Source organism: Bacillus sp. JFL15 (assembly GCF_001184225.1).
Taxonomy (GTDB): Bacteria; Bacillota; Bacilli; order Bacillales; family Bacillaceae; genus Bacillus; species Bacillus siamensis.
In genome coordinates, this window is record NZ_KQ236689.1 from 2,261,990 (window position 1) to 2,319,660 (window position 57,671).

The window sequence follows — 57,671 nt, forward strand, 5'->3', positions numbered from 1 at the left end:
ATATTAACGATCAGCACATTATCTACACAAAAGCGAACCGTGTAAAAGTCAATGTATCAGAAAAGATGCAGCTGAATCTGGACGGCGAATACGGCGGCATGCTGCCGGGCGAATTCGTGAATCTATACCGGCATATTCACGTCATCATGCCGAAGGAGAAAGCGGAACAGCTGGATGATTAATACGCGGACAAAATCCTAAAACAGTATTCGTTTTAGGATTTTGTCATCTTTTCAGCATGATCGGAAACCTTTGAAGGCCTGAATTTGAAGGTTTGCCAGCACGCTGAAACAAGGCTTTTGGCCGAGTTTTCTTTCGCTTAAAACTAGAGGTGATTATAGATGAAAATGAAACCCCCGATAGAAAAAAATGAATACTATGACGTGACATTTGAGGATTTGACGCACGAAGGAGCGGGCGTCGCAAAGGTTGAGGGCTTCCCGATCTTCGTGCCGAACGCCCTGCCTGAGGAAAAAGCGCAAATCAAAGTGACACGCGTCAAAAAAGGCTTCGCTTTCGGCCGCTTAATCGAGCTGAAGGAAGAAAGCCCGCACAGAACGGATGCCCCGTGCCCGATCTACAAACAATGCGGCGGCTGCCAGCTCCAGCACATGACCTATGAAGGCCAGCTCTTGTTTAAACAGAAACAAGTCAAAGACGTCTTAGAACGGATCGGCAAGCTGGATCTCTCTAAAGTCACCGTGCACCCGACGCTCGGCATGGAAGACCCGTGGAACTACAGAAACAAAGCACAGGTGCCAGTCGGTGAAAGAGAAGGCGGACTCGTCGCCGGATTTTATCAGCAAAGAAGCCATGACATCATCGACATGAGCGCCTGCCTGATTCAGCAATCCAAAAACGACGAAGCCGTCCAAGCCGTCAAAGACATCTGCGCAGCATACGGCGTCAAAGCCTACAACGAAGAACGCCACAAAGGCTGGCTCCGCCATATCATGGTCAGATACGGCGTCGTCACGGGCGAAATGATGATCGTCTTCATCACAAGAACAAACGACTTCCCGCACAAAGCGAAGATCATCGAAGACATTACGGCGCAATTCCCGCACGTTAAATCAATCGTGCAAAACATCAACCCAAATAAAACAAACGTGATTTTTGGGGACGAAACCAACGTCATCTGGGGCGAAGAATACATCTACGACCTCATCGGAGACGTCAAATTCGCCATCTCCGCCAGATCGTTCTATCAGGTCAACCCGGAACAGACAAAAGTGCTCTACGACAAAGCGCTTGAGTACGCGGAGCTTCAAGGGGAAGAAACCGTCATCGACGCCTACTGCGGCATCGGAACGATTTCTCTCTTCTTGGCGAAGCAGGCGAAAAAAGTGTACGGCGTCGAAATCGTGCCGGAAGCCATCGAGGATGCAAAACGCAACGCTGAACTGAACGGCATCACAAACGCGGAATTCGCAGTCGGAGAAGCAGAAACCGTCATTCCACAGTGGTACGAAGAAGGCATCACGGCAGATACGCTAGTTGTAGACCCGCCAAGAAAAGGCTGTGACGAAACGCTGTTGCGCACAATCATCGACATGAAACCGAAGCGGGTGGTGTACGTGTCCTGCAACCCAGGAACGCTTGCAAGAGACCTGCGGGTGCTTGAGGATGGCGGGTATCAGACGCTCGAAGTGCAGCCCGTGGATATGTTTCCGCATACGAATCATGTGGAGTGTGTGGCAGTGCTGGAATTAATTAAATAAGGAAGCAGGTGGGTTCGAGAATCGAATAAAAAAATTCTCGGACTTCATCTGCTTTTATTTCAAATGTTTCAAGAAAGCGATGAAGTATTTCTTGAGTTAATTCTTGAAATTCCATAAAAGCATTTAACTGTTGTTTAATTTCATTGATATTGGTTTCAAGAGAAGACTTCAATTGCTGGGTTTTAGAATTGATAATGTCCGTCTGGTTATTGATATCGATGACACTCCATCATAATCTGCTTTGGATATTTTTTCGTCAATAAACAAATTGAGAGGCTTCTTTTTCTGTTGAGAAGATTGTTTTCAAGGATATGCAAAATTTCCTGATTGTCCAAATTGATGCTAGATGTTTTAAGTCATTGAAAATGACTTGTAGTGATCACAGCTGATTTCTAATATTAATAATTAAGAGTAGAAATAGGCTCAGGATTGATGAAACAATGTGTGTAGTAATACAATTTGAATACATAAATTTTTCTCTATTATTCTTTAATAATCTAAATAGTTAGTATAATAAGCGGATTTTTTCAAGAAGTCAGAATGTTTGTATCGTTTGACCTCTCATCAGATAAAGGGGTTTTGTGCCCCACCCCTTTACTTTATAGGGAGACTCCATAAAATTTGGATGCTTACTAAGAAAAAGAAACATATAGTAGCAAATGAGAGGGAGATTTCTATATGGTATTACTTTTTGTTGTGCAAACTCCTATAATAGTAGGTAATGATATCTATTTTGATAAATCAGTGAATAGGTCGTCAATAGGTGATATGAGCGAAAAAATGCTCAGTTATTACAATGAGATAAGCATCCTAAAAACTTCTCAAATTATCTCAATCTAGCTACATGAAAAGTAGATTCGAAAAAAATTATTAAATGAGGTATATAACATGATTAACTTCCAAGATAAAGTAAGCTTCATTTGGTCAATTGCTGAGATTTTACGTGGACCATATAAGCCGGAAGACTACGGTGAAATTATATTGCCATTAGCTGTATTACGTCGTTTTGACTGCGTATTAGAAAGTACAAAAGAAGAAGTGTTAGCGAAAGCAGAGCAGTATCCAAATATGACATATGAAGCACGTGAGCAGATTTTAAATCGTGTTTCTAAGCAAAACTTCCACAACTTAAGTAAATATGACTTTAACAAGCTATTAACAGACGCTGATAATATCGCTGATAACTTACGTGACTATATAAATGGTTTCTCAAAAGTGGCTCGTGATATCATGGAGCACTTCGACTTCGATCGCCAAATCGATAAACTTGATCAAAATGACTTATTATACTTAACGATTAAACGCTTTAGTGAAATTGATTTACATCCAGAAACAGTTTCAAACATTGAGATGGGTTATGTATTTGAGGAACTAATTCGTCGGTTCAATGAGTATGCAGAAGCAGGGGACCATTACACGCCGCGTGAAGTTATTCGTTTAATGACACATTTATTATTCTTACATGATGATGCAAGCATATTAACGAAGCCAGGTTTAACACAAACATTGTATGACTGTGCAGCTGGTACAGGTGGTATGGGTTCAGTTGCGCAAGAATATTTACTTAATCAAAATCCAACAGCCCATTTAGAATTTTTTGGTCAGGAAATTAACCCTGAATCCTATGCCATTTGTAAGGCAGACTTACTTATTAAAGGTGAAGATGCACGTAATATCCGTTTAGGGAATACGTTATCAAACGATCAATTCCCACACGATACATTCGATTACTTAATTTCAAATCCACCGTACGGAGTGGACTGGAAATCATATGAAAAGGCGATTAAAAACGAACATGAGAAACAAGGTTTTGATGGCCGTTTCGGACCTGGTACGCCTCGTACAAGTGACGGGCAGCTATTATTCCTCATGCACTTAATATCAAAAATGAAGCCAGTCACAGCAGAAAATCCACAAGGCTCTCGTTTAGCCATTATTATGAATGGTTCGCCGTTATTTACAGGTGATGCAGGTTCTGGTGAAAGCGAAATTCGTAAGTATGTGCTTGAAAACGATTTAGTAGAAGGTATTGTGGCATTGCCGAACGATCTTTTCTACAACACAGGCATTGCAACGTACATTTGGATTTTAACGAACAATAAAGCACCTCTTTATAAAGGGAAAGTACGGTTAGTCAATGCTGTAGACTTTTCGAAAAAAATGAAAAAGTCGATGGGGAGCAAGCGTAACGAAATTACGGAAGAGCAAATTAATGAGATTGTTCGTTTATACGGTGATGCACAGTCAAATGAGTACGTGAAGGTTTTTGAGAATGAAGCCTTTGGCTATGCGAAAATTACAGTAGAACGTCCATTACGTTTAAACTTCCAAGTAAATGAAGAGCGCTTGGCACGTGTAGTAGAGCAAAAAGGCTTTATGAACTTAGTAACATCGAAGAAAAAAGGTGATGCAGGTCACTTTGAAATTGAAGAGGGTAAGAGGCTGCAAACGCAAATTTTATATGTTCTACGCACGTTAGAAAGCGATACAGAATATAAAAATCGTGACGAGTTCACGAAAATAGTAAAAGACGCATTGAAGCAAGCGGGCATTACTATCGGAGCACCCGTATTAAAAGCAATTTTAGCTGGTCTATCTGAAAAAGATGAAACAGCCGATGTATGTATGAAAAATAAAACAGACATCGAACCAGATACGGATTTACGTGATACTGAAAATGTACCTTTAAAAGAGAACATACATGACTACTTTGCACGTGAAGTGTTACCACATGTACCAGATGCATGGATTGATGAATCAAAAACAAAAATCGGCTATGAAATTCCATTTACCCGTCAGTTCTACAAATACACGGCATTACGCAGCTCAGCAGAAATTATGGACGAGATTCGTACATTAGAAGCGGAGATTGCTGAGCAGTTGAAGAGGGTGATGGAATGAAACCTTTATTTGAATTAGAGAAAACGCCAATTAATATTGATTGGAAGGTATTAAAAATAAAGCGAGTATTAGATACGCCTATTACTGATGGACCCCATGAAACACCAGAACTCTTGGATGAAGGTATCCCTTTCTTATCAGCAGAGTCTGTAAAAAATGGAAAGTTAGATTTTAATTTTAAGCGAGGATATATTTCTCAAGAAGACCATGAAAAATATATAAAGAAGTGTAAGCCACAACGAGATGATATTTTTATGATTAAGTCGGGTGCTACTACTGGTAACGTAGCTATGGTTGAAACTGAGGAAGAGTTTAGTATTTGGTCTCCACTTGCATTAATTAGAGCGGATAAAAAGAAAATACTCCCGAAATATTTATATTATTTCATTGGTTCAGTTGCATTTAGAGAACAAGTAGAAATTAGTTGGAGCTTTGGTACACAGCAAAATATAGGAATGAAGGTAATTGAGAATTTATTTATTTCAGTACCACCTATACATTTTCAAGAAAAGCTAGTTCAGTATATGGAAAGCAAAGTAGTGCAGATTGATAAACTAATTGAGATGAAGGAAAAAAAAATTAGTTTACTTGAACAACAACGCCAATCAATCATCACAGAAGCTGTTACAAAAGGTTTGAATCCGAATGTGAAAATGAAAGATTCAGGGGTTGAATGGGTTGGTGAGATTCCTGAGCATTGGGAAGTTACAAAAATTAAGTACACTACTTATGTAAAAGGACGAATAGGGTGGCAAGGTTTAAAGTCAGATGAATTTATTGATGAAGGTCCTTTTTTAGTAACAGGGACAGACTTTACACAGGGATTTGTAAATTGGGATACATGTTATCATATTAGTGAAGAACGATATAATGAAGCGCCTCCTATTCAATTACAGGAAAATGATTTATTGATAACCAAAGACGGTACTATTGGTAAATTGGCTATTGTGAAAGAAATGCCATATAAAGCAATCTTGAACAGCGGTGTGTTCGTTACAAGACCTTTCCATAATAAATATTTATCTAAATATATGTATTGGCTATTAAGTTCAACTATTTTTGATAAATATATTAAATTTATGGAAACTGGTTCAACAATTAAACATTTATACCAAGAAACATTTGTTAATTTTTCTTACCCAATACCATCAATAGTTGAACAAACCGAAATATTAAATTACTTAGATATTAAAATTGGTGAAATAGATAGTATTAAATCAAATCTAGTGAAGCAAATTGAAAAATTAAAAGAATACCGCCAATCCCTTATCTACGAAGCAGTAACAGGCAAAATCGACGTACGTGATATGGAACTTGATGAAGTGAGGTGAATGGTAATGGCGATCGATACTACAGAAACAGGTTTTGAGACAAATATTGAATTAGCGTTAATCACTAGTGGCTATAAAAAGCGTGTGCTAGAAGGAGAGGGAAGTGCATCTTTTAAGCAGCATGCAATCGACGTAGAAGAGCTATTTGCTTTTTTAGAGAATACGCAGGAAAAACGTATGCGTACCTTAGAGAAATCGTATGGTCCTTTTTATAAAGAAGAAGTGTTAAAACGTATTATAGCCCAGCTGCATAAACAAGGTTTAGTCGAATGTTTACGTAAAGGTATCAAAGACCGAGGTGTGACATTACAGCTAGCGTATAATAAGCCACCTACAGATATGAACAAGACGTTAAATGAACAGTATGCGAAAAACCGCTTTAATGTTGCTCGCCAAGTGTATTACAGTGATAAGCACACCAATAGCTTAGATATGGTGCTGTTTTTAAACGGCTTACCGCTTGTAGTGATGGAGCTGAAAAATCCATTAACAAATCAAACAGTTGAAGATGCGATGAAGCAATTAAAGACGGACCGTGATCCACGTGAGCAGCTGTTCAAATTTAATGAGCGTGTTGCTGTCTACTTTGCAGTTGACCCAGATGAAGTATTTATGACAACAAAGCTTGATAAAGACAAAACATATTTTTTACCATTTAACAAAGGTAATAATGGTGGGAAAGGTAATCCGTTAACTTATGGTGACAATTATCGTACGCATTATTTATGGGAAGAAATTTTAGCCCCAGATAGCTTGCTCGATATTTTATATCGCTTTATTTTTATTAAGAAAGACTACATTAAAGATTCAAACGGTGAAACGATTGGTGAGCGTCAAATGCTCATTTTCCCCCGTTTCCATCAGCTTGATGTTGTACGTAAGTTAGAAGCAGATGTTGCACAAAAGCTTGTCGGTCATAATTATTTAATTCAGCACTCTGCTGGTTCGGGCAAGACGAACTCGATTTCATGGCTTGCACATCGCTTAGCAAAACTACATAACGAGGAAAATGAATCAATTTTTAGTAGTGTGATTGTCATTACCGATCGCCGAGTGTTAGATAAGCAATTGCAAGATGCAGTATATCAGCTGGAGCATAAAGCAGGGATGGTAGAGCCGATTGATAAAGATTCAGAGCAATTAGCACGTGCCATAAATAATGAGACACGTATTATTATTACGACGCTTCAAAAGTTCCCATTCATTTTAGAGAAAGTAGCGGGCTTAGAGCGTAAAAAGTATGCGGTCATTATTGATGAGGCGCACTCATCCCAGGGTGGTAAAGCTTCAACTGCATTAACCAATGTGTTATCAGATAAAACGTTAGAAGCAGCTTATGAGGAAGATCGTATTGCGGAAGAAAACTTAGGTGATGTGGACGAAAAGATCGTTGAAGCCATCATGAAAAGTGGTAAACAAGATAACGTATCTTTCTTTGCGTTTACGGCGACACCAAAGCCAAAGACATTAGAGAAGTTCGGTACAATTGGCATAGATGGCAAGCCAGCTGCATTCCATCAATACACAATGCGCCAAGCGATTGAAGAAGGCTTTATTTTAGACGTACTTGAAAATTATACGACCTATAAAACGTTCTGGAAAATTGCAAAGACAGTTGAAGATGATCCAGAGGTATCAAAAAAACAAGCTACTAAAAAGCTAGCACAATACGTGTCACTACATCCACATAGCATCGCACAAAAAACAGAAATTATTATCGATCATTATCGCAATTTCGTACTGCGCAAAATTGGCGGCCGTGCAAAGGCAATGGTTGTTACAGCAAGCCGTTTACACGCAGTACGTTACAAAATGGCTTTCGATAAGTATATTAATGAAATGGGCTACGATGATTTAAAAACAGTAGTTGCTTTCTCCGGTACTGTGAAAGATGGTGAGATTCATTATACTGAGTCAGAAATGAATAAGTTCTCTGAAAAAGAGCTACCTGAAAAATTTAATTCTGATGAATACAAAGTGCTACTTGTTGCAGAGAAATATCAAACTGGATTTGATGAACCACTGTTGCACACAATGTATGTAGATAAGCCATTAAGCGGTATTAAGGCAGTGCAAACACTATCTCGTTTAAATCGCACATGCCCTGGTAAGGACGATACATTTGTTTTGGATTTTGTAAATGATCCAGAAGACATAAGAGCGTCTTTCCAGCCTTATTATGAATCGACAAGTCTATCAAAAATTTCTGATCCGAATATCCTTTATGATATGCAGGCCGAGCTAGAGCCATATCAAGTATTTACTGAGGAAGAGGTGCAAAAGGTAAATGAGCTTGAAGTAACGGGTGGTGTGAAGAAGTCCACGAAGGCTCAAGCCGAGTTAAATGCGCTTCTCGATAAAGGTGTGGAGCGTTTTAAAAAACTTTCGGGAGAAGAACAATTCGCATTTAAACAAGTGGCTACGAAATTTATACGTACTTATGGCTTTGTGCTACAAGTTGTAACATTTATTGATTTAGATCTACACAAGCAATATATTTACCTGACGTACTTGTTACGTAAATTGCCACGTGGTCGAGGAGATAAGGATGTTTACTTGGCGGATGATGTAGCACTTGAATACTACCGCAATCAAAAAGTATTTGAAGGCAGCATTGAGCTTGAGAAAACGGGCGGCTACGACTTAGATCCTCAGGAACATGGTGCTGGTGGTGCGGCTGAAGATGAGAAGGTTCGTTTATCGAGCGTGCTAGAAAAGTTAAATGAGCGCTTTGGCACGCAATTCACTGAAACAGATTTCCTTTCTCGTGAGCAAGTTAAAGAGGATATGTTAAATGACGAAGACATTCGCCAAAAAGCAAAAAACAACACAAAAGAAAATTTTAAATTCGCCTTTGAAAAATCCTTTATGGATTTCGTTATTGACCGCATGAGCAGCAATCAAGAGTTCTTTATAAAGATTTTAGAGAACGACGAGTTTAAGGCTTATATTATGGAAGATATGATGAATGAAGTTTATGGAGAAGTGAATGGTTAGCTTTTTAGTTTGGACGGAGTTATGATTTTAATCTTTTAAGGTTAGTCTTGGCTCCGTTACTTATATTATTTACAGAAAGGAAGTTTTTATTTACGCATTATTACGATCCTAATAAGGTAGATATTTCGTCTATTACTATTGATGATAGGCAAAATATTATACCAGGTGTAAATTTAAGATATAGCTTATCAATTCCTTTTAAAAATCGAATGGAAGGTATTACTGTAACAGTAATAGTAATGAATCCATCGGAAGCTGATTCAAATATTCCAGATAGAACTGTAAATAAATTAATTGATTTTTTCTATTGTTATACCCATGAGAAAATTCAAGTGAAAAACTTTGCGTAGGAAATGTTATACCTATCTATGCTCCAAATCCAGCAGACATCTCAGCAAAATTGAAAAGTATTCACGGTGCACATCTATTAAATCATGTTCAAAAGAATAATATTAATACAGTTAGTTCAATGATAAATGATTCAGATATAGTTGTCCTTGCATGGGGGAAACCAAATGTGAAAACTGTACACAACCTTTATTACTATTCTCAAGTATATAAAATCATAGAGGTAATTTCGAATACTGATAAAGATACTTTTGTATTTAATATGGGAAATACAAACACAATCTTAACAGAGCATGGCGACCCGAGACATGCTGGACGGTCAGCAACTTTAATTGATTTAATCAAAATAGATATTAATGAATTATTGGGGTTAGTGTGAAGGAGGGGAATTCGTGGATACAATCGAAAAGATTTTAGTATCAAAAATAGCCCAGCAGAGAAGGGCTGAGCTATTAAATAGATTATACTTCTTCCGAATTGAGATAGCATTCCAAGAACTCCCTGTTTTTCTTACCGGTAGGAACCAAACCTAAGTGTTTATATTCCCAAACAACTTGACGTTGAGTACTGTTTAATTCTGATGCAATAACATCTTCATAATCATAATCAATTCGAAATTTTCCAGTATGCTCTGCTTGAGTATAAGGTTAGTCCACACATCTGAGTTATTCGCTTTCCATTCATCCCTTAGTTCATAAAATAAATCTTGTAGCTCGATTAACAAGTCATCATAAATATTTTTTGCATTAAAGAAAAAGTATAATTTTCTAGAGTCAGCTAAAATCTCTGCGTATAGAGAAACTTTATTCCATTATGCAGGAATCAGTTCATAAATTTGTTCCGCTAGCTCTCGATATAATTTACTACTCTTTTATTTTTCAATCTCTTTTAATCTCGCGACTTTATCATCTCTATCCCATTTGAGAGTTGCTATATCAGTTTAATGGTTTGATAGACGACTCATCTTTATAGTTAAGAACAATTCTTACGACTTGCTCCGCTGTGTAATTTTCATTGCTCCAGAATATTAAATCGCTTGGTGCCGAATGAGGTACATTTTTCTCTAATAAAGCAAGATATTCACTGACTTTCTCATCCTCTAATGTTGAGTTCATTATTTCCTTTACAAGAGAGATTAATTCTTTTTTTTGTCAGATTATCCATTTTTATACTCCCTTTAGAGAATAATTCGTTTATGACATTTGGATATTTTCTTATTTAATACAGCATTATCATGTTCTTATAAAAATTAAATTGGATTTTCAGGATATTCATCTAAATATTTTTTTATTAATTTTTGTAATGATGGATCCTTAGGTTCTTCCCTTAAATATTTGAATTTCCAGATGATAAGCTGATCACTGAAACTATAATCTGTCTTAAACCAATCTGTATAATCAAAGTTGACAGTTAATTTTCCTGATCTTTCTAGGCTAAGAGTGAAAGAATAAAATAATTCTTGGTCATGATCTTTGAAAACATCTCTCATTTTTTCGCTTAGTTTAAATAATTCCATCTCATACTGATCGAATTCATTTACGTCAATATCAAATTCAAACGGAATTTCAAGACTGTACTTAAAATGATTAGGTTCATTTTGAGAATTGTAAAAAAAGTAAGTGCCTCCGCCTGTCTCTGAAATCTGAGCATAGAACAAAAATTTCTCCCATGGTTCTGGTATCATTTGGTTAACGGTTTCAGCTATGCTTCTATATAATGCATTTAATTCATTTTCCAACAAGAATCAGCCTCCAGCATTATAATTGGTAATTTATAAGGATCATTTATATCAAAAAACCCCCAAATAAAGGAGGGGGTTTTTAATTTTGAGAATTTAGGTACTGCTCTAAAAAGGATTTTAAAGGTTTACTCTTAGGATAAATTCCTACATTTTTATAAGTCCAGATTGTTTGTCTTTGAGAGAGGGTATATGGAGATTGAATAACGTCTTCATAATTATAATCTATCGAAAATTCTCCGCTTATCCCCAGATTAAGTGTTAGATTAGTCCATATATCTTGATTGTTTTCTTTAAATTCATCTCGTAATTCCTCGAATAAGTCATGCAAGTCAAATAGTAGCTCCTCATAAATCAACTCACTGACATGATAGTGTTCAGGGATATTATGAGAATATATAAAATCTTCACTATGTGGAGTATTGAAATAAAAGAAAACCTCAGATGAATCGTCGAGAATTTCAGCATAAAGAATAACTTTTTTCCATTCTGCTGGAATCATTTCATTAATTTGTTCTGCTATTTTTTGATATAATAAATCCATTTTTTGAGTCTCCATAAAATCATCTCCAGAAACAAAAATAGCCCAGTAGAGAAGAGCTATTTTTGTTTTGTAGATTCCAATACCAATAGACGGTGGGGGTACTATTTAAGTCCATCGGTGTAAATTATATGAGAACTTTAAAATTTCACCCTTAGAGTCCTAATTGGACAAAACATCTTAATTGTTATTGAAGGTTACGGGCTATAGTGTGATTACTCTTCTTTATAGTTTAGAGCAATCTCCACAATTTGCTCCGCTGTGTATTTTTCATCGCTCCAAAAAATTAAATCACTTGGTGCAGGATGAGGGACATTTTCTTCTAATAAATCGATGTATTTACCAATTACCTCATCTTCTAATTCAGGATTCATAATTTTTTTCACCAATGAGACTAATTCTTCTTTTGACATTTTATTCAAGTCTAATTCTTCCTTTCTACATTTAATTTTTACTTCCTTTTTTTCCGAAATGATAAGCCGGATCTAGTATCTCTTGATGCATTTTGGGAGAAGTAATAATTAGATTATCTAAATTATACACATCCCCACCTTTATCAATAGGTTGTTTATGGTGTAAAATATATGACTTATGTTTACCGTAATGCTCTTTTTTAGGCGCGATAGGGGAATTCCCGTTTTTCATTCTTGCTATGTTATTTTTATTAAATTCATTTGCATATTCAGTGTTTGCTATTGATTTCCAGAATTCTTTTCTGAACTCATCAAATGATTTGAACTCCTTCCCAAGGAGCTGTTTACGTACTTCTTGAGGTATAACCCCTAATTTACCATTATTGTACATTAGTCTTTCTTGAAGCTGAAGCCCTCTGCTTGGAATTGCTTTACCAGTTGCAACACCTGGAATGTTTCTTTTGGTAAACAGAATGCTAGATTCTTTAGTTTCTTCTATAATTTTCTTTAACAAAGGCGTATTCTTCACATTGTGAGTATTTTCAATATCCTGTGCTATTCCGGCAAGCGCGGGTTCGTACTTGTTTTTCGAAAAGGAATTGATGTAGTTTTGTCCTTTTTCAATCCCGGTTTTTACATGTTTTGCAGCCGCTTTTTCTCCGGCTTCCAAGACGTTATCCACTTTGGCGGCGCCTGTTTTCGCGAGCTTGCTTGTTACTTTTACAGCTGAGCCGGAACCTTTTAGTCCGACGATGCTCCCGATGGCGTAGGTGATGTAATGTGATCTTGAATACGCATCCCCGTTAACCATTTTATCATTCCATGAATCCGCCAGGTTTGTCCATATGATTTTTGCGTAGGAGGGCGTGTTCAATACAGCCGATATGGTTTTAGCGACTTTTTGTTCATCGGAGAGATGGTAAAAATCCCATGCGCCGACAGCCAGATCTTTGACGCCGGTTACGGTGTCTTTTCCGACATCATAAAGGCCGACGCCTATTCCTTTGACGATGTCCCAAGCCGTTTCTCCGACTTCTTCGAGTTGTTTTGCTTGTTCAAGCTGCATCACATATTGCACCTGAGCGGGTTCAAGGTTTTCATAGCCGATCTTCTTCGCGATTTCCAAATACTCATCCGGGTCGGTGACGCCATCAGCCAGCTTTTTCTTTAGATCCTTGATTTCACGCTCTTTCGCTTCTTCCTTTTTGATCGTCAAATAAGCATCCGAATGTCTTGCGATATCGCCTTTTTTCTTATGGATGTCGCTTTCACGGTACGCCTTGGCATTGTAGTGAAGCGGCGTGGCGCTTTTTCCTTTGCCCGTGGCGTTTTGAAGCTGCTGGAAGTCAGCTTGGATGAACTGTTCGTTCGCTTCGGTTTCTGCGTATTCTTTCATTAGATCGTGATCAAGCTTGCCGAGCTTATGTATTGTTTCGCTTCTTTTTTTGTCAGCTGAAGAGAGCTTCTGATCCGTGTTTTCGGTTGAAAACAGATCAAGCGAGATGATGTCTTCGATCTCTCCGAGGATGGAGCGCATGTCCTTTTTCTGCTCTTCCATAATTGCCTTTGATTTACTGAGGGCGTGGGTGAGCTCGTGTTCCAGAAATGATTCTTCTACATGTGAATTGGAAAGTCCGGCATCTTCGACCTTGCCGGGAAGGCTTGTGAGAAATGCGATTTTCATATCGATCAGATCAAGCCAACTGTTTGTGACGCCGGCGTGGTCCTCGAAAAAAGCTTTAATGTTGTCTGCGCCCCGGCCGGAGAAATCATTGTCACCAAGATCAGCCATGCCTTGAAACGCTTTTTTCAGGTTGACCATCTGACCGCGCAGTTTTTTGTATTCACCCGCGCGCTGTTTGGCAGCGGCCAGCAGGCTGTTTGCTTCGAAAACTTTCATGACCATATCCTTTCTTTTGTTCGATATCAAAATTTTACCACGTGAATCGGGGTATACAGTGTAGGAAATAGGTAATAAGAATAAAATGAATCTTTTGACTTGCGACTTCCTTCCTGTATGAAGGGAGGCTTTTTATGTTTTGTACAATAACCCTCAAATTCGGCTTAGTGCGCCGCGGTGATTTTAGGCGTGCCTGTTTTTTCTAATGTCTTACACTCGAAACAACCTAATCGCTGAGGTATAATAGAAACAGAGTATTTAATCATACAGATTCAATTCGTGAAAGAGAGTGGAACAAAATGGGCCGTAAGTGGAACAATATTAAAGAAAAGAAAGCATCAAAGGACGCAAATACGAGCCGGATTTACGCGAAGTTCGGCCGTGAGATTTATGTGGCGGCAAAACAAGGCGAGCCAGATCCGGAATCGAACCAGGCGTTAAAAGTGGTGCTTGAGCGCGCAAAGACGTACAGTGTGCCGAAAAATATTATTGAGCGTGCGATTGAAAAGGCGAAAGGCGGCGCGGAGGAGAACTTTGACGAGCTGCGTTACGAAGGTTTCGGGCCGAACGGTTCAATGATCATCGTTGATGCGTTAACGAATAATGTAAACCGCACGGCGCCTGAAGTTCGTGCCGCATTCGGGAAAAACGGAGGAAATATGGGTGTGAGCGGGTCTGTCGCTTACATGTTCGATGCGACTGCCGTTATCGGCGTTGAAGGCAAGACGGCGGATGAAGCGCTGGAATTGCTGATGGAAGCTGACGTGGACGTGCGCGATATCTTAGAAGAGGATGACAGTGTTATCGTGTATGCTGAGCCTGATCAATTCCATGCCGTACAAGAGGCATTCAAAAATGCCGGTGTTGAAGAGTTCACAGTTGCGGAGCTGACGATGCTTGCGCAAAATGAAATCGAGCTTCCCGAAGATGCGAAAGCTCAATTTGAAAAGCTGATCGATGTGTTGGAAGATTTGGAAGACGTACAGCAGGTTTATCACAATGTAGATTTAGGCGAATAAAGACAAAAAGGCCGGGGCGGCATAAGTTCCGGCCTTTTTATTTTGCTTATGCGGCCGGCCTGTATCGTATTTCTCCGTAAGCAATTATTGATTATTTCGCCAAAACTGGGCGGATGCCCATACGTTTCCTTCCGCATGTCATAAACTGGACTGTAACCTATGTGAAGGAGCGATAAATCATGGATGAAAGAAGACCGATTTACGGCGGCGGCTTTGGCGGCGGCTATGGAGGGTTTGGAGGCTACGGCGGCTACCCGGGATACGGTTTTGGCGGCTACGGCGGCTTCGGAGGATATCCGGGATACGGTTTCGGCGGAGGCTACGGCTACCCGGGATACGGTTTTGGCGGTTACGGCGGCTACGGCGGCTATGGCGGCTATGGAGGGTTTGGAGGCTACCCGGGATACGGTTTTGGCGGCTATGGCGGAGGCTACGGCGGCTACCCGTTCCATCATCGGGACAGTCAATATATCTGACCATTCGGGAAAAAGCACTCTTGGACAGCAAGAGTGTTTTTTTGTGACCGTTTCTAAGCGCGGGCTTTTTTCATTTCTTGCGGGGCATAAATGCCGTTACGGGTTCATACCTATTAAGGTCATGTGTTTAGGAAAGGAGGATCGTCGTAATGAAAGAAAATCAGCCGTTTACACCGGTTAAATCTTATAAGCCCTTCCACAGCCGGTTTGATCCCTGCCCGCCGATCGGGAGAAAATACTACAGAACGCCGCCGCATCTTTATATGCGGTTTCAGCCGTATCACTTGGAGCAGTTTTCTCCGATGGAGGCATTGAGAAAAGGGACCCTTTGGAAGGATCTTTACGATTTCTATGATAATCCTTATCGGGGGGGAATCGAATATGGCGAAAAAGATTGATGATGAATACTATCGGCTGCTGGAGCAAATCCAGGCGGCGGACTTTGTCTTGGTGGAGCTGACGCTTTATCTGGATACGCATCCCCATGACCGTCTCGCGCTTCAGCAGTTTCATGAATATTCCCGGTACTCAAGGCAGCTGAGAAAACGGTTTGAACCTGAGTACGGACCGCTTCTGCAATTTGGCGTGAGTCAGGTTGGCGCGCAGTGGGATTGGGGCCGCGGTCCTTGGCCGTGGCAAGTATAAGGAGGGATCTGTAAATGTGGGTATATGAAAAAAAGCTGCAGTATCCGGTTAAAGTGAGCACATGTAACCCGATGCTGGCTAAGTTTTTGATTGAACAATACGGCGGGGCTGACGGCGAATTAGCCGCCGCGCTCCGGTATTTAAACCAGCGCTACACGATTCCTGATAAGGTGATCGGCCTGCTGACGGATATCGGCACGGAGGAGTTTGCCCATTTGGAAATGATTGCGACGATGATTTATAAGCTGACAAAAGATGCGACCCCGCAGCAGCTGCGTGATGCAGGGCTCAGCGACCATTACGTCAACCATGACAGCGCGCTGTTTTATCATAATGCGGCCGGAGTTCCGTTCACGGCGTCTTACATACAGGCAAAGGGAGACCCGATCGCTGATTTATATGAAGATATCGCGGCTGAGGAGAAGGCGAGAGCGACGTATCAATGGATTATTGATATTTCCGATGACCCTGACCTGAATGATTCACTCCGTTTTCTGCGTGAGCGTGAAATCGTTCACTCCATGCGTTTCAGGGAAGCGGTTGAGATTTTAAAAGAAGAACGTGATAAGAAGAAAATTTTTTAAACGGCCCTCAAACATGACGGCTGTTTTTTTCCTTTCTGCGTTTGGTCTATAATGAAGGTGTCGAATATTCTGATTACGGGAGGATTTTATGACACCATTTACGATTACGGAAGAGACGGCGGGAGCCTTCCGGGTCACCCCTGCCCGGAAGGATGATACAAAAGAGGTTATGGAGCTGCTCGTGTCAGCGGCGGAATGGCTTCGGGATAAAGGATCAAACCAGTGGAGCGGGCTTTTGCAAGGAGAAGATACCCACAATATGCGGGAGGCAATCGCCAAAGGACATGTTTTTCTATTCAGGCAGAAAGCTGAGCTGGCCGGTGTCGTCATGCTGCTCCCCGAAGCAAGCGAGTGGGACAGACGTCTATGGGGCAATGAGGGACATGGAGAATCCGTATATCTGCATCGGCTGGCGATTAACAGGCGGTATGCAGGCGCGGGACTCGGCCGGACGATCATGACTTGGGCGGAGACGGGGGTGTCTTGTCCGGGAAAAACAAAAATCCGGCTCGATTGCGTGTCTGATAACAAGGCGCTTCAGTCGTTTTACAGCGGGATGGGATACGAATCAAAAGGATTTGCATCAGGTTATCATTTGTTTGAAAAAGAGATGAGCAAATAAAAAGCTCCTCATGACGGAGGTGCAAGAGACATGGGATATTTTTATCTGATCTGTCTGGCCGCGTTTTGTCTTAATTTTGCCGTATCGGCTGTTCTCCGTAAAAAATGGCCGAAAAAGATGTGGCCTGAATGCCTTTTGGCGGTACTGGGCCTTGCTGCATTCGGTACGGTTGTTTACAGCATTTTCGGTGTCGGCGGCTGGGAAGGGATGGGCCTGGGCCTTGCTGCGATGTTTGCCGGTTTCGGAGCGGCCGTCGGTTATGTTGCTGAGACGTGCGTTCGGGCCGTGAAATCGAATCAAAAACATTAAACTGAGAAACGCGGCTGCGGCTGTGTTTTTTGTGTTTTCGGCCGCTGTATAGAAAACAGGCGGATGTCCATAATGGTAATGACTTTTAAGAAGAAGGTGCAGATATGGGACATTTATTTACAGTGGCTTGGGAATTAGTATGCGGTTTGGGTATTTTATTTGTGATTTTAAAATTGCTCGGAAAAACTCAATTCTCACAGATTACGCCATTTGATTTTATTTCGGCGCTTATCCTCGGCGAATTGGTCGGAAATGCGGTGTATGATAAAGGCGTCAGGATCGTTGAAATCATTTTTGCTTCTCTGTTATGGGGGATTTTAATCTATTTCATCGAACTGATTACGCAGAAAGTGAAAAGCTCCAGAAAGCTGTTGGAAGGCGAGCCGAACATTGTCATTCATAAAGGAAAACTGAAATATGATGTGCTGAAAAAAAATAAACTGGACATTAATCAGCTGCAGAGCCTTCTCAGACAGGCGAACTGCTTTTCCATACAGGAAGCGGAATATGCGATTTTAGAAACAAACGGGATGGTCAGCGTCCTGCCGAAATTTCCGTACGACACGACGAAAAACGGCGACATGCAAATAAAACCGAAGCAGGTCTCTTTACCGGTCACACTGATTATTGACGGTGAAGTGCTGCACGAAAACCTGAAAGAAGCCGGGGTGGAAGAAGAACAGCTGATGCAAGACCTGAAAAAGCAAAACATCAAAAAAACGGAGGACGTGTTGTATGCGGAATGGAAGCCCGATAAACCGCTGTTCGTCCTGCCGTATGAGGAGAAAAAATAAAAAGAGCTTTGCCCCGGGGCAAACGCTCTTTATTATTTTCCGTGTACGCCTGTTTTAACGGCTTTGACATGATACATACCGACGTCCGTCCCAAGCATGTAATCAGGTTTCGGCTTGCCTTGGTTTGCTTTGTGGGCCGCGATGTGATCTTCGCTTTTTTCCCATTGCTTCCAATGGTCTTCTGACTCCCAGCGGATTAAGACGACGACTTCTTCATCGCCGCGGCGGACTTTTTTCTCCAGGACTGTTACGTCAATCAAGCCTTCCTGCTTTTCAATTACGCCTTCTGAGCTGAAGCGTTCGATCACTTTATCGGCATGTCCTTCTTTTACGGTCATTTTTCTGATTTGCACGAACATCTGGCATCTCTCCAATCATTTTCAAGCTTTATTTTAAATGAAAATGATTCTCAAAGTCAATTGCGATGACTGATTACGATTTGAGGAGAAAGACATGGCCTTCCTCGTCTTTAAATTGCACGAAGCTGCCCCACTCCATTTGTTTCGGTTCATCTATAAATGTGACGCCGTTTTTTTTCATCTGTTCGTACGCGGCAAAGACATCTTCGCATTCAAATACGATTGAAGCCTCCATATGCTCGGCCCCTTTCATCATCGCTTTCGGATAGATAACCAAATGAGTCTCGGCTCCTTTTGGCGCTACTTCAAGCCAGAAGGCATTCGGGCCCATCGGATGTTCGGCGACGGTTTCAAACCCCGCTTTTTCCGTCCAGAATGTTTTCGCTTTTTGCTGATCATCAGTGTATACGGCGACTGTCGCGATTTTTTTGATCATCTTACTGACCTCCTGTTTCATTTCTTTTATAGTGTGTCCTGCAGGCGAAAAAAGCAACCGAAAGCTTTAATGTGCCGGCTTTTTTTTATTTCTCTAGTACGATCGGCAATTCCGATTTATAATTTAGACAAAAGTACATATTCTTGAAAGAGGAGACGGCAGTGAACAAAGACCAATTACTTCATGATTATATTATTACACATTCGGCCGAGCTGACGGAAAAATGGCTCAAGCTGAGACGGAAGCTGAGAGGGCATTTTTATTCTGCGAATCAATTAAGTGAGGAAATGAAACAGCTGCTGATCGAGCAGCATACCTTTACGAACACGGCCGTCGCAAGCGCTTTTTTGGAAGACCCGGCTGTTTTTCAGCATAACAAAGAAAAATGGGCCGCACAGGTAGCGAAAAGCAGAGTGGAGCAGGACGCGCAGGTTCATGAGGTCGTTGAAGCGATCGGCAATTCAAGAACCGTCTTTTGGGAGGCGGTCACCCGTTTTATAGATGAGCATCAGGATATCGTAACAAAAGAGGATGTCCGCCGCTGGAATCACCTTGTTAACGGCTCATTTGATCAGCTGATGACGGATTTTACTGAACAGTATCAGACATTAATGATCGCGAGGCTGTCATCTCAGCAGGAGCTTATTTCCGAATTGAGCTGTCCGGTTATTTTGATCGCGGATACGATCGGCACTCTGCCGCTCATCGGCGCGATTGATACGAGACGGGCGCGCGTGATATTGGAGACGGTGCCGGAAAACTGTGTCGCCAAACGGATCACAAACCTTGTGATTGATCTGTCCGGTGTGCCCATTGTCGATACGATGGTGGCGCAGCAATTGTACATGCTGTCGAAAACGTTATTTCTCCTCGGCATCAGAACCGTATTTTCCGGCATTCGGCCTGATGTGGCACAGACTTCTATCCAATTGGGGCTTGATTTTTCAGCGTATCAAACCTACGGCTCTCTGGAACAGGCGCTCGCCAGCATGGGTGTCACATGTACGATCGAGGAAACAAAAGCATAGAAAAAAAGTGCTCCGGCCAGAGGCGGGGCGCTTTTTTTGTCAGCGGGAAACAATTTAAATATTCGAAAACTTAGTTGACAGCTAGGGATAGTTTGAATTATTCTTATACACATCGAACCGGCACAAATAGCTGATCGGAAACAAACGAAAGCTGGCCGTATTGCCCATATCTGATACTGGTATAATGGCCCATCAGTCAACTGAAGGCATATTATTTTCCTTTTTTTAAAGGAGATAATATGCCTTTTTTTATGCAGAGAAAGAGAGGAGAAATCAGGCAAATGAAAAAAATAACGGCATTTTTAGTATTACTTTTACTGGCAGGGACGCTGTCAGCCTGTCAGTCTGAGTCCGGGAGCGCTTCATCAGACGGAAAAACCGTTCAGCTGCTGAATGTATCGTATGATCCGACGCGGGAGCTGTATAAAGAGTATAATCAGGCCTTTTCTTCTTATTGGAAAAAGAAAACGGGTCAAGATGTAACCGTACAGCAATCGCACGGTGGTTCGGGGAAACAGGCCAGATCCGTTATAGACGGACTTGACGCTGATGTCGTAACACTTGCTTTGGGCTATGACATTGATTCGATAGCCGAAAAAGCCCATCTCATTGATCAAAACTGGCAGTCCCGTCTGCCGGATCAATCAACTCCTTACACGTCAACCATTGTGTTCTTAGTCAGAAAAGGAAATCCGAAACATATCACTGATTGGGCTGACTTAGCGAAAAAGGGTGTTTCTGTCATTACGCCCAATCCGAAAACATCCGGCGGAGCCAGATGGAACTATTTAGCGGCCTGGGCATATGCGGATGAAACGTATCATCATGACGAAACGAAAATCAAACAGTTTATGAAAGACCTCTACGGCAATGTGGAAGTACTTGATTCAGGGGCGCGGGGGGCAACGACCAGTTTTACAGAAAGAGGGATGGGGGATGTATTGATCGCTTGGGAAAATGAGGCCTATCTCACACTGAAGGAATTCGGCAAGGAAAAGTTTGAGATTGTCAATCCTTCAATCAGCATTCTTGCTGAGCCTCCTGTCTCTGTCGTCGACAAAACGGCGGATAAAAAAGGAACAAAAAAAGCGGCTGAAGCATATTTATCCTATCTCTACAGCAAAAAAGGACAGGAGATCGCCGCGAAGAATTTTTACCGGCCACGCGATAAAGAGGTTCTGAAAAAGTATGAAAAACAATTCCCGCATATCAAAACAGTGACGGTCGAAAAGGAATTCGACGGCTGGAAAAAAGCGCAGGAAACCCATTTCAATGACGGCGGAACCTTTGACAGCATCTATGGGAAATAGAAAGAGGAAACGATGATGAGAACACTGCTTTTCAAAAAAACAAAACCGTCCGTGATTCCGGGTTTCGGACTAACGATGGGATTTACATTTTTATATATGGCCGTTTTGGTTATCGTGCCGCTCTCAATGGTGTTTTTTCAAACCATGTCAATGGGCCCCGGGGACGTCTGGCGTATCATTTCTGAGCCGAGAGCCGCAGCTTCCTATCGTCTGAGCTTCATGACGGCGGGCTGCGCTGCTTTGATCAATGCGGTTTTCGGCGTTGTCATCGCCTGGGTGCTGACGAGATATGACTTTCCGGGGAAGAGGCTGGCTGACGGCCTGGTTGATCTGCCTTTTGCACTGCCGACCGCCGTCGCAGGCATAACATTGACGGCGATGTATGCGCCGGACGGATGGATCGGACAGCTGGTTCCTTTCCGTATCTCGTTTACGCCGATCGGCATTGTCATCGCATTAACATTTATCGGGCTGCCTTTTGTCGTCAGGATGGTTCAGCCCGTCTTAGAAAGTCTCCAAAAAGAAACGGAAGAAGCATCTGCCTCACTCGGAGCCTCAAAATGGAAAACCTTTCGAAGGGTCATTCTGCCGGAGCTGTTTCCTTCTATTCTATCGGGTTTTGCATTATCCTTTGCCCGCGCTCTCGGGGAGTATGGTTCTGTTGTATTTATCGCGGGCAATATGCCGTTTAAAACCGAGATTTCCCCGCTGATCATTATGACGAAACTAGAGCAGTACGATTATGCCGGGGCAACGGCTGTTGCGGCAGTCATGCTTGTCATCACATTTTTCATTTTATTCATCATCAATGGATTGCAATGGCTCACCGCGAGAAAATACGCAGGAAGGTAGGGGATTTTCCATGCAGCTGGAAACAGCCAAAACAGCCGCACCAAAGCGGGAGATGCGGGAATCACCCGTTGTGAAATGGGTGCTGATCTCAGCGGTTCTGCTCTTTTTGTCCATATTTTTAATCATGCCGCTTGCATTTATATTTATTGAAGCTTTTAAAAAGGGGGCGGAGGCCTATATCCTCTTTGTCACGCATCCGGATTCCCTTGCCGCGATGAAATTGACGCTCCTCGTCGTTTTCATCACGGTTCCGCTGAATACGCTGTTCGGCGTTGCCGCGGCGTGGGCTGTGACCAAATATGAATTCAGGGGGAAAAGTCTGTTTATGACACTGATTGATCTGCCGTTTGCCGTGTCTCCGGTGATCGCGGGCTTAATCTTTGTTCTTTTGTTCGGGCTTCACGGCTGGCTTGGTCCATTTTTACTTGATCACCAGATAAAAATCGTATTCGCCGTCCCGGGCATCGTGCTTGCATCCTTGTTTGTGACGCTCCCTTTCATCGCCCGGGAATTAATACCGCTTATGCAAAGCTTGGGAAATGCTGAAGAAGAAGCGTCCGTCACCCTTGGTGCTGGAGGCTGGAGAACGTTTTGGCATGTCACGCTTCCTAATATCAAATGGGGGCTGATCTACGGGGTGATTTTAAGCACGGCCCGGACAATCGGCGAATTCGGCGCCGTATCAGTCGTTTCCGGCCATATCAGGGGTGTTACCAACACGCTCCCGCTTCATATCGAAATTTTGTACAACGAATATCAGTTTACGGCCGCTTTTGCGGTGGCTTCTGTCATGTCGGTTTTTGCGATTGTGACACTGTTTTTGAAAAACATCATTGAATGGAAAGCCGGTTATCGCTCTGCCAAAGCCGGGTGAGGAAGGAGTCATTATGGAGATTACGATCGACAGTATTTCTAAGCATTACGGAAACTATCAAGCATTGCGGGATATCAATCTTCACGTCAATAATGGCGAGCTGGTCGCACTTCTCGGCCCGTCAGGCTCAGGCAAAACGTCATTGCTGAGAGTTATTGCCGGCCTTGAGCAGGCGGATGGGGGGCGTGTCCTGTTCGGAAGACAAGATGTGACAAATACGCATGTGAAAAGCAGACATGTCGGTTTTGTGTTTCAGCACTATGCGTTATTCAGCAAGATGACAATCTTTGAAAATGTCGCCTACGGATTAAAAGTCCGTCCGCGAAAGCAGCGCCCTGCAAAAAAAGAAATTGCCGAAAAGGTCAGAGAGCTTCTCGCTCTTGTAAAACTGGAACCTTATGAAAAGCGCTACCCTTCGCAGCTGTCAGGCGGACAAAGGCAGAGAGCTGCCCTCGCACGCGCCTTGGCCGTAGAACCGAAAATTTTGCTTTTGGATGAACCGTTCGGCGCGCTCGACGCAAAAGTAAGAAAAGAATTGAGACAATGGCTCAGGCGGCTTCATGATGAATTCAGCATGACAAGTATTTTCGTCACTCACGACCAGGAAGAAGCGCTTGATGTGGCCGACCGCATCGTCATTATGAATGAAGGTGCGATTGAACAGATCGGAACGCCGCAGGAGGTCTATGATTACCCCGCAAATCCGTTTGTGTACGACTTTCTTGGCAGTGTCAATGTATTTGAAGGAAAAGTGGAAGGAGGAAAGCTGATCACCGGAAATGCGGTATTACCTGTCGGGCATGCTGATCAGGACAGGGGGATCGCTTATGTGAGGCCCCATCATTTTACCGTAGAAAAAAATCCGTCCAGTCTGAATTCGTTTGAAGCAAAGGCGGCGCATATCCGCGCCATCGGGCCGTCCGTCAGATTGGAAGCCGTCCGTACCGACACAGGCCAGCATTTGGAGATTGAGCTTTCAAAGGAGCAATATGACGACTTGGGGGCCGGTGTCGGTGACACAGTTTATGTCAAAGCGAAGGAAGTGAAAGTATTCGCGACGAAATCATATCCAAAAATCGTGTAAATGTTATTGATTTTTGGAGGGAAACATAATAGTATAATTATATATTTCTTATCAGAATAGTATGAATTAAAAATCATTGTCTTAAGATGAACGGCCAGACGTAAAGGGGGAGCATGATGACGTCCAAAGGAAACGTAGATCCGCATGTGGTTGAAAAGATTATCAGTGCGCTGGAAACGATCGATTTCGGGACTGTTCAGATTACGGTTCATAATTCCCAAGTGACACAAATTGATAAGGTGGAGAAATATCGATTTTCCCTGAAGAGCAAAGAAGCAAAACAGCAATCTTAAAAAACGGCCAATGACAGGAGGCGGTACATATGAAGCATTCAACTGTTCCTTTCCGGGAGAGCCGGTATCTGCACCTGCCCGAAGTGCGCTTTCTGCATTGGTGCACGAAGCAATACGGCATAAATAAAGGCGTGCTGAATACAATTGACGGCTGGTTTTATGATGCGGGCATCATTCCCGTTCCCGTCAGGCGTCTTTATGTGCTGGCGTTTCTCGATTATGCGAAAACGCCGGGACAGAAGGGGAATATCCGATTCGGGCACGGCGGATTGACGAAAAAACTGTATGATTTCATGAATATGCAGGAGTGTGCAGCAAAACGCCAGGCCTGATATCCTTAAAATCTTCTTAAAATCATGCAAATTTCTCCCATTTTATTTATAATAGACCTATCACGATCATTTTTTGGGAGGACTTTTGACATGCAAACTGCTGCTTATGAGAGCAAACAATCTATTATGCAGCGCATTATAACGGTATTTGTGTTTACGCTGTTAGTTGCGACAATCGGTCTGTATACCGGCCAGTTCATTCCGCCGGCATTGATGCTGCCGCTTTCGATCTTAGAGGTCGTCATGATCTTCGCGGCGTTTTGGCTGCGCCGAAAAAAAGCCGTCGGATATGCGTTTGTGTTTTCATTCGCTTTTATTTCCGGAATGACGCTGTTTCCGATTATCAGCCATTATGCGTCCGCAGCGGGCGCCTATGTCGTATTGGAGGCATTCGGCTCTTCGTTTGTGATTTTTGCGGTGCTCGGCACGATCGGCGCTAAGACGAAAAAGGACTTGTCGTTTTTATGGTCCTTCTTGCTTGTCGCTGTTATCGCGCTTCTCACGGTGGGGATCTTTAATATTTTCAGCCCGCTGAATTCCGCCGCCATGATGGCGTATTCCGTCATCGGAACGATTGTGTTTTCAATGTACATCTTATACGACCTGAACCAGATCAAACACCGTGACATCACGGCGGATCTGATTCCTTTGATGGCATTGACGCTTTATATCGACTTTATCAACCTGTTTATCAACCTGCTTCGGTTTTTCGGGATTTTAAACAGTGATGATTAACCGCGCGAAAAAGGCGCCCTGCTAAAGGGGCGCCTTTTATGTTCTGCCGCCGGAAAACAGCAGAATCTTATCAAATAAAACTTCAAGCATTTTTGTGAAGGCCGCTTTTTCTTCAGCGGTGAAGTTTTCCATGACACCTGAAATTTTAGAAAAGTGGCTGGGGAGGAACAGCATCAGCTTTTCTTTTCCTTCCTTTGTGAGCTCGATACTGATTTTTCGTCTGTCGCCGGTATGCCGGCTGCGGTTTACAAAGCCGTCCCGTGCGAGTCCGTCGATCAATCCGGTGATGGTCGCTTTGGTGACGTTGGATTTTTTCGCCAGCTCCGTCGGACTCAGGCTGTGGCCAGGTGCGTCAAACAGAAACATTAAAATTTTGAATTTGCCTTCTGACAATCCGTGACTTGAGAAATAATGCTCCATGACATGATTCATTTTTTTCGCCATATCAAATAAAGTCAAAAATGTTTTCAATGAGTCAGCATCCATATCGGCGTAAATCTCAGCGTGTCCGGCAATCTGCGAGTAATCCGGCAAATCTCTCAATTCCATTTTTGTAAGCCTCCGTACATTTTTGTGATTCAAAGTATAAGCTTGCCGGGTTCAAAAGGCAACTTATAAAGATTGACAGTTTTTCAGCCCATATAGTAAGGTGGCTAATAGTTAATGAGTGGTAAATAAATAGAGAAGGCGGTAACGTGATGAACCATGAAGTGAAGAAGATCATCATAGCGGGCGGAGGGATCGGCGGCATGTCTGCAGCGATTTCTCTCGGAAGAGCGGGTTTTGAAGTGACCCTTTGCGAGGCGGCGTCCGACATGCGAAAAAGCGGAGCGGGCATTCTCCAGCCTCAAAATGCGCTGCGGGTGCTGAGGGAAATCGGGGTGTATGAAGAATGCTGCCAACACGGCTTTCAAACGGAATGGCTGAAGCAGCATGATGAAAACGGAACGCTGCGGTTTAAAGTGAGTGAGGCGTTTTTAGATGATTCATTGCCTGGGAGGAATAATATACTTCGGCAAACCTTAAATGATGTCCTCAGAAAGCATGCTGAAGCGGCGGGGGTTACGATGCTGCTGGGGAAAAGAGTCGTATCTTACGAAGAAACAGCAGATGAAATAACGGTGCATTTCGCAGACGGAACCGCGATGACGGCTGACATTCTCGCCGGTTTTGACGGAATCCGCTCTGCTGTCCGCGATCAAATGCTGCAAAGAGAAGTGGAAACGGAGTATCTCGGCATGGGGGCGCACAGATTTTACATCTCTTTTCCCGAGCCGATATTTCATGATTCGACACTGATGTATAAAAAAGGGCAGACACAGGTCGGGGTCGTGCCGCTGTCCGAAAAAACAGGATACGTATTTATCATCCGGCCGTATGACGCTGACTTCAGGGATGACGAGGACACGCGTTTTGAACGGGTGAAAGACTTGCTGCGCGGATTTCCGGGAGTGAAGTTTGTGACAGAAAATATGTCAAAGGAATATCCCGTTTTGTTTCATAAGGTTGAGCAGATGGCGGTCAAAGAGCCGTGGCACAGAGGCCGCGTCGTTCTCGGCGGGGATGCCGTCCATGCAGGAGCACCGACATTGGCGCAGGGCGCGGCGATGGCGATTGAAGACGCAATCGTGCTTAGTGAAGAACTGCAAAAGCACAAAAACCATGAAACTGCATGTCAAGCATACTTCGAACGACGGGCGGAGCGGGCTTTACGGGTGCAGAATCTCTCATCTGAAATCGTCCGCCGCGAGATAAAGGGAACGCCCGGCATCCAAGACATCATCGGTGAATGCCATCGATTGCTCAAAGAGCCTTATTAAATAAAGAAAGTCCAGAACATGGCGTCTGGACTTTTGTCAGTCTTGTTCAGATTTATTCCGTATCCGCTCAATCACCTCATGCAGCCCCTCAGGCTTGTGAAACTCCACCGGCGAACTGCCTTTTTCAAACGAGATCGTCTCCGCCTCAATGAGCGCGACATAGCGCCCGTTTACTTTTGCGAGATGGATGGTTTCGCCGAAATCGGCCAGCAATCCTTTAATCTCTGTTTCTCCGACTTTCATTTTCAGCTCGGCTTCCGGCGTATGTTCAATGATCTGGGCAGATGCCTCGATGACTTGATGGGTGTCGAGGCGTTCCTGAATTTCCCGCTTTTCACTCGCTTCCCAAATTTCAATGTCATGCTCAAACTGCTGAAGCTCTTCGCTGTTTTCTTCAAAGGTTTCATACACGTGCTCCTGCACCATATTCATGACTTGGTTTTTCATGATTTCCGGCATCGATTCGCCGTATTCGACAAATTTGAGAAAGTCCTCAAAATAACGGGCATGCGAGGCTTGGTGGATTTTCAGCTCGTGCTCTTCCGTCATGCCTTCTTCCGGCATATACGGATATTGAATGCTTTTCATGTTTTTTGTCGTGATGGCCATTTCGACCTTTTTAATGAGAGATGAGGCGTCTGAAATCCGGGCGACCTTCGGCTCGAAATCGCATTTCATCATAAAGACGAACTTGTCCTCAAAATATTTACGCGGCACAGCCGATGCCACGATAAAAACACCGCCGCGAACGGCACTCGTGTCCAGATAAGTGCGGACGAACTGCTCGCTTGCTTCGATAAATGCATCCTTCGTATCCGCAAGTCTGGCACGGTTGAAAAGGTTGTAATTCGGATTTGAATCAAGCTCATGACCCGGCTCCGTGATAAAATGGCCGATTTTTGTGGGGACCTGCTCGGATTGCGGATGCCGTTCGGCTTTCCGTTTGACGATTTTCTTCAATTCCCCGTCCAGGAAATCCTTCAGCTCGCTTTCTTCAAATTCTTCCGTATCAAGCGTCTGGAAATGTTTGAACTGTTTGTTTGCCTGTTCGTCTTTTCCTTCCACTTGAATGACATAAAACGATAAAAACTTGATTTCAAAATCCATATATGAACTCACCTTATTTCTGTATTTGACAAGCCTCTCCAGTATAGAAAAAACCGTTAATGATCGTCAATGAGGATTGCACGCCCTGGCGGATAATCAGCGGGTGAAAAGGGCACTGTAGTTGGAAGAAACGCATTCCGTTTAAGAAAGGGTGTTATTCATGAAGGAAACAAGTCCGATTCCGCAGCCGAAGACGTTCGGCCCGCTCGGAAATCTTCCTTTGCTTGATAAAGACAAGCCCACCATGTCGCTTCTCAAACTGGCAAATGAGCAGGGGCCTATTTTTCGGCTGCATACGCCGGCGGGTACGATTATCGTCGTGTCCGGCCATGAACTGGTGAAAGAGGTTTGTGATGAAGAGCGGTTCGATAAAAGCATTGAAGGGGCTTTGGAGAAAGTCCGCGCGTTTGCCGGTGACGGGCTGTTTACAAGCTGGACGCATGAGCCCAACTGGCGAAAGGCGCATAATATTCTGATGCCGACCTTCAGCCAGCGCGCGATGAAAGATTATCATGCGATGATGACGGATATTGCGGTGCAGCTGATTCAAAAATGGGCAAGGCTGAACCCGGATGAGCCCGTTGATGTGCCTGCCGATATGACCCGGCTGACACTCGATACGATCGGGCTGTGCGGCTTTAACTATCGGTTTAACAGCTATTACAGGGAAACGCCTCATCCGTTTATCAACAGCATGGTGCGCGCCCTTGATGAAGCGATGCACCAAATGCAGCGCCTTGATGTTCAGGATAAGCTCATGATCAGGACGAAGCGCCAATTTCATCATGACATTCAGGCAATGTTTTCGTTAGTAGACAGTATTATCGCAGAGCGTAAGTCAGACGGCGGCCGGGATGAAAAGGATCTGCTGGCCAGAATGCTGAATGTGGAAGACCCGGAAACAGGCGAAAAACTAGACGATGAAAATATCCGGTTTCAAATCATCACGTTTTTAATTGCCGGCCATGAAACGACAAGCGGCCTGCTTTCCTTTGCCATCTACTTTCTGCTGAAGCATCCCCGTGTTTTGGAAAAAGCCTATGAGGAAGCCGATCGGGTATTGACCGATCCCGTTCCTTCATATAAACAAGTGCTGGATCTTACTTATATTCGGATGATTTTGCAGGAGTCATTGCGCTTATGGCCGACCGCGCCTGCGTTCAGTCTTTATGCGAAAGAGGATACGGTGATCGGCGGGAAATATCCGATCACGGCAAAAGACAGAATTTCCGTCTTAATTCCTCAGCTTCACCGTGATAAAGAGGCGTGGGGAGACAATGCGGAGGAATTTTATCCGGAGCGGTTTGAACATCCGGATCAAGTGCCCCACCATGCGTACAAGCCGTTCGGAAACGGTCAGAGGGCGTGTATCGGTATGCAGTTCGCCCTGCACGAAGCAACTCTTGTTCTGGGTATGATTCTTCAGCATTTTACCTTTACAGACCACACCGATTATGAGCTCGATATTAAACAAACATTAACGCTCAAGCCCGGCGATTTTCATATTCGGCTGCTCTCCCGGCGGCTGAAAAAGCGGCAGAAGGCGTCAAAAAAGAAAAACAGGAGACAAAAGGCGCTTCCATTATCGGACTTGATAACCGTCCGCTTCTGATTCTGTACGGCTCAGATACGGGAACTGCAGAAGGCGTGGCGCGGGAGCTTGCCGATACTGCCGGGATGCACGGCGTCCGTACTGAAACAGAGCCCTTAAATGACCGGATCGGAAAACTGCCGAAAGAAGGAGCGCTTTTGATCATTACGTCCTCTTATAACGGAAAGCCTCCGAGCAACGCGGGGCAATTCGTGCAATGGCTTGAAGAAGTCAAACCCGGGGAACTGAAAGGCGTCCGATATGCCGTCTTCGGCTGCGGTGACCATAACTGGGCGGCGACATATCAGGCCGTTCCGAGACTGATTGATGAAAAACTCGCCGAAAAAGGGGCGGAACGCTTTTCTGCCCGCGGCGAAGGAGATGTCAGCGGCGATTTTGAAGGACAGCTTGATGAATGGAAAAAAAGGATGTGGGCGGACGCCATGAAAGCGTTCGATCTCAAGCTGAATGAAAATGCCGAAAAAGAGCGAAGTACGCTGGGCCTTCAATTTGTGAGCGGGCTTGGCGGCTCCCCTTTGGCACAGACGTATGAAGCGGTTTACGCCTCCGTTGCGGAAAACAGGGAGCTTCAGGCGCCGGAAAGCGGCCGGAGCACAAGGCATATTGAAATCATTCTGCCGAAAGAGGCTGCTTACAATGAGGGGGATCATCTCGGCGTTCTGCCTGTAAACAGCAAAGAGCAGGTCGGCCGTGTTCTCCGCCGGTATAATCTGAACGGGAACGACCAAGTGCTGCTGACGGCCAGCGGACAGAGCGCGGCTCATCTCCCGCTCGATCGGCCGGTCAGGCTGCACGATCTTCTGAGCAGCTGTGTCGAATTGCAGGAAGCGGCATCAAGGGCGCAAATCCGGGAAATGGCCGCTTATACGGTCTGCCCGCCGCACAAACGGGAATTGGAAGATTTACTCGGAGAGGGCGTCTATCAGGAGCAAATCTTAACATTGCGCGTCTCAATGCTCGATCTCCTTGAAAAATATGAAGCGTGTGAACTGCCGTTTGAGCGATTTCTGGAGCTTTTGCGTCCGCTGAAGCCGCGTTATTATTCGATTTCCAGTTCACCGAGGAAACATCCCGGGCGGGCTTCAATTACCGTCGGCGTCGTTCGCGGCCCCGCCCGGAGCGGTTTGGGGGAGTATCGCGGAGTCGCTTCGAATTATTTGGCGGAACGCAGCCCTGAGGATGGTATCGTGATGTTTGTCCGCACTCCGGAAACAAGGTTCCGGCTGCCCGAAGACCCGGGAAAACCGATTATTATGGTCGGTCCCGGCACAGGAGTCGCCCCCTTCCGCGGATTTCTGCAGGCACGCGCGGCGTTAAAAGGAGAAGGGAAAGAGCTGGGGGAAGCTCATCTGTATTTCGGATGCAGAAACGATTATGATTTTATTTACCGTGATGAGCTTGAAGGTTATGAAAAAGACGGAGTCGTGACGCTTCATACGGCTTTTTCACGCAAAGAAGGCGTGCCGAAAACGTATGTGCAGCACGTCATGACGGAGGATGCCAAAGCTTTAATTTCGATTCTTGACCGGGGAGGGCATCTATACGTATGCGGCGACGGAAGCAAAATGGCGCCTGATGTAGAGGCAGCACTGCAAAAAGCGTATCAGTCGGTTCACGAAACAGATGCACGGCAAGCGCAAGAATGGCTTTTGGATCTCCAAACAAAGGGCATTTACGCAAAAGATGTCTGGGCCGGCATTTAACCGCTTTGATGAAAAGGACTGGATGACTCCAGTCCTTTTTCCTTCAAGAAAATGAATTGCTTTCCAATCCTTTGGTGTGAGATCTTATAACAAGATAAGGATGTCTCACAGTGATGGAAGGATATCAGCGCCAAGAGTCCCATCTACTGTTTAAAATTAAATAGTTGCGTCTATTTCGGGTGAAACACCTTTACAAATTTATGGAATTAGAATATACTCTGTTTCACAAAGTACTTTGTGAAAAGAGGAGCCTGTCTTATGTCAAATCAGAATTTTCGTGAATCAGAGATAGCTGAAAACTTATCTCATATCAAAGTCTTGACGAACTACAAGACTGAGTACTCAAGGCAAACCAGTCCATATTTCATTATTTGGGGCTGCATATGGATTATTGCGTATTCCGTTTCTTTATTTAAGGTACTTTCTGTAGTACTTGCTTGTGTCTGGTTAATACTGGCAGTATTAGGGTGGATACTGACTTTGAAGACATATCTTAAGCAGAAACAATTTGATCCCATGCCCACTTTCTTAAAGAATCAATTAAAATATGCATGGATTGGATTCATATTAGTGGTATGCATTTTTGTTTTTCTGATTTTAATGGGGTTATTGCCGCGAACAGGAGAATTTCTATCGTTTTTGATTGTTTTAATGGTGTCTATTATGTACATATTTTTAGGCATCGTGTTAACAAAAGAGATTTTTGTTATGGGATTTTGGCTGAGCATACTCGGTATGCTTACATTCTGCTTATTTCCTGATGCAATGAATATTGTTTTTGCATTTATTGGCGGAGGCAGCCTATTACTTACAGGAATGATTTTGAAAAGAAAAGGGCAAGGAAATGAGTAATGTTAACAATATCAATGATTTAATACATGCAAAAGTACGATTGGGAATTATGAGTTTACTGATGACTTATGATAAATGTGATTTTACTTTCCTGAAAAAGTCATTAGACATCACAGATGGTAATTTAGGTTCGCATCTGAAAAAGTTAGAGGATGCAGCTTATATAGAACTAACCAAGAAGTTCGTTTCCAAAAAGCCGAAGACTATTGTTCAGATTACGCAAGAAGGGAAAGCAGCCTACAAGGAGTACATTAATACAATTGAATCCATATTTAAAATAAATAACAGTGGGGGAATGGTGTAAATGCTGCAAGTTGAACATATAAGTAAGCGCTATGGCACGACTCTGGCTTTGGACAATGTGGCTTTAACAATTCCGAAAGGAGTCTGCTATGGACTTGTTGGACCGAACGGATCCGGTAAATCTACCTTAATTAAGATCATCTCGCGCATCATCCGGGAATATGACGGTAAGGTTGAATTTGTCGGCAATGAAAATGGCAGACTGGGTTATGTTCCACAGGATATCAGCCTTGAAGAAAAATTAACTGCAAAGACCAATATGGAGTTTTTCGGAAAAGTGCATGGGCTGAATGGCTTAAAACTAAAGCAAACAACAAAAAAACTGTTAGAAGATATCGGGTTGTTAGAAAGGGCAAATGACGTTGTGGAGAACTTTTCTGGAGGAATGAAGCGCCGTTTAAATATCGGGTGTGCATTAATGCACGATCCAGACTTAATTATTCTAGATGAGCCGACGGTAGGCGTGGATCCGCAATCTCGCCGCTACATTTTTAAAATCGTAAATCGACTCAAAAAAGCCGGTAAAACCATTATTTATGTGAGTCATTACATGGAAGAGATTGAAACTCTTTGTGACTATGTAGCTTTTATCGACAGGGGGCAAATTATCGATGAAGGAGAAATAAATGAACTGCTTAAACGACATGAAGAATCATCTATTATGTTTAACTCCTCGTTGTCTCATGAATTAATAAAGAGCCATGGTTTTGAGTTTTCAGTCGTTAATTCAGGGCTGATAATAAAAACCAAAGAACCTTTAGAAACCATGGAGCGCTTAATTAGGATCAGTAAGGAAAACAATATTGTGCCTCATCAGTTGTTTTTATATAAGCCAAAATTAGAAGATGTATTCTTTAAACTTACCGGCACTGATTTGCGTGATGAAGAATAAAGGGGGAATTTATAATGTTACCGCTCGCTCAAATTGAAACGATAAAACAGTTAAAGGATAAGTCTCTGTTTTTTTGGACGATCATATTACCTATTGTGTCCATCATATTGCTGATTGAGCTATTTACGACAGACAGTACAAACAAAACTTTAGTAGCTTCACAATCTGTAACCGGTATGAGCGTATTCTTTTCTACATTCATTATTATCTCCATCGTTATAAGTTTTGTAAAGGATCGGGAAAAAGGAATTGTATCAAGACTAGCAAGCACTCCTTTAAAGCCTTATAACTTCTTCTTAGGAAAAAGTATCCCTTTTTTAGTCATAACTTTTATGCAAATTCTTCTCCTTTCTGTTCTAGGAATATTTCTGTATGGTATTGAAATTAATAATTTTCTGGCGTATCTGTGGGTTGTTGTGTTGATATCTTTACTGGTTACATCCTGGGGAGTTGCTATTTCGGTCTTTGCCAAGACTGAAAATACAGGTTTGGTCATGACTAATGTTATTGCATTAGGTACTGCTGTTGTTTGTGGTTTATGGACCCCTTACGAACAATTACCAAGCTACCTTCAAACCATTGGAATGCTCTTTCCGCAGTACTGGGCGCATCAGGGGTTAATTCAATCGGTCTCGACGATATCGGGAGGAGAAAGTCTAATATGGGTGACATTTGTTGTACTGGGCTATACAATACTAGGATTTATAGTTTCTCTAATTGGATACAGATATTACATTAAAATGGCGAGAAATTAGACCGCTGAAGAATTGGGACATTAAAACGCAGTTGGGACCAAAAGGAGAGTGGGAAATGATTAGTGAAACTCTAAAACTGTATGTCGAGACTCAATTTAAAAAGTACGAAAGAAATTCGTTACTGAGCAGAAAAAAAACGGAGCTTTTAACTAAGATTCATGATAGAAGTATTAGCCTAGAAGCAGAGGGTATGACAAGGCTGGATATTGAGAAGTTGCTTATACGCGAAATAGAATCCAAAAGCTTGGCGGTCGATACCAGTGACCTAAATATAGATAAATCCAATGTATTAAAACTCAAGAAAAAGGTGTTTATAAATAAGAATTTACAAAAAACGGAAGATTTTGAGCCAGTAAATGCCGAGTACTATCTTAGTGACTTTAAAAGTGCACTCCTTCAGAATATCAATGTTGAACACTCTGTCTTCAAAAACTGCTACTTCAAGAAATTCTCATGTAAAGACTCCGCCATCATAGAATCGACATTCAACAAAAGTGATCTTAGCCAGTCGAAATATGACACATGTAAACTTGAACATATTCTTTATACGGGTTGTCACCTGCCAAAAGTCAGTTTTACAGACACCTCCATCCTGCATACCTTCTTTAAGAGCTGTTACCTAAAGAAAGTAACCTTTACGAACTGTAATCTAATTAATATTCGATTTGAATCTTGTGATATTGCAAATGTTGAAATTACAGGAGGTAAAATGGATAAAACAACATACCGTGTACTGCAAGAAGAGGGGACTTCATTACATTCAGTAGAATTAATTTGAATTTCAATGATAAAGAAGCATAGACCAATAAGAATTATCTTATTGGTCTATTTGTCTTAGAGGTTAGAACGTAGATGAACTAGAGATGATTGTGGTACAAGTACAGCGTGCAGCCATTGGCTCGAATAGATGTTGACCTTCTCCGTGTACACTTGCGATAAGAGCGGTTGGCACTTTGATTTGAGTCATAATTTTTACCTCCTCCATATTTATCGACAAAGAATTCATCGATATGCACCATATTGTGATTTATATGGACAATATTGTCAACCTTAATATGGAATTTTTTTGTGACATAGATAATGAATTTATAATGAGCAGAATGGTTTAAGAAGCTTAATTAGTATAAATTTAGTTAAAATTGTAATATAATAATTCTAAATTTTATATTTGATCAGAAAGATAGTATGTGTTTTAATAGGGTTATGGGAATAAATACTATTTTGTTTAAGTGGAACAACCCAACTTGTTAGGAAAAAGGAAATGTTGTTTGAAGTTAAAGCCCAGTCAGATCAGGCGAATTGCATAGGCTGATCGGGATTTTAGGGAGGAGTCTTTAATAGGGAATGTCAAAATTCGGAAGGGGATTGGAGCTTTGTCTGTTGGACAAAAGGGATTCTGCCCAACTGCTCAGAAAAAAGCTTAGATTTACTCAGGGCTTTTTGAACCCTGTAATGATTCTGGTATTACCTCAGCAATCTTCAGAAACTTCTTCAGATAGTATTACAAAATCAATAATTGATTTAATAATATTTTGTGTATTCGCAACTCGCTGTATTATTTTGTCATAGAGAGATGACCAGGCAGCCCCTGGGATCTAGTAGGAAGAAGCAATACGTATTATCTTATTTGTTTTTCTCAGGATACCATCCTTTGTTTATTTTTCAAGAGATTGTAAACTGTATTATTATGGTATTTAACTTCTGATCCTAACTAACTTAATCTTTTATGCTGATTTTTATTTGTTGCCACACTGTCTCAACTGCTATTGTTCAACCCACTTTTTGTTAAGGCATTTGTTTCATGGGGATTATCAAAACTCCAAATTCCATATTAAGGTTTAATTTGATTATGTTTACTTTTATGCTTATCTTTCTGATGACAAATTATGAAGTAAATCGAGTGGGATTATTGATTAGGAGGTATTGGACGTGAAAATTCACTACATGGGAGTCAGGGAACCCCTGAAAAAAATATTGGAGGATAAGGCGGCTGAGCTTCATGATTATCCATTGCAAATTATAGATTTAGGCGGATCAATAAAGTACGAAAGGGATTCTTTCATTAACTCTTTTGATTTGGATGCCGAAACAATCATACTTTCAAACCGGAGATATAATTTGAATGATGAATTAGGTTACGTGGAGACAGAGTTACTACAAAAATATAAAAAAAGTATTTTATACAGAACATCTCCTTTGGATATCGGAATCGAGTTGTATAGAGGATGGGCAGCAGCCACAGGAATACTGCTCACTGCTTTTTCACCGATAGGCGTAAATTGGATTTCCACTCAAGATGTTGCGTCTGCATGCTTAATCCTAAAAAAAGAGGTAAATGTTCGCGCAGGGAAAGCCTTTGACCTAACCGGAGCGGAAGTTATTAGTATGGAAAGACTCAAAGATATATTTGAACAAGATTTAGCGATGCAGATAGATTTACAATGTAAAAATAAAGAAGAAGCGATCAGTATGCTTATGCAAAACAACATGCCATTAGATTTAATAGAATGGTTGGTAGACTATCAGATACAATCTTCCGATGACCGACTAGAACCATCTACTAATATTCTGGAACAGATAATTGGGCATCCGCCAAATGCAGCTCAATTATTTGAACATAAACAAATTAATTAAGGAGGAATATACATGTCTCAACAAACTCAATCCATTCAAACGGCTGTAAGGTTCAAATTAGCTCCCCATATTACTTTGGGAGAATTGGAAGGAAGCCTGTTAAGCTTTAAAGCACAATCCATTACAAAAGTTGATGGAGAAGGAATTGTTGAATTCTTTGAGGCAATTTCAGAATATCTTGTATGTGAAAATGGAGTCTCAATTGAAGAGCTGCACCAAAGGTTCAATCTCGAGAAAGATCAGTTAAGAAACGTCTTCGATTTCCTGGTGACGAATGGATTGTGTATACAATCAACTTCTAATTTTGACATGACTGCTTTTCTGGCATTTGAGAGGGCAGGAGGACAAGTGGAAGTCAACCAGATCTTACATAGATTAAAAACAAGCATAGTGGAAGTAGTAGCAAGTAAGAAAAATAACCTAGCAAGAACCCTTGCTAATAGCTTGCAAGAAACAGGGTTAAAAATAGTTTGGAAAGAAAAACCGGAAAATAGGAAGTCTTCGATACGTATTGCTGTAGCAGCTTCGCATTTGGACCCGCTGCTAGAGCAAGTAAATGATCAGTCATTAGAAGATCATGTCCCTTGGTTATGTGTTATTCCATACGATGGTCAGACAGCTTGGATTGGTCCATTTTTCATCCCGCACAAGTCTGCATGTCTCCATTGTTATAACCTGCGTAAGTCAGCAAACTTTTCAGATGAGGTATTTCGTTCAGAATTGTTGAAGGTCAAGCCAGTCCACGTTGCGAAACAACCGGTATATAATCATCCAGTTAATTTGGTACAGGCAGGAATAGCGAATAATCTTGTCACAGAGTGGATTACACTAAGAGATTATGCACCAAGCGCTGTTCCGGGTGGTTTTTTAACTGTCAATTTGGATGACAGAGGAGTTTCAGTTGATAATCATCGTGTATATAGAGTACCGAGATGCCAAAAGTGTTCTCCTGCCGCTGACACAGGATTTCCTCAAGTATGGTATCACGGTGAGGTGGCCAGATAATTATGGTAAGTAAATGGACTACATTAGAAGATTCATGGAAAGTCCTTGATAGTTTGGCTGATCCATACGTAGGTATAGTGAGAAAAGAGTATCGGAAATTACGCGATGTGGATGACGTTTGGGGACACTCGTACGGTGCTCACGGTACGGACAGTGAAATTTTATTCGGAATCCCTTCTAATTCTTATAATGGAGGCGGATCGGATAATCCAGCTGCGGCAAGACTAGCTGCTATTGGGGAAACAGTGGAAAGATATAGTGCAGCATATCTGCCGTTGGATTCCGATGTTGTATGTTTTGGATCACAAAAGGAATTAGAGAGGGAGAATAAACGGTTAATTGGATATAAAGATTGGGAATTGTACGCTCCAACTCAATTCAATGATCCTATATTCCCTCATGAAGTTTGGAACGAAAATACCAAGTTGTGGTGGAGAAAAGGGACATATGCTAAAACAAATGAGGAAGTATGGACTCCGGGGCAACTAACCCATATCGCCAATCATACGGAATGGCCTGGGGACACTAATATAGGTCATGCTACGAGTAATGGTCTTGCTTGTGGAATTACCTTTGAAGAAGCAGCCATATCTGGTTTGTTTGAAACAGTTGAAAGGGATGCTTTTATGCTTACATGGTATAACAGGCTGAGCTTACCTCAGATTGATGTGAATTCTTCTCCGAGATTAAAACGTTTTTATGAAAGATATATTAAACCTACATCATTGCAACTGCATTTAGTTGATATGTCTGTATTTTCAGGCATTCCTTCTGTGCTGGCAGTTGTCAGAAACCCACATACAGATTTAGCCCCTTTTGCAATTGGAGCTGCCTCCTCTTATTCAATAGAAAGAGCTTGTGAAAAGGCAGCAATTGAAGGAATGTATACAAGAACTTGGGTCAAGACCGAACAACGTTTAGGCAACGCATTAGTGAATGCAGATTTTAATAAGGATATCAACAGCTTTGAGGATCATATCAAGCTTTACGCAGGAACCGATATCGTCAAGGAAGCCGATTTCCTTACAAGTAACAGCACTTTAGTTGATGTTAACCAATTTGAGTCATTCGATGATAGTTCACCTGATGTTCTTTGGAATAATTTAAATGATCACTTGTATGAAAAAGGTTTTAAAGTAGCTACATTTGACTTAACAAGTCCTGATATAAAAGATGCCGGAGCTTATGTGGTAAAGTCCATCATTCCAGGGTTTAAACCTATAGATGTCCTTTACAGAGGCAGAATGTTGGGTGGAGAACGCATATTACGACATTCTTACGATTTAGGGTTAGTACCAGAGCCGTTTACAATCGAAACACTTAATCCAGTACCTCATCCATTCCCATAAATATTAAGGTGAAAGGGGTTGACGAAATGAAAGAGATTGAAAGGCATGCCACTAATTTGGTTGATGTAGTCTATGGCAATGAAAAACTAAGATTTGATGATCCTTCTGAGAACTGGTTTGAAGCTTCGAAAGTTTATCGAAACTCCATGGCGTGGGACGCGCCAGGGGTAGCAGGTCTAATGAGATCTGCAACATTACAGAAGATCGCTACTCATGCAGGTAAAAGGTTTGATGACTTGCCATTAATTACATTACCTTCCCCGTTGAAGACAAATGTTGCACTAGATGAAGTTATTCAAAGTAGGAGAAGTATCGAACAGTTTAACGGTAATGACATAACATTAGCACAGCTTTCTACCATTTTACAGGGTAGTTATGGATTAATTGAGCGTCCTGAGGGTCCTAGACGCCCTATTCCTTCTGGCGGAGCCCTTTATCCGTTGGATCTGTATGTTGTTAGCAATAAGGTGGCTTCTTTGGAGAAAGGTATATATCACTTTGATCCTTATAGAAAGGGTCTCGTTCATCTAGGGAAATATTCTGAAGAGGATTTTGGAAGAATAATGTTACAAGAAGATGCTGTAAAGGACTTTTCTTTCGCTGTAGTCATTTCGGCTAGCTTTTGGAGATCAAGATTTAAATATGGTCATCGTTCGTATCGATTTATATTTATTGAAGCAGGTCATCTGATGCAGAATATGATTTTATTGGCCACTGCCCAAAATATTCACAGCCGTCCATACGGAGGGTTTATAGATAATGAGCTCATGGACCTTATTGGTGGCCATAATGGAGTAGACGATGCTCCTATATATACTTTAGTTGCAGGAACATGATGGAGTTTAGGGCTTGCATCTTTATAGGGATCCTGATTCATTTGATGGGTCCCTATGTTTCAAAGCTAACAGTTATGTATCAAATCAGGCATAGAACTAAGGAAAATAAACTGACTCGTCTTATAACACCGCAGCGCAGTTATGATATTATCACCGTTTTTGGTGGAATTATGTGTTGCAGCATCTTCTTATTAGATGATAACTCTTTTTTAATACACAGCAATAATGCGTACTGTGTTTTATTATTTAGTGTCCTAGGTTTCTTTTTTCCTTATGTTATCTGGAAGGGGAAAAACAAATCTGTTGTATTTGTTAAAAGAAAAGTAAATAAACTTGATACATTGATTTTCCTGCCCTTATGCGCGGTTTCAGAGGAATTAATATGGAGAATTTGTATTCCTTTTCTATTTAAACTACACTTCTTTGATTCTGTATTATTGTGTACGTGTATTAGCTCGATAGGATTTTTACTGCTCCATATTCCCCTTGGTGGTGTAAAGTCAGTCCCCTATATGACTGTATTTACTGTAATAGCTGTAATAGCTGCACAATTTGATTTTTTATCAGCAGCTGCATTCCATATTGTGCATAATTTAACTATCCAGTATTTTCGCCCTGTCAGCAAAAAGAAAATAAATACATCTTCGCCGACAATGTCTCAAACAGAGTGGTAAACTCTTTGGAGGTGTCACAGTTATATGGAAATTGAAACAATTGTCAGAGAGTCAGAAGCCAACAGAATTCAAGCACAAACATGGTTTTCTCACCCTGAGAAAAGTAAAGTGAGCTTTCAGTATGATGAGAGGGAAACCTCATCCATTAGAGGTATTTCAATTGAAACATTTCTGTCGTTTTACTCCAGTAATTTTAATAGAGAGCCGTATTCTGTATTAGATATTGGTTGCGGACAGGGGCAAGTAATTAAATATTTGAACAATCGGTTTCAAGAGATCGAACTGACAGGTATTGATTCCTCTGCCCAAGCAATTTCTTCAGCAAAAAAACTCGGTATTAATGCAGATTTTATATGTTCAAATGCAGAAAATATTATGCAATATGTGTCTAAGAAGTATGACATCATATTCATACATCTATGTTTTGGACTCTTTAAGAATCCTATTGATGTTGTAAATACACTCATCCATCTATTATCAGATCAATCATGTATTTATATTGTAGACTTAGATAGAAGGAGTTTGGGACAGGGCCTTAACACAGCTCAGTCTCGTGAGGAAGAAGCCTATTTAAAAGATCAGTATCGCGCTTCTTTAACATTGGAAGAATTTAAACAGCTGCTGCGTGTTGTGACCAAAGAACAACATGGGGTGTCATTTCATGTGGGTAATTCCTTTATTGGCGGGTTTGATGAGACCAGTTCACAATTTTTTTCGCTAATTAGAAACAAAAATTTGCAAGACGCGTTAAGGTCCGGTGGTGGAGAACAGTTTAAGCAGTCACAAATGCCAGCTCTGCTGCATGGGTGGATTATAAAAAACAAAAGGTATACGTGAAGAAAGCATTTTTGTATAACGTCAGGATCTAGGGAATAATTTGACGGCGCAAGGACTGTAGACATCCAGTCCTTTTTTGCATCGGCGGAAAAAAATATTCAAGTTTTTCAATCCCTTTGCATACAATAACTTCAGCCCGCCTGTCGGGCGGCTGCCTTTGATATTCATTTTTCGTTTTTAAGTAGTTTGTGTTATTCTTATATTTGGTATCTCCTATTTTCAGACCAGGTTTGAAACGGTACCTTTTAATGCCAGAAAAAAATGTGAAACGAAGAACGGATATCCTGCGTCTAATGGCTGGCGGGATAAGATGTTCAATGGGCATGACACGAATGATAAATATATCGTTTATTAAAATGGTGTGTTTATGGGGCTGTGTGATGCTTTCGTTTTGCTCGGAAAGCAGGAATTGAAGCAAAAAGTAAGAATACAGATTTAAAGTGTTTAGGAAAGTAGAGGTTGCCATGAAGAAATTATTTTCTTACAGACTTAGTTTTTTTGTACTGGCTATTATTTTGTTTTGGGCCAAAACGTATTTAGCCTATCATGCTGAATTCAACCTTGGGGTGAAGGGGCCGACGCAGCAGTTTCTGCTAGTGATCAATCCGTTCTCAAGCGCCATTTTCTTTTTAGGACTGGCATTGTTTGCGAAAGGCCGCAAATCAGCGATTATCATGGTGATTATTGATTTCATCATGACGTTTATTTTGTATGCAAATATCCTATTCTATCGATTCTTCGATGATTTCTTGACATTCCCTAACTTAAAGCAATCCGGTAATGTCGGAAATATGGGAGACGGCATCTTCAGCATTATGTCCGGCCATGATATTTTGTACTTTGTTGACATTATTATTTTAATCGCACTTCTGGTGTGGAGACGTGAGCTGAAGGAATTCAAGCTGAAAAAACGGTATACGTCATTAATTATCGTGACGGGTATTGTTTTGTTCTTTGTTAACTTGGCGATTGCCGAAGAGGACCGCCCGGAGCTGCTGACAAGAACGTTTGACCGCAATTACATTGTAAAATACTTAGGTCTTTATAATTACACGATTTATGACGGCGTGCAGACGGCGCAGACGGAAACGCAGCGGGCATATGCAAGCAGCGATGACCTGACGAGCGTTGAGAACTACACATCGTCGCATTATGCGAAGCCGAACGCCGAGTATTTCGGCAAGGCCAAAGGCAAAAATATCATTAAGATTCACTTGGAAAGTTTCCAATCGTTTTTAATCAACTACAAACTTGACGGAAAAGAAGTCACGCCGTTCCTGAATAAACTCGCCCGCGGCGGTGAGGACATGACGTACTTTGATAACTTTTTCCACCAAACAGGCCAAGGTAAAACATCTGACGCCGAGCTGATGATGGATAACAGCCTGTTCGGACTGCCTGAAGGGTCAGCCTTTGTGACAAAAGGGGAAAATACGTATCAATCGCTTCCTGCCATCCTTGACCAAAGTGAAGGCTATACAAGCGCCGTTTTACACGGTGACTACAAATCATTCTGGAACCGTGATCAGATTTACAAACATATCGGCTATGACAAATTCTTTGACGCCAGCACATACGATATGTCTGATGACAACCTTGTCAATATGGGACTGAAGGATAAACCGTTCTTCAAAGAATCCATTCCGAAGCTTAAATCGCTGAAACAGCCGTTCTATGCGCATTTGCTCACGCTGACGAACCATTATCCGTTTACGCTTGATGAAAAAGACGCAACGATCGAAAAAGCGAAAACGGGCGATGCGACTGTAGATGACTATTTCCAGACGGCGCGTTATCTCGACGAAGCGCTTGAACAGTTCTTTAAAGATCTGAAGTCATCCGGTTTATATGACAACTCGGTGATTATGATTTACGGAGACCACTACGGAATCTCTGAAAACCATAACCGCGCGATGAAAGAAATTCTCGGCAAAGAAATTACGCCTTATCAAAACGCGCAGAACCAGCGTGTGCCGCTTATGCTTCACATCCCTGGCAAAAAAGGCGGAGTGAACCATACATTCGGCGGTGAAATGGACGTTGTGCCGACGATCCTTCACCTGGAAGGCATCGATTCTAAGAAATATATTAATTTCGGTACCGATCTCTTCTCGAAAGACCATGATGATACGGTGACGTTCCGTAACGGAGACTACGTCACGCCGAAATATACTTCTATCTCCAATGTCGTATACGATACGAAGACAGGAAAAGAACTGAAAGGCAATCAGGAAACGAAAAATCTGAAAGCCAGAGTCACAGAGCAGCTGAAGCTGTCTGACAGCGTGATGTACAAAGACCTGCTCAGATTCCACAAATTGAGCGACTTTACGCCGGTTGATCCGTCTAAATATCATTACGGCAAAGAAAAGCTTAATGAGGATAATAAATAATAGAAAGAGCCTTACGGATGGTTGTCCGTGAGGCTCTTTTTTTGTGTGTATCTTCACCAATCTGAAAAAAGAGAGAGCTTTCGGTCACAAAGGGCGCCAATCTCTCATATCTTAGAGTAGATTTTGAAACCGGTGATAGAGAATCGGACAAATTATCCGGTTGGTTTCTCTTGTACGGGCGGTTTCGAATCCAATATTCACAGAGAAGAGGGGTAGAGATGAAAGCAGTCATTCTCTGCGGCGGAAAAGGAACGAGAATGAGCGAAATCACCAATGAACGTCCCAAACCGCTCGCCATGATAGGCGGAAAACCGATTCTATGGCATATTATGAAACTCTATCAATACTATGGCGTGAACGAATTTATCCTGCTTCTTGGTTTCAAAGGAGAGATGATTAAGGAATATTTCTTAGATTATGACTGGAAGAATCACAGTATGACGCTTGACAGCTCTACCGGAGAAGTGCGGATATTGGGAAAATCCGAGCCGTGGAAAATCACTTTTTTAGACACGGGGGAATACACGCAGACAGCGGGGCGGCTTTTACAGGCAAAGGACATCATCGGTGATGAAACCTTTCTCATGACATACGGAGACGGACTGGCCAACATCAACCTGTTTCACCTGATCAGCTATCATCAATCAAAAGGGGCTGCGGCAACCGTCACCGGTATTGAAAAGACCTCGCAATTCGGGACGCTGACGGTCGAAGACGGCATGGCGAAAAGCTTTTCTGAAAAAACCTCGAGTGACGGCATCATCAACGGCGGATTCTTCGTGCTCAGCCCGAAGGTATTTGATTATCTGCCGAAAGACAGCGATGTCATGTTTGAAGAAGAACCGCTGAAGGAGCTGGCGAAGGACGGCGAATTGGCGGTATATCGGCATTACGGTTTCTGGACGGCGATCGATACGTATAAAAACCTGCTGGAAATCAACAAGATGTGGGACCGGGGACAACATGTATGGAAGGTATGGTGATCAAGTTTGAGTTTCTGGAAAAATAAAAATGTGTTTGTGACGGGATGTACAGGTCTTTTAGGAAGCTGCTTGGTAAAGGAACTGATCGATCAGGGGGCCAATGTGACAGGACTTGTCCGTGACACTGTGCCCAAATCTAATCTGTATCAGGGAGAACAAGTGAAGCAAATGAATATCGTGCAGGGCGCTCTTGAAGATCTGGATGTGATTGAGCGGGCGCTGGGCGAATATGAAATCGACACGGTCTTTCATTTAGCAGCACAGGCGATCGTCGGCGTCGCAAACCGCAATCCGATTTCCACATTTGAAGCCAATATTCTCGGCACATGGAACATCCTTGAAGCGTGCCGCCGGCATCCGCTCATCAAGCGGGTGATCGTCGCCTCCAGTGATAAAGCGTACGGCGACCAGCCGGCACTGCCGTATGATGAAAACATGCCTCTTCAGGGCAAACATCCGTATGATGTGTCAAAAAGCTGTGCCGATCTGATAAGCCACACATATTTTAATACGTACGGCCTTCCGGTTTGTATTACGCGCTGCGGCAACTTGTACGGCGGCGGGGATTTGAATTTCAACCGGATTATCCCGCAGACGATTCAGCTCGTGCTGAACGGTGAAGCGCCGGAAATCCGCAGCGACGGCACATTTATCCGTGATTATTTTTACATTGAGGATGCGGTCGAGGCGTACCTTTTGCTGGCGGAAAAGATGGAGGAGCTCAATCTTGCGGGAGAAGCGTTCAACTTCAGCAATGAGATTCAGCTGACGGTGCTGGAACTTGTAGAAAAAATTCTTAAGGCCATGGACAGTGACTTGAAGCCGAAAGTGCTCAACCAGGGGAGCCACGAAATCAAGCATCAATATTTGTCGGCGGAAAAGGCGAGAAAGCTTCTGAACTGGACACCCGCGCATACCATTGATGAAGGGTTGGAAAAAACGATCGAATGGTATAAAGCCTTTTTTCAAAAGTAACAGAAACAGAGGTGATAAAGACGTGACAAGCGCATATTGCACAGTTTTATCAAAAGGAAGGCTGTATCAGGCCATCGCTTTATTCGGCTCATTGAAAGAGGTTCAGGCGGACGCCCCCATTTTTACTTTGTGTATGGATCAAGACACCTATGACGTGCTTCAGGCAATGCAGCCGGATAATGTCACCCTGATTCCGGTGTCTGCACTGGAAAATGAGGAGCTCCTTGAATTGAAGCGGACGAGAGACCAGAGCGAATACTGCTGGACGGTGAAGCCGGTATTTCTCGAATTCGTGCTGGACGGACATCCGGACTTAGAGCGTGTCACGTACATTGATGCCGATTTGTTTTTTTTCGCTGATCCGCGCCCGATTTTTGAAAATCAGCCGGATTGTTCGGTGCTTCTGTCACGGGGCGATATCGTCATCCCCTCATTTAAAAAAAAGGAAATTGACATGCTGCAGCGCCTTTTAGGCCGGTATAATTCCGGTTTTCTCAGCTTCAAAAACGACCGAGCCGGCACAGATTGTCTCAGATGGTGGAAAGAACGCTGCCTTGAAGAATGCAAAAATGCGCCGGGGGAAGGAAAATTCGGAGATCAGGGCTACTTGGATTACATGTCTGATCTATTCCCTAATGTGTGTGACATTACAACGCCCGGTGTGAATATCGGCCATTGGAATTACGGCCGGCACACATTTTCATGGAAGGACGGGCGTCTTGTGCTCGAAGACGGGAGTCCGCTGATTTTCTATCATTTCAGCGGATACCGGATCATCACAGCCGGCGACATTCGGCAGATTCACGAGAAGACCCGAACCGACCTGCCGTTTGTCCATCAGCTTTACAAAGACATTCTGAAGCAGGTGATCGGGACGGTCAGCGTCGTCTGCCCGGAGTTCAGCGGCTTTGCATCTGAGAATGATAACAAATAAATGATTATATACAGGAAGTGAACAAAAGTGAAGGCAAGCGTCATAGTTCCCGCATATAATTCCAGAGAGCGGCTTTATAACAGCCTGCTGTCCCTGAATGAACAGGAATGCACAGAGCCGTTCGAAGTGATTGTGGCTGACAATGGTTCAGAAGACGGAACCTTATCCATGCTCGAATCATTCAGCGCGAATTTTCCGCTGATTTTTGTGAGAATTAAAGAAAACAGAGGGATCGCTTACGGCCGGAATCAGGCGGTCCGCAATGCCAGAGGCGATATTTTGATTTTCCATGACAGTGACATGCTTGCCGAAAAGGATTTGGTGGCGAAGCATATCAAGGCTCATGAGAATCGGGACGATCTTGTCGTATGTGGTATGTTCTGGAAGCGGCTGTACAGCTTTTATTATGACCGTTTTGAAAAAGAGCACAAGGAAAAGCTCGCCGAACTGTATGAAGAGCTGCCGGGCGATAAAGAGCCGCTTCTTGATGAAAGTGCCATCAGAGACGGAAGCTTTCTCGCCCAATGCTTTGACTTAGATACCGATTTTATACGTGTGCTGAAAAGCATTTTGGAAAAATACGGAGACGACTTGAAAGGCTACCGTCTGCCGTGGCGATTTTTCATTACGAACAATTCATCAGTCAAACGGCAGCACGTGGCAGATCTCGGTCTGTTTGATGAGGGCATTGTCAGATACGGTTTTGAAGATTATGATCTCGGCATCAGGCTTCACCAGTCGGGCTTGTCGTTTCAGCTGCGGCGCGATATCATGAGCGTCCATCAGGAGCATCCGAGCAACTGTGCTTCCGTTGATGACATCAGGGCGAATATCGCGTACATGTGCGACAAGTACAATGACATCCATTCGCTTGACGTGCACCTCGCGTTTAACGGCCCGTTTGACGCGGAGTTAACCAACAGCATTATGGCAGACATCGAAGTGCTGCTTGATTATGAGAAATATGAAAGCCTGCTGTACATCTTTCTTGAGCTGATGCACGCGGTTAAAGACCGCAACCTCGACCCGGACTGGAGGACGAAAAGCCCGCGTATCACGGCGAACAGCTTTCATCTGCCGGAGGCCCAAAAGCTTTTGTCAAAAGCGGAAAAAAAGCTGGGCGTTACGCACTTTGCAAGAGCGTTCAAAGCGCTGTTTGCTGATTTACTGCATGTGGATCTAAAATAAATTGGATGTGATATGGTGAGTAAATATCATTTTTCAACCATTGTTTCAAGAACGCATATCTTTAAACTGATGCCGATGATTCATTCTCTCCATGAGCATTGCCGTGATTTTCATCTGTATGTGCTGTGTGTCGACAAGAAGGCGTATGAACTGCTTCAGCAGGTGCCGTGGGAGCATGTCACGGCGGTTCAGCTCCATGAAATGGAAGATCCGGAGCTGCTTGAAGCAAAGGGCGGGCGGACGTTTCATGAATATTGCTGGACGCTGAAGCCGGCATTTCTGTTTCATGTGATGACGGAGTATGATGAAGCCGAATATTTTGCCCATTTGGACACCGATCTCTTTTTCTTCTCAGATGCGGGCGAGCTGTTTGCGGAAAAGCCGGATGCTTCTCTTTTCCTGACGGATCACCGCAATTCAGAACGGTTTGCGTCTTATTACAAGCTGACCGGGCAGTACAACACCGGGTTTGTCGGCGCGCGGAATACCGAGGAGGCGTATCGGGCGGTCTGGCAGTGGAGACAGGATTGCATCTCCTATTGTACGGTGGAGATGAATGAAGAAAAAAAGACATACGGTGACCAAAGGTATGTTGAAAAGTGGCCCGCGCAGTTTGAGCACGTCCATGTCACGGAGTCGATCGGCGCGAATGCCGCGCTGTGGAATATTGAGCAATACGAAGTCAGCCTGCGTGACGGGGCTGTATATGTCAATGACACCCCGCTGATTTTTTATCATTTTTCAGGCTTTACGCTCGTCACGGAGAACGAATTCAATCTGTGCTGGTACTATCACATTGATGACAAGGCGACAGTCAATATAATTTACGTGCCGTACATCAAAAACGTAAAAAAATGGATTGATGAAATTCAAAAGGCGTTTCCCGATTTCAGAGACGGGTTTATTCCGAGATATGCGGTTCCTGACACTCATTTTTATACGGTTGAAACATAAAATCCCTGCCGAAAAGGCAGGGATTTTTTTATGAATGCCATTCTTTCAATGTTTTGTCGCTCGGCAGGACAAACGCGAGCAGTCCTAAAACGGGCAGAAAGGCGACGGCTGTCATGGTCGGCGTCAATCCCGCGGAATCAATGAGGGCGCCGAGCGCAACGGCTCCGATCGCTCCCATTCCAAAGGCGAGCCCGACCGTAAGCCCTGACATCGTGCCGATTTTACCCGGAACGAGCTCCTGCGCGTAGACAACGGTCACAGAAAAGCTGGACATCAGGACAACGCCGATCAGCGCCAGTACGCCATAGGCGATGACAGGCCCCGCAAACGGAAGGAAAATCGTCAAGGGAGCAGATGCCATCATTGATACGATAATGACGTTCCGCTTTCCGAAACGGTCTGCCAGCGGCCCGCCGAGAAACGTTCCGACAGCCCCGAAGAATAAAAAGACGAAGATGTAGCTCTGTGCCTGCTGAATGCTGACATGATAGGCATTCATCGCATAGAACGTATAAAAGTTGCCGATCGCGCTCACATACCAGGAACGCGCGAAAATCAGGAAGATAATCATGATAAGGGCAAGAATAATCGGCTTTGTAATCACGGTCTCCACAGCGGCAGCCGGTGATTTTTTACTTGCGGCGCGCAAATGAATCAGGCGGCCTTTATACCATTTGGCGATATAAATGAGAAACAGCACAGCGATTGCGGCGACAAGTGTAAACCAGACAGAGCCGAATTGACCGAGCGGAACGAGAATCAGCGCGGTAATCAGGGGCGCCATCGCCTGGCCGGTATTTCCGCCGACTTGGTAAATCGATTGCGCCAAGCCGCGCTTTTCGCCGGCGGCCATGTAAGCGACACGCGACCCTTCAGGATGAAAGACGGCAGAGCCAAGGCCGATAAAAAATACACAGCATAAAATCGTCAGAAAAGACGGGGCGAACGCGAGCCCTAAAATGCCGAGCATGCTTGCGGTGAGTCCGAGCGGCAGGGCATACGGCATCGGGCGTTTATCCGTATACCAGCCGATGACGGGCTGCATCACGGACGACACCATATTCAGCGTAAAGGCGATCATTCCGAGCTGTGTAAAGGTAAGACTCATGGAACGTTCCAAAATAGGAAACATCGCCGGAATCACCGCTTGCAGTGAATCGTTCAGCAAATGACAAATCCCGATAATCAATAAAATGGAATACATGGTTGTATCGGGACGATGGACAGGTTTTTCTTTCATCGGTGCGGCAATTGCCAAAGTGATTCTCCTCCTTTTATGTAAGCAAAGCATACACCATATTATTCATAAGGTGAATGAATGATCAAGAGCAAAAAAGGCTCTTCTTTCTCAAATCGAAAAAAGAGCCTCCCTTTTTATTTGTTTAATAAACTGTGTTTTCGCGAATAAACCATATAAACGACGATCCCGGCGGCGATCCAGATGACAAAGGAAAGCCATGTCACGCCGGGCAGGCTGCTTGCGAGATAGAGGCATAAGCATGCGCTGATGATCGGCACAAAAGGAACGAAAGGAACACGGAAGGAAGATTTGATCTCCGGATGTTTCTTTCTTAAAACGATGACGGCGATCGCGATGACCGTAAAGGCCGCCAAGGTTCCCATGTTGACGAGATGCGCCAAGGTTCCCAGATCAATCAAACCGGCGATCCCGGCGGCAACGATCCCCGTCACCCAGGTGTTTTGAAACGGTGTTTTAAAACGCGGGTGCACCTTGGAAAATACACGGGGCAAAAGACCGTCTCTGCTCATCGCAAATGTGAGACGCACCTGAGCGTACAGCAGAGCAAGCATGACTGTTGTAATCCCGATAATCGCGCCGACGGAAATAATGCCCGCTATTTTGTTCTGGCCGACAAATTGGAGCGCGAATGATACCGGATCTCCGACATTTAATTTAGTGTACGAAAGCATTCCCGTCAGAACGAGCGACACGGTAATGTAAAGGATGGTGCAGATGGCGAGCGCGCCGATAATCCCGATCGGCATTGATTTCTGCGGGTTCTTCACTTCTTCCGATGCGTTTGACACGGCATCAAATCCGAGATACGCGAAGAAAACGGTCGCGGCGCTCGTGATGACGCCTTTCATTCCGAACGGCATAAACGGCGACCAGTTTTCCGGTTTCACGTAGCCGAATCCGACGACGATAAACAGCAAAATGATCGCAATTTTCATCAAAACAATGACATTATTAAAGCGGGTGCTTTCTTTCACGCCTCTTGAAACAATCGCGGTAATCACCAAAATAATAATAACGGCTGGCAGATTGAGCACGGCGCCCGCTTTGCTTCCGGGTGCGGCGGTCAGCGCCTCCGGAAGATGCAGCCCGAAGCCCGCAAGAAGCGACTGGAAATACGATGACCAGCCGGTTGCGACGGCGGAGAGCGCAATGACATATTCAAGCATTAAGTCCCATCCGATTAAAAACGCGAGACATTCTCCGAGAGTGACATAGGAATACGTATATACGCTGCCTGAAATCGGAATGGATGAAGAAAATTCCGCATAACAAAACGCTGCGAGCGCGCAGGCAAGGCCCGCGAGCACAAACGACAGAATCAAAGCAGGTCCTGCCCCTGTTGCGGCCACGGTCCCGGTAATCACAAAAATCCCCGTGCCGACAACACAGCCGATTCCGAGTAAAACCAAGTCAAAAGCGCTTAACGAGCGGGCCAGACCGGCCTGTTTGCTTTGGACCTTTAAGTCGGCGAGAGGCTTTTTCCGAAATAATAAAGACATATGAGTCCTCCTGAAAATTCATAATATTCATATCATTATATACACTGACGTTTGTATTATATTGTCGAAATTTCGCACAGTCAATTAAAGAATTTTCCACTTTAAAAGGAAAAAGCTCAAAAGCGTCGATGTGCGGAAGGAACAGTAATTTTATTGTGAAATAGTTCAATTTTCTCACGTTAAGGCCGATACAAAAAATGACTCATCAACTATTTTCAAGTTTCGGTGAAAGGGAGATGTTTTTACATGTTTCAATATGAAGAACTAAATAAGCAGTTTATCGGCGGCCGATGGAGGGATGGGAGCAGCCGGAACGTATTGGAAAACAGAAATCCTTATACTCAGAAAGTCATCACCTCATTCCGAAAAGCGACGCCTGATGACGTGGATGCGGCGTATCGCGCCGCGGCTCTTGCGAAACAAGAATGGGACAAAGTCAATCCTTTTAAAAAGCGGGCCATTTTGGAAAAAGCCGTATCTTTCATCGAAGAGCACGAAGAAGCGATCATTTACTTAATCATGGAGGAGCTTGGCGGAACAAGGCTGAAGGCTGAGTTTGAAATCGGACTTGTCAAAAATATGATAAAAGAAGCCGCAACATTTCCGGTGCGGATGGAAGGGAAAATTCTCCCGTCCACGATTGACGGAAAAGAAAACAGGCTGTACAGAATACCAGCCGGCGTCGTCGGTGTCATCAGCCCGTTTAATTTCCCGTTTTTCCTTTCGGTGAAATCAGTTGCGCCGGCACTCGGAGCGGGCAACGGCGTTGTGCTGAAGCCTCATGAAGAAACACCGATCTGCGGCGGAACACTGATTGCGAAGATTTTTGAAGCGGCCGGCGTACCGGACGGGCTGCTGAATGTCATCGTGACGGATATCGGGGAGATCGGCGACAGTTTTGTTGAGCATCCTGTGCCGCGGATTATCTCATTTACGGGTTCAACCGGAGTGGGCAGCTATATCGGACAGCTTGCGATCAAGCACTTTAAAAAACCGCTCTTGGAGCTTGGCGGAAACAGCGCGCTGATCGTGCTTGAGGACGCTGATCTCGAATACGCCGTCAATGCGGCCGTATTCAGCCGGTTTACGCATCAGGGCCAGATCTGCATGTCGGCGAACCGCGTGCTCGTTCACACATCTGTATATGACAAATTCACAGAGCTTTACGAAGCGAAAGTGTCATCGCTGAAAGTCGGCGATCCGATGGACCCTGATACGGTGATCGGGCCTTTAATCAATGAGAAACAGGCGGAAGGTCTGAAACGGTCCGTTGAAAAAGCGATAGAAGAGGGAGCGGTTCCGGTGCTTTCCGGCCGATTCAGCAAAACGGTAGCTGAACCCGTCATCTTAAAAGATGTAAGACCTGAGATGAGTATCGCAAAAGAGGAACTGTTCGGTCCGGCCGTCTGCATTATGCCGTTTGAAACGGAGGATGAAGCGGTAAGCATCGCAAACGCGACACCGTTCGGTTTAAGCGGAGCCGTGCATACGGCAAACGTTGAGCGCGGCGTTGAGTTTGCTAAGCGGATCGAAACCGGCATGATTCACGTCAACGATACGACCATTAATGATGAACCGAATGTCGCGTTCGGCGGCGAGAAGCAATCAGGTCTCGGCAGGCTGAACGGCGAATGGAGCCTGGAAGAATTCACTACGCTGAAATGGATTTCGGTTCAGCATGAAAAACGGCAATTCCCATATTAAGAAGGAGTGAAAGAAATGAGTATACAGACGGAACAGCAAACGCACAGCCTGCTTGACGCTTTTGTCAAAGTTGCGCCTTTTTTAAACAGCCTGATCCAAGATGACATCACCATCGGGATTTATGATACAGAAAAATTAATCGTGAATATTCCGGCTAAAACGTTTTCTCTTAATGTAAAGCCGGGAGACCCGCTCCAAAAAGGAGACATCATTACAGACGCCATCCGTTTGAATCAAAAGAAGACAAGCATGGTGCCGAAAGAGCTGTTCGGATTTCCGCTTATCGCCAGAGCGATCCCGCTTCACGATGAGAACGGAAAAGTCATCGGCGGCGTCGGTCTTGGCACGAGCCTAGAAAAATCAGCCAAGCTTCATGATGTCGCTGAAAGCCTGTCCGCCGTCGTGGAACAGACCGCTTCAGCCATCGCGGATATTTCAGAATCCATCAGCGGCTTTTCAGCACAGATGACCGGGATTTCCGCTCAGGCGAAACAAGTCAGTGAAAGCGCGGGAGAAATTGCCGACATTTCCGTCACTGTCAAGGGCATCTCAGATCAAAGCAATCTGCTCGGTTTGAATGCGGCCATTGAAGCCGCGAGAGCTGGAGAATCCGGCAAGGGCTTTTCCGTGGTGGCGGATGAGATCCGCAAACTTGCCACTCATTCAAAAGACAACGTCGGACAAATTGACCAGATTACGAAAAAAATCCACAGCCTGCTGAAAGGACTGGAGGACTCTATTGAATCCATCAACCAGAACACAGACGGCCAAGCGGCGGCGGTTGAACAAATTTCTGCCACGATGCAGGAGATTTCAGGAAGCGCCCAGCATTTAGCGAAAATGGCTGAAAACGTGCTCGGGGATTCATAAAAAAGGGGAGCTTACGGGCTCCTTTTTTGTTTTCGTTTATCAATCGGAAACTGCACTTACACGTTTGATCCGTCATGCTCAGGGGTACACATACGAATACATCACCAATGATAAAGGAGAGTTTTGTATGTCTGATGCAAATCTGCACAACCCGCTGACGAAATATGATCATGATGAATTTCCAAAACAATATCAAGAACCGCCCGGTTTGCAGAAAGAGATGAAGCCTGTGCCGGACTGCGGCGAAACAAGCTATAAAGGAGCAGGCAAGCTGAAGGGAAGAAAAGCCCTCGTCACCGGCGGCGATTCGGGGATCGGACGGGCTGCTGCGATTGCTTATGCCCGGGAAGGGGCGGATGTGGCCATTAACTATCTGCCTGAGGAACAGCCGGATGCCGAAGAAGTGAAAGCATTAATTGAAAAAGAAGGAAGAAAAGCCGTTCTCCTCCCCGGAGATTTAAGCGATGAAGCGTTTTGCGGAGAATTGGCGGAAAAAGCGTATCAAGAGCTTGGCGGTCTTGACACGCTCGCTCTTGTCGCCGGCAAACAGCAGGCAGTGGATGATATCAGCGATCTTGCCACAGAACAAATCTATCAAACATTCGAAGTTAATGTTTTCTCACTGTATTGGCTCGTCAAAGCGGCGCTTCCGTATCTGCCGGAAGGCGCGTCTATTATCACGACAACTTCTGTCGAAGGGTACAATCCAAGTCCGATGCTGTTGGATTATGCCGCGACGAAACATGCCATTATCGGCTTTACCGTCGGCTTAGGAAAGCAGCTGGCGAATAAAGGAATCAGAGTCAACTCTGTAGCGCCGGGGCCGATCTGGACGCCGCTTCAGATTTCCGGAGGACAGCCCGGTGAAAACATTCCGAAATTCGGCAAGGAAACACCGGCCGTGCCATTACAGCGTGCCGGCCAGCCCGCGGAGCTTGCAGGGATTTATGTCTTTTTGGCCTCAGAAGAATCGAGCTATGTGACATCCCAGATCTACAGTGTCAGCGGAGGTATTCCGACGGCGTAATGAATAAGGAGCTGCCCTCTTACAGGGGACAGCTCTTTTTTTTGATGTTATGTGCCGAGCACGTTTTGATTATACAGTACGCTCGGATGTGACGGGTGATAGGAGGCGGCTTTGTCGTTATGAATCTTCGCTTTTTCTCTGTCGCCGAGCTGCCAGTGGCAGACGCAGAGCTGCAGATGAGGATACCAGGTGGAATATTCGAGCTGGGTAAAGCCTGAATCGCTGTATGTGGCGGATAGGGCGAGCTCATACCAAAACACGCCCTGCCGGTATTGCCGTTTCTCCGCAAAATAGTCGCCGAGCCTGCAGCAGAACTCCGGCCGCGGACAATCAATCAAAAATGATTTTAAGAGCGACGTCATGGCGGCCTCTTCATGGCCGACCGCCCTGTAGCAATCGAATAGGTATTGGCACGTTCTGATCTCGTCTTCGATCCAGCACTGTTTAGTGGAAAGAAAATGGTGATAATACGTAATGGCGCGCTGATACTGGCCGTGATCCTTTAATTCATTCGCGAAATAAAATAAATCGCGCGGTGTCATCGTTTCACTGTTTTCCGCCATTTTCTCGTAAATCCTTAGGTTGCGGTCTGAGGGAGGCGAGTGCTTTTTCTCGGATTTGCGGTGTGTGACGGCGATATCGGTTTCTATAATGTTTCCGTATACTTCCAGATACTCATGCACGGCTCCGATCCAGCGGAACCCTTTTTCCCGCTTGACGAGACGGTTGCGGCGGTATCTGAAGCTGACCTCTCCCCGATCATCAAAGCCGACGTGATAATACATGGATACCGCGTCCACCTCTTTTGAAAGCGACGCCTTCAGGTCTATCAGCTTTTCACGATCCTTTTCCGTCAGCATATCGTCGGCGTCCAGCCACAGAATATATTCCATTTCCGCTTTCGAAAACGCAAAATTACGGGCGGCCGCAAAATGATCGACCCATTCAAAATCATAAATCTTATCCGTATAACGGGCCGCGATTTCTTTCGTCCGGTCGGTCGACCCCGTATCAGCAATCACAATTTCATCCGCAATGTCTTTGACGGAATCAAGACAGCCCGCAAGCACTTCCTCTTCATTTTTAACGATAACGCATAAACTGATGCTGATCATGTCATCACCTCTTCACCTCCAGTGTATAAAAGGAGAGGCGGAAACATTCTTCGGACAAAATGATCGCTTCCAAGAAATTTGTCTGCCCTTTTACTAGTTTTATTCCAACGCCTGATTTAAAATGAACACATGAACTTACGTGAGGATTGATAGGAACCATGAGCATCATAAAAGCGGAAAATCTTTATAAAACATACGGAGAAAAGACATTATTCGACCATATCTCCTTTCATATTGAAGAGAATGAAAGAATCGGTTTAATCGGCCCGAACGGAACGGGCAAGTCCACGCTTCTGAAAACCATTGCCGGTCTCGAATCAACGGAGGAAGGCGAGATGACGGCTTCAGGAAACGTGCATATTGAGTTTTTGCATCAGGATCCCGATCTTCCTGCCGGACAAACCGTCCTTGAGCATATTTATTCCGGTGACTCAGCCGTCATGAGAACGATGCGGGAGTACGAAAAAGCGCTTCAGGAGCTGAATGAAGAGCCGGAAAATGAACAGCGCCAAAAGCACCTGCTTGATGCGCAGGCGAGAATGGATGCGAATGATGCGTGGGAAGCGAATACATTAGCCAAAACGGTTTTAACCAAACTCGGTGTCACCGACTTGATGAAGGATGTCAGCGAGCTGTCCGGCGGCCAGAAAAAGCGCGTCGCGATTGCGAAAAACGTCATCCAGCCGGCTGACCTGCTTATTTTGGATGAACCGACAAACCATTTGGACAATGAAACGATTGAATGGC

General features: G+C 43.7%; 57 protein-coding genes and 3 pseudogenes (2 of these 60 running past the window's edge). 46 read left to right on the forward strand and 14 right to left on the reverse strand.

The annotated features are described in order from the left end of the window. From AD710_RS11320 to AD710_RS11345, 7 genes are all read left to right on the forward strand, one after another. Positions 1–182, forward strand: partial view of a diacylglycerol kinase gene (locus tag AD710_RS11320; protein ID WP_049628038.1) — the end only. Its footprint begins 730 nt before the window's first position; the window shows 182 of its 912 coding nt (coding positions 731–912); its start codon lies beyond the left edge, outside the window; the stop codon is at positions 180–182. A gap of 159 nt (positions 183–341) precedes the next feature. Next, on the forward strand, positions 342–1,721 hold the full coding sequence (rlmD, locus tag AD710_RS11325) for a 23S rRNA (uracil(1939)-C(5))-methyltransferase RlmD (RefSeq protein ID WP_049628039.1): 1,380 nt from the start codon (positions 342–344) through the stop codon (positions 1,719–1,721). An 888-nt stretch (positions 1,722–2,609) separates the two neighbouring features. Further along, complete coding sequence (locus AD710_RS11330) at positions 2,610–4,622, forward strand: type I restriction-modification system subunit M (protein ID WP_049628040.1); 2,013 nt, start codon at positions 2,610–2,612, stop codon at positions 4,620–4,622. After that, positions 4,619–5,953, forward strand: a complete 1,335-nt coding sequence (locus tag AD710_RS11335) for a restriction endonuclease subunit S (RefSeq protein WP_049628041.1) — start codon at positions 4,619–4,621, stop codon at positions 5,951–5,953. The genes AD710_RS11330 and AD710_RS11335 overlap by 4 nt, the downstream gene beginning before the upstream one ends. 6 nt (positions 5,954–5,959) lie before the next feature. After that, entirely contained in the window at positions 5,960–8,950 is a 2,991-nt protein-coding gene (locus tag AD710_RS11340; protein ID WP_049628799.1) for a type I restriction endonuclease subunit R, read from the forward strand. Positions 8,951–8,997: 47 nt separating this feature from the next. Further along, the gene (locus AD710_RS20215; RefSeq protein ID WP_250637811.1) at positions 8,998–9,300 is read left to right on the forward strand and encodes a DUF1643 domain-containing protein; all 303 of its coding nucleotides are present in this window, start codon (positions 8,998–9,000) and stop codon (positions 9,298–9,300) included. Positions 9,301–9,338: 38 nt separating this feature from the next. Further along, positions 9,339–9,677, forward strand: a complete 339-nt coding sequence (locus AD710_RS11345) for a hypothetical protein (RefSeq protein WP_269430503.1) — start codon at positions 9,339–9,341, stop codon at positions 9,675–9,677. A gap of 82 nt (positions 9,678–9,759) precedes the next feature. On the opposite strand, the pseudogene AD710_RS19150 reads toward AD710_RS11345, so the two are convergent. The 6 genes and pseudogenes from AD710_RS19150 to AD710_RS11365 form a co-directional block, all read right to left on the reverse strand. After that, a pseudogene (locus AD710_RS19150) lies at positions 9,760–10,133 on the reverse strand (immunity protein YezG family protein). A 100-nt stretch (positions 10,134–10,233) separates the two neighbouring features. Then, positions 10,234–10,462: pseudogene (locus AD710_RS19155) on the reverse strand (bacteriocin immunity protein). Between the two features lie 85 nt (positions 10,463–10,547). After that, positions 10,548–11,036 carry an immunity protein YezG family protein gene (locus AD710_RS11350; RefSeq protein ID WP_049628800.1) on the reverse strand — a complete coding sequence of 163 codons (489 nt, stop codon included), beginning with the start codon at positions 11,034–11,036 and terminating at the stop codon, positions 10,548–10,550. An 82-nt stretch (positions 11,037–11,118) separates the two neighbouring features. Continuing rightward, on the reverse strand, positions 11,119–11,595 hold the full coding sequence (locus tag AD710_RS11355; RefSeq protein WP_049628042.1) for an antitoxin YezG family protein: 477 nt from the start codon (positions 11,593–11,595) through the stop codon (positions 11,119–11,121). 197 nt (positions 11,596–11,792) lie between these two features. Continuing rightward, positions 11,793–11,999: a bacteriocin immunity protein gene (locus AD710_RS11360; protein WP_049628043.1), complete on the reverse strand. Its 207-nt coding sequence runs from the start codon at positions 11,997–11,999 to the stop codon at positions 11,793–11,795. 22 nt (positions 12,000–12,021) lie between these two features. Continuing rightward, a complete protein-coding gene (locus tag AD710_RS11365; protein WP_049628044.1) occupies positions 12,022–13,890 on the reverse strand; it encodes a T7SS effector LXG polymorphic toxin in 1,869 nt (622 codons plus the stop codon). 299 nt (positions 13,891–14,189) lie between these two features. Between AD710_RS11365 and AD710_RS11370 the strand changes: the two genes are divergently transcribed. From AD710_RS11370 to AD710_RS11405, 8 genes are all read left to right on the forward strand, one after another. Then, positions 14,190–14,909 carry a YebC/PmpR family DNA-binding transcriptional regulator gene (locus tag AD710_RS11370; protein ID WP_014469866.1) on the forward strand — a complete coding sequence of 240 codons (720 nt, stop codon included), beginning with the start codon at positions 14,190–14,192 and terminating at the stop codon, positions 14,907–14,909. 179 nt (positions 14,910–15,088) lie between these two features. Continuing rightward, positions 15,089–15,385, forward strand: coding sequence for a hypothetical protein (locus AD710_RS11375; protein WP_049628045.1), 297 nt, complete (start codon positions 15,089–15,091; stop codon positions 15,383–15,385). Between the two features lie 149 nt (positions 15,386–15,534). After that, complete coding sequence (gene cotJA / locus AD710_RS11380; RefSeq protein WP_003155704.1) at positions 15,535–15,783, forward strand: spore coat-associated protein CotJA; 249 nt, start codon at positions 15,535–15,537, stop codon at positions 15,781–15,783. Next, positions 15,767–16,030, forward strand: coding sequence for a spore coat protein CotJB (gene cotJB / locus AD710_RS11385; RefSeq protein ID WP_007408934.1), 264 nt, complete (start codon positions 15,767–15,769; stop codon positions 16,028–16,030). The genes cotJA and cotJB overlap by 17 nt, the downstream gene beginning before the upstream one ends. 14 nt (positions 16,031–16,044) lie before the next feature. Then, positions 16,045–16,614 carry a spore coat protein CotJC gene (gene cotJC / locus AD710_RS11390; protein WP_013351314.1) on the forward strand — a complete coding sequence of 190 codons (570 nt, stop codon included), beginning with the start codon at positions 16,045–16,047 and terminating at the stop codon, positions 16,612–16,614. Between the two features lie 88 nt (positions 16,615–16,702). Then, on the forward strand, positions 16,703–17,236 hold the full coding sequence (locus AD710_RS11395) for a GNAT family N-acetyltransferase (RefSeq protein ID WP_049628046.1): 534 nt from the start codon (positions 16,703–16,705) through the stop codon (positions 17,234–17,236). 30 nt (positions 17,237–17,266) lie between these two features. Continuing rightward, on the forward strand, positions 17,267–17,545 hold the full coding sequence (locus tag AD710_RS11400; RefSeq protein WP_049628047.1) for a YesK-like family protein: 279 nt from the start codon (positions 17,267–17,269) through the stop codon (positions 17,543–17,545). 104 nt (positions 17,546–17,649) lie between these two features. Further along, complete coding sequence (locus AD710_RS11405) at positions 17,650–18,339, forward strand: YetF domain-containing protein (RefSeq protein WP_045927133.1); 690 nt, start codon at positions 17,650–17,652, stop codon at positions 18,337–18,339. Positions 18,340–18,371: 32 nt separating this feature from the next. On the opposite strand, the gene hmoA is transcribed toward AD710_RS11405, so the two are convergent. After that, complete coding sequence (gene hmoA, locus AD710_RS11410; RefSeq protein ID WP_016936945.1) at positions 18,372–18,698, reverse strand: heme-degrading oxygenase HmoA; 327 nt, start codon at positions 18,696–18,698, stop codon at positions 18,372–18,374. Positions 18,699–18,771: 73 nt separating this feature from the next. Then, positions 18,772–19,134: a VOC family protein gene (locus AD710_RS11415; protein ID WP_049628048.1), complete on the reverse strand. Its 363-nt coding sequence runs from the start codon at positions 19,132–19,134 to the stop codon at positions 18,772–18,774. A gap of 161 nt (positions 19,135–19,295) precedes the next feature. Between AD710_RS11415 and AD710_RS11420 the strand changes: the two genes are divergently transcribed. The 8 genes from AD710_RS11420 to AD710_RS11450 all read left to right on the forward strand — a co-directional run bounded on the left by AD710_RS11420 (position 19,296) and on the right by AD710_RS11450 (position 25,642). Next, positions 19,296–20,162: an STAS domain-containing protein gene (locus tag AD710_RS11420; RefSeq protein ID WP_049628049.1), complete on the forward strand. Its 867-nt coding sequence runs from the start codon at positions 19,296–19,298 to the stop codon at positions 20,160–20,162. Positions 20,163–20,401: 239 nt separating this feature from the next. Beyond that, positions 20,402–21,472 carry a sulfate ABC transporter substrate-binding protein gene (locus AD710_RS11425; protein WP_082197878.1) on the forward strand — a complete coding sequence of 357 codons (1,071 nt, stop codon included), beginning with the start codon at positions 20,402–20,404 and terminating at the stop codon, positions 21,470–21,472. A gap of 15 nt (positions 21,473–21,487) precedes the next feature. Next, positions 21,488–22,324: a sulfate ABC transporter permease subunit CysT gene (cysT, locus tag AD710_RS11430; protein ID WP_049628050.1), complete on the forward strand. Its 837-nt coding sequence runs from the start codon at positions 21,488–21,490 to the stop codon at positions 22,322–22,324. A gap of 10 nt (positions 22,325–22,334) precedes the next feature. Continuing rightward, the gene (gene cysW, locus AD710_RS11435) at positions 22,335–23,198 is read left to right on the forward strand and encodes a sulfate ABC transporter permease subunit CysW (RefSeq protein WP_049628051.1); all 864 of its coding nucleotides are present in this window, start codon (positions 22,335–22,337) and stop codon (positions 23,196–23,198) included. Positions 23,199–23,211: 13 nt separating this feature from the next. Continuing rightward, positions 23,212–24,282: a sulfate/molybdate ABC transporter ATP-binding protein gene (locus tag AD710_RS11440; RefSeq protein ID WP_049628052.1), complete on the forward strand. Its 1,071-nt coding sequence runs from the start codon at positions 23,212–23,214 to the stop codon at positions 24,280–24,282. Positions 24,283–24,398: 116 nt separating this feature from the next. Continuing rightward, a complete protein-coding gene (locus tag AD710_RS19160) occupies positions 24,399–24,575 on the forward strand; it encodes a YezD family protein (protein WP_016936952.1) in 177 nt (58 codons plus the stop codon). 29 nt (positions 24,576–24,604) lie between these two features. Next, complete coding sequence (locus AD710_RS11445; protein WP_049628053.1) at positions 24,605–24,907, forward strand: FMN riboswitch-binding regulator RibR; 303 nt, start codon at positions 24,605–24,607, stop codon at positions 24,905–24,907. Positions 24,908–24,997: 90 nt separating this feature from the next. Beyond that, complete coding sequence (locus AD710_RS11450; protein WP_049628054.1) at positions 24,998–25,642, forward strand: Bax inhibitor-1/YccA family protein; 645 nt, start codon at positions 24,998–25,000, stop codon at positions 25,640–25,642. 36 nt (positions 25,643–25,678) lie between these two features. Here AD710_RS11450 and AD710_RS11455 read toward each other — a convergent pair whose 3' ends face one another. Then, positions 25,679–26,191: a MarR family winged helix-turn-helix transcriptional regulator gene (locus AD710_RS11455; protein ID WP_049628055.1), complete on the reverse strand. Its 513-nt coding sequence runs from the start codon at positions 26,189–26,191 to the stop codon at positions 25,679–25,681. Positions 26,192–26,340: 149 nt separating this feature from the next. On the opposite strand from AD710_RS11455, the gene AD710_RS11460 reads away from it, so the two are divergent. Next, positions 26,341–27,462: an FAD-dependent oxidoreductase gene (locus AD710_RS11460; RefSeq protein ID WP_049628056.1), complete on the forward strand. Its 1,122-nt coding sequence runs from the start codon at positions 26,341–26,343 to the stop codon at positions 27,460–27,462. 36 nt (positions 27,463–27,498) lie between these two features. Here the strand turns inward: AD710_RS11460 and AD710_RS11465 are convergent, their stop codons facing one another. Beyond that, a complete protein-coding gene (locus AD710_RS11465) occupies positions 27,499–28,569 on the reverse strand; it encodes a DUF3900 domain-containing protein (RefSeq protein WP_049628057.1) in 1,071 nt (356 codons plus the stop codon). Positions 28,570–28,729: 160 nt separating this feature from the next. Between AD710_RS11465 and AD710_RS11470 the strand changes: the two are divergent. From AD710_RS11470 to AD710_RS11495, 6 genes and pseudogenes are all read left to right on the forward strand, one after another. Beyond that, a pseudogene (locus AD710_RS11470) lies at positions 28,730–31,884 on the forward strand (bifunctional cytochrome P450/NADPH--P450 reductase). 258 nt (positions 31,885–32,142) lie between these two features. Then, complete coding sequence (locus tag AD710_RS11475; RefSeq protein WP_049628058.1) at positions 32,143–32,736, forward strand: hypothetical protein; 594 nt, start codon at positions 32,143–32,145, stop codon at positions 32,734–32,736. Further along, positions 32,729–33,040 (forward strand): winged helix-turn-helix domain-containing protein, encoded by a 312-nt coding sequence (locus tag AD710_RS11480; RefSeq protein WP_049628059.1) that lies wholly within the window; start codon positions 32,729–32,731, stop codon positions 33,038–33,040. Before AD710_RS11475 ends, AD710_RS11480 begins: the two co-directional genes overlap by 8 nt. Further along, entirely contained in the window at positions 33,041–33,931 is an 891-nt protein-coding gene (locus tag AD710_RS11485) for an ABC transporter ATP-binding protein (RefSeq protein WP_049628060.1), read from the forward strand. Positions 33,932–33,945: 14 nt separating this feature from the next. Further along, on the forward strand, positions 33,946–34,686 hold the full coding sequence (locus AD710_RS11490) for an ABC transporter permease (RefSeq protein ID WP_049628061.1): 741 nt from the start codon (positions 33,946–33,948) through the stop codon (positions 34,684–34,686). Continuing rightward, positions 34,649–35,464 carry a pentapeptide repeat-containing protein gene (locus AD710_RS11495; RefSeq protein WP_231595051.1) on the forward strand — a complete coding sequence of 272 codons (816 nt, stop codon included), beginning with the start codon at positions 34,649–34,651 and terminating at the stop codon, positions 35,462–35,464. The genes AD710_RS11490 and AD710_RS11495 overlap by 38 nt, the downstream gene beginning before the upstream one ends. Before the next feature lie 63 nt (positions 35,465–35,527). On the opposite strand, the gene pznA is transcribed toward AD710_RS11495, so the two are convergent. Next, positions 35,528–35,653, reverse strand: a complete 126-nt coding sequence (gene pznA, locus AD710_RS19165) for a TOMM peptide plantazolicin (RefSeq protein ID WP_157662605.1) — start codon at positions 35,651–35,653, stop codon at positions 35,528–35,530. Positions 35,654–36,615: 962 nt separating this feature from the next. Here pznA and AD710_RS11500 point away from each other — a divergent pair. The 12 genes from AD710_RS11500 (at position 36,616) to AD710_RS11560 (ending at position 49,448) form a co-directional block, all read left to right on the forward strand. Beyond that, positions 36,616–37,320, forward strand: coding sequence for a Rossmann-fold NAD(P)-binding domain-containing protein (locus tag AD710_RS11500; protein ID WP_049628063.1), 705 nt, complete (start codon positions 36,616–36,618; stop codon positions 37,318–37,320). 12 nt (positions 37,321–37,332) lie between these two features. Beyond that, positions 37,333–38,325, forward strand: a complete 993-nt coding sequence (locus AD710_RS11505; protein WP_049628064.1) for a TOMM precursor leader peptide-binding protein — start codon at positions 37,333–37,335, stop codon at positions 38,323–38,325. 2 nt (positions 38,326–38,327) lie between these two features. Further along, the gene (locus tag AD710_RS11510) at positions 38,328–39,674 is read left to right on the forward strand and encodes a YcaO-like family protein (RefSeq protein ID WP_049628065.1); all 1,347 of its coding nucleotides are present in this window, start codon (positions 38,328–38,330) and stop codon (positions 39,672–39,674) included. A 26-nt stretch (positions 39,675–39,700) separates the two neighbouring features. Next, on the forward strand, positions 39,701–40,510 hold the full coding sequence (locus tag AD710_RS11515; protein WP_049628066.1) for a SagB/ThcOx family dehydrogenase: 810 nt from the start codon (positions 39,701–39,703) through the stop codon (positions 40,508–40,510). After that, positions 40,510–41,184: a CPBP family glutamic-type intramembrane protease gene (locus tag AD710_RS11520; protein ID WP_231595052.1), complete on the forward strand. Its 675-nt coding sequence runs from the start codon at positions 40,510–40,512 to the stop codon at positions 41,182–41,184. Before AD710_RS11515 ends, AD710_RS11520 begins: the two co-directional genes overlap by 1 nt. Before the next feature lie 24 nt (positions 41,185–41,208). Then, positions 41,209–42,021 (forward strand): class I SAM-dependent methyltransferase, encoded by an 813-nt coding sequence (locus tag AD710_RS11525; RefSeq protein WP_049628068.1) that lies wholly within the window; start codon positions 41,209–41,211, stop codon positions 42,019–42,021. 464 nt (positions 42,022–42,485) lie between these two features. Further along, positions 42,486–44,414 (forward strand): lipoteichoic acid synthase, encoded by a 1,929-nt coding sequence (locus AD710_RS11535; protein ID WP_016936959.1) that lies wholly within the window; start codon positions 42,486–42,488, stop codon positions 44,412–44,414. A 218-nt stretch (positions 44,415–44,632) separates the two neighbouring features. Then, positions 44,633–45,397 (forward strand): glucose-1-phosphate cytidylyltransferase, encoded by a 765-nt coding sequence (gene rfbF, locus AD710_RS11540; RefSeq protein WP_049628069.1) that lies wholly within the window; start codon positions 44,633–44,635, stop codon positions 45,395–45,397. A gap of 6 nt (positions 45,398–45,403) precedes the next feature. After that, positions 45,404–46,372, forward strand: coding sequence for a GDP-mannose 4,6-dehydratase (locus tag AD710_RS11545; RefSeq protein ID WP_045927122.1), 969 nt, complete (start codon positions 45,404–45,406; stop codon positions 46,370–46,372). A 22-nt stretch (positions 46,373–46,394) separates the two neighbouring features. Then, positions 46,395–47,306: a putative nucleotide-diphospho-sugar transferase gene (locus AD710_RS11550; RefSeq protein ID WP_049628070.1), complete on the forward strand. Its 912-nt coding sequence runs from the start codon at positions 46,395–46,397 to the stop codon at positions 47,304–47,306. A gap of 27 nt (positions 47,307–47,333) precedes the next feature. After that, positions 47,334–48,494, forward strand: a complete 1,161-nt coding sequence (locus AD710_RS11555; protein ID WP_049628071.1) for a glycosyltransferase family 2 protein — start codon at positions 47,334–47,336, stop codon at positions 48,492–48,494. A gap of 15 nt (positions 48,495–48,509) precedes the next feature. Next, positions 48,510–49,448 (forward strand): putative nucleotide-diphospho-sugar transferase, encoded by a 939-nt coding sequence (locus AD710_RS11560; protein WP_049628072.1) that lies wholly within the window; start codon positions 48,510–48,512, stop codon positions 49,446–49,448. 28 nt (positions 49,449–49,476) lie between these two features. Here AD710_RS11560 and AD710_RS11565 read toward each other — a convergent pair whose 3' ends face one another. Together AD710_RS11565 and AD710_RS11570 are read right to left on the reverse strand one after the other, a co-directional pair. Continuing rightward, the gene (locus AD710_RS11565; RefSeq protein ID WP_016936965.1) at positions 49,477–50,706 is read right to left on the reverse strand and encodes an MFS transporter; all 1,230 of its coding nucleotides are present in this window, start codon (positions 50,704–50,706) and stop codon (positions 49,477–49,479) included. A gap of 116 nt (positions 50,707–50,822) precedes the next feature. After that, entirely contained in the window at positions 50,823–52,208 is a 1,386-nt protein-coding gene (locus AD710_RS11570; protein WP_045927118.1) for a branched-chain amino acid transporter BcaP, read from the reverse strand. 246 nt (positions 52,209–52,454) lie between these two features. On the opposite strand from AD710_RS11570, the gene AD710_RS11575 reads away from it, so the two are divergent. From AD710_RS11575 to AD710_RS11585, 3 genes are all read left to right on the forward strand, one after another. Beyond that, positions 52,455–53,912: a benzaldehyde dehydrogenase gene (locus tag AD710_RS11575; protein WP_016936967.1), complete on the forward strand. Its 1,458-nt coding sequence runs from the start codon at positions 52,455–52,457 to the stop codon at positions 53,910–53,912. A gap of 465 nt (positions 53,913–54,377) precedes the next feature. Continuing rightward, on the forward strand, positions 54,378–54,782 hold the full coding sequence (locus AD710_RS20335) for a methyl-accepting chemotaxis protein (RefSeq protein ID WP_411810546.1): 405 nt from the start codon (positions 54,378–54,380) through the stop codon (positions 54,780–54,782). Positions 54,783–54,909: 127 nt separating this feature from the next. Further along, positions 54,910–55,809 carry an SDR family oxidoreductase gene (locus AD710_RS11585; RefSeq protein WP_032858503.1) on the forward strand — a complete coding sequence of 300 codons (900 nt, stop codon included), beginning with the start codon at positions 54,910–54,912 and terminating at the stop codon, positions 55,807–55,809. Positions 55,810–55,856: 47 nt separating this feature from the next. Here AD710_RS11585 and AD710_RS11590 read toward each other — a convergent pair whose 3' ends face one another. Further along, positions 55,857–56,924, reverse strand: a complete 1,068-nt coding sequence (locus AD710_RS11590) for a tetratricopeptide repeat-containing glycosyltransferase family 2 protein (protein ID WP_049628074.1) — start codon at positions 56,922–56,924, stop codon at positions 55,857–55,859. A 158-nt stretch (positions 56,925–57,082) separates the two neighbouring features. Here AD710_RS11590 and AD710_RS11595 point away from each other — a divergent pair, with 158 nt between their 5' ends. Continuing rightward, positions 57,083–57,671: the 5' end (the start) of an ABC-F family ATP-binding cassette domain-containing protein gene (locus AD710_RS11595; RefSeq protein WP_049628075.1), read on the forward strand. It continues 1,301 nt past the right edge of the window; 589 of the gene's 1,890 nt are visible here — the first part of the coding sequence; the start codon lies at positions 57,083–57,085; its stop codon lies beyond the right edge, outside the window.

Excerpts from the sequence above, each read along its gene's own strand:
- rlmD (WP_049628039.1), top strand. The coding sequence starts at position 342 with ATGAAAATGAAACCCCCGATAGAAAAAAATGAATACTATGACGTGACA.
- AD710_RS11330 (WP_049628040.1), top strand. The coding sequence starts at position 2,610 with ATGATTAACTTCCAAGATAAAGTAAGCTTCATTTGGTCAATTGCTGAG.
- AD710_RS11335 (WP_049628041.1), top strand. The coding sequence starts at position 4,619 with ATGAAACCTTTATTTGAATTAGAGAAAACGCCAATTAATATTGATTGG.
- AD710_RS11340 (WP_049628799.1), top strand. The coding sequence starts at position 5,960 with ATGGCGATCGATACTACAGAAACAGGTTTTGAGACAAATATTGAATTA.
- AD710_RS11355 (WP_049628042.1), bottom strand. The coding sequence starts at position 11,595 with ATGGAGACTCAAAAAATGGATTTATTATATCAAAAAATAGCAGAACAA.
- AD710_RS11365 (WP_049628044.1), bottom strand. The coding sequence starts at position 13,890 with ATGAAAGTTTTCGAAGCAAACAGCCTGCTGGCCGCTGCCAAACAGCGC.
- AD710_RS11370 (WP_014469866.1), top strand. The coding sequence starts at position 14,190 with ATGGGCCGTAAGTGGAACAATATTAAAGAAAAGAAAGCATCAAAGGAC.
- AD710_RS11375 (WP_049628045.1), top strand. The coding sequence starts at position 15,089 with ATGGATGAAAGAAGACCGATTTACGGCGGCGGCTTTGGCGGCGGCTAT.
- cotJA (WP_003155704.1), top strand. The coding sequence starts at position 15,535 with ATGAAAGAAAATCAGCCGTTTACACCGGTTAAATCTTATAAGCCCTTC.
- cotJB (WP_007408934.1), top strand. The coding sequence starts at position 15,767 with ATGGCGAAAAAGATTGATGATGAATACTATCGGCTGCTGGAGCAAATC.
- cotJC (WP_013351314.1), top strand. The coding sequence starts at position 16,045 with ATGTGGGTATATGAAAAAAAGCTGCAGTATCCGGTTAAAGTGAGCACA.
- AD710_RS11395 (WP_049628046.1), top strand. The coding sequence starts at position 16,703 with ATGACACCATTTACGATTACGGAAGAGACGGCGGGAGCCTTCCGGGTC.
- AD710_RS11400 (WP_049628047.1), top strand. The coding sequence starts at position 17,267 with ATGGGATATTTTTATCTGATCTGTCTGGCCGCGTTTTGTCTTAATTTT.
- AD710_RS11405 (WP_045927133.1), top strand. The coding sequence starts at position 17,650 with ATGGGACATTTATTTACAGTGGCTTGGGAATTAGTATGCGGTTTGGGT.
- hmoA (WP_016936945.1), bottom strand. The coding sequence starts at position 18,698 with ATGTTCGTGCAAATCAGAAAAATGACCGTAAAAGAAGGACATGCCGAT.
- AD710_RS11415 (WP_049628048.1), bottom strand. The coding sequence starts at position 19,134 with ATGATCAAAAAAATCGCGACAGTCGCCGTATACACTGATGATCAGCAA.
- AD710_RS11425 (WP_082197878.1), top strand. The coding sequence starts at position 20,402 with ATGCCTTTTTTTATGCAGAGAAAGAGAGGAGAAATCAGGCAAATGAAA.
- cysT (WP_049628050.1), top strand. The coding sequence starts at position 21,488 with ATGAGAACACTGCTTTTCAAAAAAACAAAACCGTCCGTGATTCCGGGT.
- cysW (WP_049628051.1), top strand. The coding sequence starts at position 22,335 with ATGCAGCTGGAAACAGCCAAAACAGCCGCACCAAAGCGGGAGATGCGG.
- AD710_RS11440 (WP_049628052.1), top strand. The coding sequence starts at position 23,212 with ATGGAGATTACGATCGACAGTATTTCTAAGCATTACGGAAACTATCAA.
- AD710_RS19160 (WP_016936952.1), top strand. The coding sequence starts at position 24,399 with ATGACGTCCAAAGGAAACGTAGATCCGCATGTGGTTGAAAAGATTATC.
- AD710_RS11445 (WP_049628053.1), top strand. The coding sequence starts at position 24,605 with ATGAAGCATTCAACTGTTCCTTTCCGGGAGAGCCGGTATCTGCACCTG.
- AD710_RS11450 (WP_049628054.1), top strand. The coding sequence starts at position 24,998 with ATGCAAACTGCTGCTTATGAGAGCAAACAATCTATTATGCAGCGCATT.
- AD710_RS11455 (WP_049628055.1), bottom strand. The coding sequence starts at position 26,191 with ATGGAATTGAGAGATTTGCCGGATTACTCGCAGATTGCCGGACACGCT.
- AD710_RS11460 (WP_049628056.1), top strand. The coding sequence starts at position 26,341 with ATGAACCATGAAGTGAAGAAGATCATCATAGCGGGCGGAGGGATCGGC.
- AD710_RS11465 (WP_049628057.1), bottom strand. The coding sequence starts at position 28,569 with ATGGATTTTGAAATCAAGTTTTTATCGTTTTATGTCATTCAAGTGGAA.
- AD710_RS11475 (WP_049628058.1), top strand. The coding sequence starts at position 32,143 with ATGTCAAATCAGAATTTTCGTGAATCAGAGATAGCTGAAAACTTATCT.
- AD710_RS11480 (WP_049628059.1), top strand. The coding sequence starts at position 32,729 with ATGAGTAATGTTAACAATATCAATGATTTAATACATGCAAAAGTACGA.
- AD710_RS11485 (WP_049628060.1), top strand. The coding sequence starts at position 33,041 with ATGCTGCAAGTTGAACATATAAGTAAGCGCTATGGCACGACTCTGGCT.
- AD710_RS11490 (WP_049628061.1), top strand. The coding sequence starts at position 33,946 with ATGTTACCGCTCGCTCAAATTGAAACGATAAAACAGTTAAAGGATAAG.
- pznA (WP_157662605.1), bottom strand. The coding sequence starts at position 35,653 with ATGACTCAAATCAAAGTGCCAACCGCTCTTATCGCAAGTGTACACGGA.
- AD710_RS11505 (WP_049628064.1), top strand. The coding sequence starts at position 37,333 with ATGTCTCAACAAACTCAATCCATTCAAACGGCTGTAAGGTTCAAATTA.
- AD710_RS11510 (WP_049628065.1), top strand. The coding sequence starts at position 38,328 with ATGGTAAGTAAATGGACTACATTAGAAGATTCATGGAAAGTCCTTGAT.
- AD710_RS11515 (WP_049628066.1), top strand. The coding sequence starts at position 39,701 with ATGAAAGAGATTGAAAGGCATGCCACTAATTTGGTTGATGTAGTCTAT.
- AD710_RS11520 (WP_231595052.1), top strand. The coding sequence starts at position 40,510 with ATGGAGTTTAGGGCTTGCATCTTTATAGGGATCCTGATTCATTTGATG.
- AD710_RS11525 (WP_049628068.1), top strand. The coding sequence starts at position 41,209 with ATGGAAATTGAAACAATTGTCAGAGAGTCAGAAGCCAACAGAATTCAA.
- AD710_RS11535 (WP_016936959.1), top strand. The coding sequence starts at position 42,486 with ATGAAGAAATTATTTTCTTACAGACTTAGTTTTTTTGTACTGGCTATT.
- rfbF (WP_049628069.1), top strand. The coding sequence starts at position 44,633 with ATGAAAGCAGTCATTCTCTGCGGCGGAAAAGGAACGAGAATGAGCGAA.
- AD710_RS11570 (WP_045927118.1), bottom strand. The coding sequence starts at position 52,208 with ATGTCTTTATTATTTCGGAAAAAGCCTCTCGCCGACTTAAAGGTCCAA.
- AD710_RS11575 (WP_016936967.1), top strand. The coding sequence starts at position 52,455 with ATGTTTCAATATGAAGAACTAAATAAGCAGTTTATCGGCGGCCGATGG.
- AD710_RS20335 (WP_411810546.1), top strand. The coding sequence starts at position 54,378 with ATGACCGGGATTTCCGCTCAGGCGAAACAAGTCAGTGAAAGCGCGGGA.
- AD710_RS11585 (WP_032858503.1), top strand. The coding sequence starts at position 54,910 with ATGTCTGATGCAAATCTGCACAACCCGCTGACGAAATATGATCATGAT.
- AD710_RS11590 (WP_049628074.1), bottom strand. The coding sequence starts at position 56,924 with ATGATCAGCATCAGTTTATGCGTTATCGTTAAAAATGAAGAGGAAGTG.